Below are 45,666 nucleotides of genomic sequence, written 5' to 3'. Positions count from 1 at the left end.
TTTTAAAATTTTGTAAATTTATAGAAATAGTTATATATTTTTAATAAATTTAAAGTAAAATTATATAAAATTTTATATGCAAAGGAGCTTAAATGAAAGAAATTTATCCAACCGGTTTCGCGCCGAAAAAGGCACATTATGCGCCGGGCATCTTAGACGACGACGGTACGCTCTACGTCTCGGGGCAGCTAAGCGTGGATCCGCGCACGGGAGCCATTGCGGAGGGTCTTGCTGAGCAGACCGCGCAGGCTCTAAGCAACGTCGCGGCAGTGCTAGCCGCCGCGGGAGCGGATAAAAACGACGTGCGAATGTGCCGCGTCTATACGCCGGGCGTCGAGAACTGGGATGTGATCGACGAGCAGTACGCGCTGTTTTTTGGCGCACACAAGCCCGCTCGCGTCGTGGTGCCGACTACGGCTCTACATTTCGGCTGTCTCGTAGAGATCGAGGCCGTCGCAAAAATAAAAGAGAAAAAATAGGAGCGAAAATGAGCGATTTCATCTGCACGGGATGCGGCAAGTACGCGGCCATCGATACTTTGCGCTATAAATGCGACTGCGGCGGGCTGTATAAGCTAAACTCCGATGCGCCTAAATTTAACCCTGCGCTCGTAGATCAAAGCGAGTTTAGCATCTTTAGATACCGCAGGTTTATGGGTATCGACACGGCTAAATTCAGAGAAATTTCGATGGGCGAGGGGCTCACGGCGAGCGTAAAATTCGGCGAAGAACTTTACCTCAAGCTCGATTACGCGATGCCTACACTTTCATTCAAAGATCGCGGGGCGGCGGTTTTGGTGCTGCATGCTAGAAATATCGGCGTGAAAAAGGTGCTGCAAGACTCCAGCGGCAACGCGGGCAACGCCGTGGCGGCATATTGCGCTCGTGCGGGCATCGAGTGTGAAATTTACGTTCCGAAGGGCACGTCGCCCAAAAAGATCGATATGATCAAAAGCCACGGCGCGCACGTCACGGTATTTGACGGTAGCCGCGACGAGACGGCGGACGCGTGCCGCAAAAAGGCTGCGCAGGAGCAGATATATTACGCCAACCACGTTTATAATCCGATCTTTTACGAGGGCACGAAGAGCTACGTTTATGAGATCTACGAGCAGCTGGGCAGGGTGCCGCGCAATATCTTTATCCCCGTGGGCAACGGTACGCTACTGCTGGGCGCTCAAGCGGCGCTGGGCGAGCTATATGAGGGCGGCTTTATCGAGGCGCTACCGAAAATTTTCATCGTTCAGGGCGAGCGTTGCGCTCCGCTTTTTGACGCCAAAGGTGCGGCGCGCGAGATCGAGCCGCAGCCGACGCTAGCGGAGGGCATCGCGATCGCAAGACCGATGCGCGCGGTCGAAATTCTCGGCTCTAGCTACGCTGGCGAGCGCGAGATAATCTTGGCGAGCGAGAGCGACATACTGCCTGCCAGAGCGGCTCTTGCGCGCGGCGGATTTTACGTCGAGCACACGACCGTAGCTACCTACGCGGCATATCTGCGCTACAAAGAAAGCCATGATCTGCAAGGAGATAGTATCATCCCGCTTTGCGGCGCGGGGCTGAAGAGCGATCATTAAATTTAAGCGCTCGGCGTGGAATTTGCGCGACTAGCTAGCGGCGAGGAATTTAAAATTTTCGCCGTTTTAAATTTAGCGAGTTTATGAGTTTGTTTTTGGTGAAATTCTAAAAATTTAACGACGCGTAGGCTTTTAAATTTAAATTTGCACCTAAGCGCGGAAATGAGCCTTAGCCTTAGTTTGATGCGATGATACGGCGCGTTTTGTGGACGACTTTGCCGCTAGCTGGATTTGTAAAATTTATCTACGATAGCTGGGTGAGTGCCGTTTAAATTTGAAATTACGGTCAAAATTTTATAAAAATAAGCTCACAGGGTGCGGCGCTATCCGCCCGTATCATTTATAAAATTTAGCCATTTTTATCGCTCTTGGCGAGCGAGCTTCTACGCAGAGATCAAATTTGCGCGATTATTTTGAATTTTCTTTAGCGATGCGCGTAAGCTTAAGCACAAATTCGCTTTTTGCCGCAGTGTAGGCGTCGCGGTCGAACTCGAAGCGCTTGCAAAGCTCTAATTTAAGTGCCTCGTACCGCGCGGCGATATCCGCATTCGCCCGCAAAAAATCTCTAAAAAATATCTCATCCGTATCGCCGAAATTTCGCAGATGCACGTGAAAAACGCGCTCGGCAAATCCCGCTTCGGTGTAGCCTTTATTTAGGCTGCAGCGGCTCCCCTTTTCGCTCATTAGCAGATAGCCCGCCTCTATCAGGCGCTGTTTGGCGGCGGCAATATCCGAGCACTCGATCAAAATATCCACGATAGGCTTCGCCCAGATCCCTCTTACCGCGGTGCTGCCGATATGGTGGATCTTGATCTCGCCATGATCTTGCAGCAGGCCGCGCAGAATTTCGCGCTCCTGCCTAAAGTATTCGCCCCAGCGCGGATCGTGCGGCACGAGACGTATCGGAAAGAGCCGCCACAGCTCCTGCAGGCTCATCGAAAGGAGTTTATTGCTCATCTTAACTCCAAAATATTGGGTGAAATTTGAATGAATGGCGGGTAGATAGGGATTCGAACCCCAGAAGGCTGACGCCTTACGCGCTTTCGAGGCGCGCTCCTTCGACCGCTCGGACATCTACCCGAATGAAAATGTAATTTAAGCCAAAAATGGCTTAATAACAGATTTAAAAATGAAATTCCGCGCGAAATTTTGCCTGATTTTGCGGGCGGGGGTTGAAATTTAGCGGCGCAAATTTAGATTTCGTTTTAAATCTACGGCTTAAGGTACGACCCGGCGCGGCTTTTGGCATAAAATTTATTTCGTGCGCGTAGTTTTGGGCACGGAATTTTACCGCTTTATGGATGAAATTTTATAAAGCAGCGGCGTTTTACTCTCTGCGCGGCTTTTGCGAGCAAGTAATTTTGGCATCTCGCGGGCAAATTTTATCGCGGCGGCGAAAAATCACTCGCCGTTTATAATTTTCATGCGCCGCCCTACAAAATCGAGATAAAAATTTTGATCTCGTCTCCGCCGTAAAACTCAAAATCCGTTCCAAACGCTCTTTTTAGTTCGCCGGCCTCAAAAAAGCTCCAAATTTTGCTCCAAAACTTTGCTACGTTTTGCGGCTCATTTGGGAAACTAAAAACGGCGTATTTGCCGCTTTTGATCTCCAAGGCTTCGTCGCTGCGGGGCGCTTTGGTGCCGATAAAGATATCGTAAAGCCCGTCGGCGCCGTCTTCGTAATCGTAATAGACGCCGTAAATCTCGCTCCGCCCGTCATAGCACTCTTTCATAAATTTCGCCCACAGCGCGGGAATTTTGCCGCTCCCGCCTAGCTCGTCCGCGTTTTTCGTGCGGGCTTTTAACCCGTAAATTTTAAATCCGTCTAAATATGAAATTTTGATTTTTTCGCTCAAATTTCGCCTTTGCCGTTACTGTTCTAAAAGCTCCCTTGCTTCTTTTGCGATCGCGACGTCGGTGAAGCCGAAAAGCTTAAATAGCTCGTTTGCGTTGCCGCTCTCGCCAAAGCTTTGCATGCCGTGTACCGCGTCTGCAAATTTATACCACTCAAGCGCGCTTGCGGCTTCGACGGCTAAAATTTTAGTTTGCGGCTCTAGAATTTGCGCCAGATAATCCGCGTCCTGCTCGCACAGAAGCTCGAAGCACGGCGCGCTGACAACGTTTGCGCCGATGCCTTGCTCTTGCAGGATCGCCGCCGCTTTTAGGCAGAGCGAGACCTCGCTGCCGCTTGCGATGAGCGTGATTTGCGCCTCTTTGCTTTGCCTTAGCAGATACGCGCCGTTTTGCACGTCGCCCAAAACCGCCTTAGGTAGCGGCTCAAGCCCTTGGCGCGAGCAGACGAACGCCGCGGGCGCATTCAGAGCAAGCGCCGTGCGCCAGCATTTTACGTTTTCGTTGCCGTCTGCGGGGCGGAAGGTGTAGAAGTCTGGCATCGCGCGGAAGGTGCTAAGCTGCTCGATAGGCTCGTGCGTCGGCCCGTCTTCGCCCACGCCGATGCTGTCGTGCGTGAAGACGAAATAGTGGCGCAAGCCCATCAGCGCCGCGAGGCGAGCGCCCGTTTTGAGATAGTCGCTGAAGATAAAAAACGTCGCGCTAAACGGGATGAAAAGCCCGTATCTCGCAAAGGCGTTGCCGATCGCCGCCATCGCGTGCTCGCGGATGCCGAAGTGTAAATTTTTGCCACACGGAAAGTCGCCGCCGCCTTTTAGCTCGGTCTTATTCGACGCCGCTAAATCGGCGCTTCCGCCCAAAAAGCCGGGCACCGCGTTTGCGATGGCATTTAAAATTTTACCGTTGCTATCGCGCGTGGCGACCTTAAGCCCGCTAAAATCGGGAAATTCTATCTTGCTAAAATCGGGATTTAAAAGCTCGTTTAAAAGCGCTCTTTTTTCATCGCTTAGCTTCGCAAGCTTCTCCTTCCAAAGCCGCTCCTCCAAATCGCCCCTCTCAACCGCAGCGCGCGTCGCAAAAAGCACGTCCTCGCTTACGACGAAGCTTTGGGCTGGATCAAAGCCCAGGCTTTGCTTAGCGCGCGCAAGCAGCTCCTCTCCAAGCGGCGCGCCGTGCGTTTTGGCCGTGCCCTCAAGCTCGAGCGCGCCCTTGCCGATCGTGGTGTTTGCGATGATGAGGTAGGGTTTTGTTTTGTTTTTGACCTCGTCAAGGACGAATTCTATCTGATCGAAATTATGCCCGTCGATGCGCGCGACCTCAAAGCCCTGCGCTTCAAATCGCACCTTTACGTCCTCAAACCACGCGATATCGGTGCTACCGTCAATCGTGATGCCATTAGAATCATAGATTATCGTGAGATTATCGAGGTTGTGTCTGCCCGCAAGCGCGCACGCTTCGTAGCTGATGCCCTCCTGCAAATCGCCGTCGCCGCAGAAGCAATAGACGCGGTGATCGATGATCTCGTTTCCTTCCTCGTTGAGCAGATGCGCGGCGTATTTCGCGGCCATCGCAAATCCGACTGCGTTTGCGACGCCCTGTCCGAGCGGTCCGGTAGCGATCTCGACGCCCGGGGTAGTGATCTCCGGGTGGCCCGGGGTTTTGGAGTGTAGGCGCCTGAAGCTTTTCAGATCGTCCATGCTCAAATCGTATCCGCTAAGGTAGAGGTAACTATACACGAGCGCGCTTGCGTGTCCGCCCGAGAATACGACGCGGTCGCGGTTCAGCCACGCGGGATTTTTAGGGTTGTGGCGTACCTTGCTCATAAAGACGCTCATTACGTCGCTTAGCCCCATCGGCGTGCCTGGATGGCCCGAGTTGGCGCTCTGGATCATATCCGCGCTTAGAAATTTGATCGTGTTTGAAATTTTACTTAGCTGCTCGCTCGACATTTTTCATCCTTTCAGGTATTTTTCTATCAAATTTAAAACCAAATCGCGTAGGCTCGCATCATAGCCGCTCATCGCGCCGCTTACCTCGTCTATTAGGCGCTGCTTGTAGCTTCTAGCACCCGCAAGACCTAGTAAATTTACGAAGGAATTTTTCGCGCCGTCCGCCCCTACGGGTTTGCCTGCGCTTGCCTCGTCGCCCGTGGCGTCGATGATATCATCCTCGATCTGAAATATGAGACCTAGCTTCAGCCCGATCTTATAAAGCTCATGCGCGAGCTCATCCTTTAACCCGCCGATTATGGCGCCTATCTCAAACGCTGCGGCGATGAGCGCGCCCGTTTTGTGCAGATGCAAAAACTCAAGCTCGCTTTGCTTTAACGGGCTGTTTTCAAAACGGCAATCGATCGCCTGACCCAGCACCATGCCGCTGCTGCCTGCGTTTCGCGCTAGAGTTTTAATGCATTTTATCTTGATTTCGTCGCTTAGGTTTGCGTTCGCGGCGATCAAAAATGCGTCGGTATTTAGCGCGTCGCCCACCAAAATCGCTGTGACCTCGTCGTATTTTTTATGCAGGCTCGGCCGCCCGCGACGCAGATCCGCATCGTCCATCGCGGGCAGATCGTCGTGTATGAGCGAGTAGGTGTGGATCATCTCAAGCGCCATCGCGATCGCCAGCGCGCCCTCAAAGCGCCGCTCATCCACCGTCGAGACGACGCCTAGCAGCAGCTGCGCGCGAAAGTGCTTGCCGCCCGCTTGCAGCATGTAATTGAGTGCCTCCTCGAAGTACGGATGAAAGCTCGGCGCCTTCAGCTCGTTGTGCTTCAAGTAATCTTTAAATTTTTCTAAAATATCCATCAAATTCCTATCGCATGGTTGGGCTTTGGAGCCGCTTTTTGCGCGCTCGTTCGGCTGCTTTTACTTCTCGCGTTTATCTACTTTTCGCTCATTTTGCTTGTCGCGCTCGCACTTTTTGCCGCCCGTTTTATGACATTTGGTTGCGTTTTGCGTGCCGTTAAATTTTATTTCTTTTGCGCTTGTTAGAGGCAAAACGACCGAAACGCGTCGCAACCGCCTCTTATAAATTTTAAACTCTCCGATCGGTTGCTTCGCAAATTCTAAAACTATAAAATTTTGAAATTTTATCCGACCGGTATGTTTAAATTTACCGCTCCAGCCCGCGAATTTCTAAATTTAAACGATCCGCTCCACCAGATTTACTACCGGGCCCGTTTGTAAAACCGCCTCAGCCCTTATCGCCGAGCAGATCGCCTAGGCCGCCGAGCCCTCCTAGCATGGACGCTGCGGCGCCTTTCTTTTCATTTTCGACGAGTTTTATCGCGTCGCCTATCGCCGAGATCAGCAGGATCTGCAAGCTCTCTTTGTCGTTAAAAAGACTATCGTCGATGCTCAGATCTAGCACCTCGCCCGCGCCGTTTAGCCTGATGGCGACCATGCCCGCGCCCGATTTTACGGTAAATTCCTTGCGCGCATTCTCCTCCTCGATCTGCTTAGCCTTGGCCTGCATCTGATCGAGCATCTGCCCCATTTTTGAAAAATCCATTCCCTCAAACATCTTTACTCCGTTATTTGGTTTTTTTCGTTTACCTTTACGATTTTAGGCTTGAAGCTTCTTACTTTTTTGGCGCTCATCTGTGCGTAAGCCACGATGATGACGATGTCGCCGACGCAGACTTTGCGCGCAGCCGCGCCGTTTAGGCAGATCTCGCCCTTTTTCTCGCCGCGGATCACGTATGTAGCAAAACGCTCGCCGTTATTGACGTTTAGGATTTCGACTTTTTGGTACTCGCAAAGCCCTGCAGCCTCGATGAGCTCGGGCCCGATCGTAATGGAGCCCACGTAGTTTAGGTTGGCGTCCGTCACGCGCGCGCGGTGAATTTTGCTTGATAAAATTTCGATTTTCATCGGTCGTCCTTTAAATTTAGTCTAAATTTGATCCGCCTCGCGCTGCGACGAGCTCGCTCACGACCTGCTTGTCGCTGAAGGGGTGCTTCACGCCCTTGATCTCCTGGTAGGTTTCGTCGCCCTTGCCCAAAATAGCGATCATCTCGCCGTTTTTGGCAAGATCTAGCGCGCGCGCGATCGCCTCTTTGCGATCCGCTATCTTTAAAATTTTATCCTTTCGGCGCATTCCGGCGCAAATTTGCTCGATGATCCCGTCCGGATCCTCGCTACGCGGATTATCGCTCGTGACGATGCAAAATTTAGCAAAGTGCTCGGCGATGGCGCCCATTTTCGGACGCTTGCCGTGGTCACGATCGCCTCCCGCGCCAAAAACCGCGATGATCTCGCCGCTTGCACGCAGCGCGTTTAGAACCTTTTCGATGCCGTCTGGGGTATGGGCGAAATCGACGATCACAAGCGGGTTTTTATTTACGATCTGCACGCGACCCTCGACGCCGCCGAAGTTTGCCAGGGCTTTTGCGATCTTTTCGTTCGGCAGCTTGGTCAGAATTTTAACTGCCGCAAACGCCGCGGTAAGGTTGTAGAGATTAAACTCGCCGATCAGATCACTTTGCAGCTGTGCATTGTCGCCGTTTGGAGTGCGTACGAGCGCGTCGATGCCGCCCTTTAGTCCGTATCCGCTTACGCCGAAGCTCGCGGCGTTTTTGATGCCGTAGGTAAGGGCGTTTGCAGGGTTAAATTTAATATGCCCATCGTCGGCGTTTATGAGCTTTGGCGCGTCGTCTGCGAAAAACGAGCTCTTGACCGCGGCGTATTCTTGCATGCTGCCGTGATAATCGAGATGATCTTGGCTCAAATTCGTAAAAATTTTAAGCGCAAATTTTAACCCCTCGATACGATTTTGCGCTATCGCATGCGAGCTTACCTCCATAACGAAATACTCGCAGCCCTGCTTGCCGGCTTCATAAAGATAGCTCATCGTCTTAAAAACGGAACTTGTCGTAAGCCCCTTCTCGTCGATTCTGCGCTCGTTTATGAAGGCGCCGCGCGTGCCGCTTAAACCGCAGCTAAAGCCCAGATCCAGCAGCGTCGAGTAGATCGCTGCTGCGGTCGTGGTCTTGCCGTTCGTGCCGGTGATGCCTACGATTTTGATGCGCGGATTGATATTTAAAAGCTCCTTTGCTTGCGCGATGGAGATGATCTGCGCGCCTTTTTGCGCCGCTTCGGGTTCAAATTTAGCGTTCGCGTCCGTGCGCATAAAAAAGCAGCCCGCCTCGCACTCGGCGGAGTTGTCGGTGATAAAGCTATTTTCGAGTCGTATTTTCATGATTTTTGATTTTTTGCATCAGCGCTTCGAAGCGCTCGTCGCCTGCGTACGCAGCAGCCGAGCTTTCGACGTAATTAAGCCCCATCTCGTAGTAGCCGTTTTCTATCAAATTTTCTAAAAATTCTATCATCTCGCTTTTGTCCGAAATAGCGATTTTAGAGGAAAAAATGATCGATTCGAAGGCGTCTTTAAAGCCTCTTTGACCTACCGCTCGCATAAAATCGGCATAAGCTATAACGGCGATCTCGTCCTCGGCGCCGGGTTCGGAGGCCGCTTCGTTCGCGATCTTTTCGTTGATGGAGTTTAAAATTTTAAAAAGCTCCGAGGTTTGAGTTTTAGGGCTGAGGTTGTAAAAATCAAAGAGCATAAGCGCTTCTTCGCGGTCTGCCAGCGCGGTCTGGCAAAGCTCAAGTAAAAATAGAATTTCCTCCTCGCCGCTTTTTTCGTAGGCGAGCGAAAAATACAGCTTCGCAAGCTCGAATTCTCCGCGCGAAAAGGCCTTTAGCCCCAGTTTTTTATAGTTCAAACTCTTCGCCTTCGGGGATGTTTACGACGCTAAGCTCGGGGTGAATATCCATGCGAAGCTGGCGCTCGACGCCGTATTTTAGGGTCTGCGCACTTGCGGCGCAGCCGTGGCAATGCCCGGTAAGGCGGACATAGACGATGCCGTCTTTTATGCCTAAAAGTTTCATATCGCCGCCGTCGTTTTGCAGCATCGGTCGGATTAGCTCCAAGCTATCCTGTACCGGGGCTAGAAGCTCTTCGTCTGTAAATGGTATCATTAAAATTCCTTATTTTAGTTTTGGCGCATTATATCCAAAAGCGATAAAAAAAGGCTTATCGGGGATGAAATTTAATCTGAAATTTTGCGCGAGGGCGCGGATTTTGCGTAATGGCTCGCAAAGAATTTTATACGGCGCGAACGGCTAGCCGCGATTTTAAAATTTTATCGATTCGCAATGGCAAAGTATGCAAATTATCGGACTTGCGTATATTTAAATTTAGACTATTTGCGCTATAAATTTGGGATGAAATTTTGCTTGAGCGGTAGGTAAAATTTAAAGCGGAACTCTCTAAATTTAATTTATACAAGCGCCGATACGATTAAATTTTTATAAAAAAATAGATTTCGATCTTAATCGTAAATTTTGCGGGATATGAAAGATTGGGCGGCAAACATTATTTTAAAGCTCGTAGATAAAATTTACGCTACGTTTTATATCGATCGCGGCTGTGAAATTTTAGCGCAGGCGCGTGCAATCACGGCAAAATTTCTATCGGCGTGCCGATTTTTACGTGCTCAAAAAGCTCGTCCATATCGTCATTGACGAGCGCTATGCAGCCCTCCGTCCAGTCGCCGAACGCCGCGATACTCTGCCCTAGGTAGCTAAATTTGTTCGGTAGCCCGTGGATTTTGATATCGCCGCCTGCGCTCTTGCCGAGGGATTTTGCGTGCGCTACGTCAGCTTTGTTCGGATAAGAGATGCCTAAATTTAGATGATACGCCGAGTTTGGATTTTTGCCGTTTATGGTGTAGTTGCCCTCCGGAGTTTTGCCGTCGCCTTGAACTTCTTTATGCCCTTTAGGCTCGCGTCCGAGGGCGATTTTGTAGCTTTTCGCGATGCCTCTTGAGGTTAAAATTTCAAGAATTCGTTTGGATTTATAGACGCGGATTTTAGAGATTTGCTCGCCGCCCAATGCTTGCTTTAGCGGAATTTCGGAGTTGATCGTTTCGATATTTTTGTAGCTAAGATAATTGTCCAATGCCCACGCTAGGCCCGCAGCGACGATAACAAGCGGAAGTAAAATTTTAAATTTCATAGAAGAAATTTCGGGAGTGATCCCGAAATTTTATTTGCTGATTAGCTCGATATAAGCCATCTCTGCGGCGTCGCCCTTGCGGAGGCGGGTTTTGATGATGCGAGTGTAGCCGCCGTTTACGCCTGCGTATTTTGGAGCGATCTCGGTGACTAGCTTATTTGTCGCAGCCTTATCCTGAAGCGCCGCGAAAACAAATCTATGCGCCTCGCTGTCGCCCTTACGCGCGCGAGTGATCAGCTTCTCGGCGTAGCTTCTTAGCTCTTTTGCCTTAGGAAGTGTGGTTTCAATCTTGCCGCTAGTAACTAAAGCGATGGTTAAATTTTTAAGCAGGGCGGCACGGTGAGACGAAGTACGCCCTAGCTTCCTATATCCGTGATTATGTCTCATTTATTATCCTTCATTCTTTTGTCTTTGAGCCTTCAGCTCGTCAAGCTTGCGTTTTAGCTGCTCTTTTTTCTCGCCGAGCTCTTGGTTGCCGATAGGATAGCCGATCTCTTCCATAACGGCCTTGATCTCCTCGAGCGATTTTTTGCCTAAATTTTTAAGGTCTTTAAGCTCGCTTTCCTCCATGATCGCTAGCTCGCCGATAAATCTAATATCGGCGCGATCTAGGCAGTTGAAGCTTCGTGCGCTTAAGCTTAGATTGCTAACGCTCTCAAAAAGCTTTGCAAACTCGGAATTTGCGGGGATCGCTCTACCGAAAGTATCCGCAGCGCTGATATTTACGATACCTTTGAAAACCGCCAGCTGCTGATACATCGCCTCAAGTGCGTTTTTAAACGCATCTATCGCGCTGATCTGGCCGTCAGTAGTGATCGTAAAGACCACCTTTTCGTAGTCGGGATTATCCTCTACAAAGACATTTTCGATGTCGTAAACCGCCTTAGTTACCGGGGTAAAAAACGCATCCAACGCGATGAAATCAGCGTCTAAATTTTCTCTGATCTCTTCGCTTGGGACGTAGCCGATACCCTTTTCGATGATGAGCGTAAATTTAAGATCGGCATCCTCGTTTATCGTAGCCAGATAAGCGCTTGGATTTACGATCTCTACGGCGTCGTTATTTAGGTCGCTGCCGTAAATTTCTTTAGGCCCTTTAAAGCTGTATTCTACGACCTCGCGTAGGGAATCGCCTTTGATTTTAAACCTTAAGCCTTTTAAATTTATGATAAAAGCCGCCATATCCTCGAGCATACCGCGCATGCTGTCGAATTCGTGGCTTACGCCTTCGATTTTAACCGCAGTCGGCGCAAAACCGACCGTGCTCGTATAAAGTAACCTTCGTAAAGGATGAGCTAGAGTGACGGCATATCCCGTTTCAAAGGGATATGCTATGATTTTAGCAACATTTTCGCTGACATTCTCAACCTTTATTTCAGTTGGCATATGAGCTGATGTTGTGATTTTTCTCATATTAGCACCTACTATTTCGAGTAAAGCTCTACGATAAATCTTTCCTCTACAGGAATAACAACTTCTTCTCTCTCCGGAACTCTAGAAAAAATTCCGTATCTTTTCTCTTTTTCTACGTCTACCCACGCTACGATGCCGGTCTGTGCAGTAAGATCCAGCGCTCTTGAAATTTGCGGGTTATTTTTGCTCTTTTCGATCACTTCGATCTTTTGTCCTGCGCGGACGCTGTATGAAGGGATATCGACGCGCTTGCCGTCTACTAAAATGTGTCCGTGCGTAACGAGCTGGCGCGCGAAGCGTCTAGTCGTGGCAAATCCCATGCGGTAAACGACGTTATCTAGCCTCTGCTCTAAAAGCTGAACCAAGATCGCTCCGGTGTTACCCTCTCTGCGAGCCGCTTCTGCAAATAGTCTGCGGAACTGCTTCTCGCTTACGCCGTACATAAATTTAGCCTTTTGTTTCTCGCGAAGCTGTGAGCCGTATTCGCTTAGTTTGGCGCGTCTTTGTCCGTGCTGACCCGGAGCGTAAGGGCGTTTTAAAAGCGCGCTCTTGCCCGCAAGCCTTCTTTCGCCTTTCATAAATAGATCGACGCCGAGCCTTCTTTCTAATTTTTCAACCGGTCCTGTATATCTAGCCATAAATTTCTCCTTTTATAATTACACGCGACGTCGTTTAGGCGGTCTGCAACCGTTGTGCGCAAGAGGAGTGATATCTTTGAAATATGTAACTTTGATCCCTTCTACGCTACCTACGCTTTTAACGGCGGTCTCGCGTCCGCTTCCCGGACCTTGAACCTTGACGCCTACCTCTTTGATGCCGTGCTCTTTGGCTTTGTTTAGCGCGTCCTCGACGGCTTGCTGCGCCGCATAAGGGGTGGATTTTTTGCTGCCTTTAAAATTTAAAGCGCCCGCACTGCTCCACGCGATTGCGTTGCCCATCTCGTCCGTTACGGTAATCATAGTGTTGTTAAACGTAGCGGAGATGTAAACTATGCCTTTGGCGATATTTTTTCTGACGGTTTTTTTCTTAACTACTTTTTTTTGTGCCATATCTCAATCCTTATTTAGCTGCCGCGCCGACGGTTTTGCGTTTGCCTTTTCTGGTTCTGGCGTTCGTTTTTGTTTTTTGACCGCGAACAGGAAGGCCCTTTCTGTGTCTTAAGCCGCGATAGCCGCCCAAGTCCATAAGCGCTTTTATATCCATAGCCACTTGTTTGCGAAGATCGCCTTCGACCATATAGTGCTCTTGGATCTCTTTTCTGATAGCGGCGGCTTCATCTTCGCTCAGATCAGCGACTCTTTTATCGTAAGAAATTCCTGCCGCATCGAGAATTTTTCTCGACGTAAATAAACCTATACCGTAGATATAAGTTAGTCCGTATTCAATCCTTTTTTTCTTTGGTAGATCTACACCTGCGATACGAGCCATAACTTATCCTTGTCTTTGTTTATGTTTTGGATTTTCACAAATAACGTGAACAACACCTTTGCGCTTGACAATTTTACATTTGTCGCACATTTTCTTAACGGATGGACGAACTTTCATTCCACTCTCCTAAAATTTTCTCCACTTTAAATGCAAACTGCACCTAGGTTTAATGAAATTTCAAAAGCGAAAGTATCAAACCAACTGTTTTCAAAATAGTGGGGATTTTGAAAACACTTCTTCCTACAGTTTAGTCGCAAAATCGCGAGTATATCTAAATTTAACTTTATCCTTACTTATAGCGGTAGGTGATCCTGCCTTTATCGAGGCTGTAAGGGGTCAGCTCAACTTTTACGCGATCGCCCGGCATTATCTTGATGTAGTGCATTCGCATCTTGCCAGCGATATGACATAAAATCACGTGTTTGTTGTCTAGCTCGACCTTAAAAGTCGCGTTCGGCAGCGCTTCTATGACGTTGCCGTCGATCTCTATGACGTCGTCTTTTGCCACAAATTCTCCTTTCTTTTAAATTTAAAAAGGGCGATTATATAGAATTTAAAATTTTAAACAGCTTAAAAGAAATTTAAAATAAGCAAAATTTCAGATTTATTTCGCCACACGCGCACTATTTTGCAAAAGCAAGGCGGTGCTCTTTTTAAAATTTTAGTATAATGGCTCAAAAATTTTAAAGGAAAAACATGAAATGGCAAGACGGCAGACGAAGCTCAAACGTGGAGGATGACCGCGCAAGCAGCATGCGCACGAGCTCGGGCTCGCTTGGGATGCTCATTCCGATCATCAGATTTTTGCTCGGCTCAAAGATCGGGCGCATAGTGCTCGTAATCGGCGTCGTAGCGTATTTTATGGGCTACAACCCTTTGGCGCTTTTAGACGGAGGCGCCAGTACGCAAAGAGAGCCGACCGATAGCCCGCAGGAGCAAGAAAAGCTCGCCTTCGTCTCGGCGGTGCTGGCCCAAACCGAGGACGTCTGGGGCGAGATATTTAAAAGTGCGGGCGCGCGCTACGAGGAGCCCGGCTTGCGGCTCTTTCGCGATCAAATTGCAAGCGGCTGCGGCTTTGCAAGCGCGCAGACGGGACCTTTTTATTGCCCGAGGGACCGTAAAATTTATCTCGATCTTAGCTTTTTCGACGAGCTTGCGAATAAATACAAAGCGGGTGGCGACTTCGCGCAGGCCTACGTCATCGCGCACGAAGTGGGGCATCACGTTCAAAATTTAATCGGCACGCTAGAACAGATCAATGCTCTTAAAAAGCGCGCTCGCAGCGAAGCCGAGCAAAACGCGCTTCAGGTCAAAGTCGAGCTACAGGCGGACTGCTACGCTGGGGTCTGGGCGCATTATCTCGCAAAAACAGGGCGCGTGTTGGAGGCGGGCGACATCGACGAGGCGCTAAATGCCGCCAGCGCGATTGGCGACGATACGTTGCAGCGCAAATTTAGCGGTCGCGTCGTGCCCGATTCTTTCACGCATGGCACCTCGGCGCAGCGCAAAGAGTGGTTTAAAAAGGGCTTAGCGGGCGGAAACCTAAAAGCCTGCTCGTTTGAGCCGTGAGGAACGGACTTTGAGCTAGCTTGCGGGCTAGATAAAGGCGGCTTAAATTTTGAAATTTAACGCCGAGCTTGGAGGCGAAATTTTAAAATTTTAATGATCGGCGATTAAAAAGCTCGGACGGCGCGCTTGGCTATCGCGGCGACGGCTTGTTTGAGCGCAGGCCTGAATACGGCACAAGAAACGAAAATAGATACGTTAAAATTTATGGAGGCAAAAATGAATAAAATAACCTGCATCTGCCTAGGTGTGCGAAGCATGCAAAGGGCGCTAAAATTTTACAGAGACGGACTGGGATTTAAGACGGATTGCAAAGACGACGACCCGCCGGTATGCTTTTTTAATACGCCGGGAACCAAATTTGAGCTCTATCCCTTGGGTGCGCTGGCGCGAGATATCAGCGAAAACGATCCGCCCAGAGGCAGCGGATTTGGCGGCATCACGCTAGCGTATAACGTAAAAAACAAAGAGGACGTAGCTAGCGTCATAGAGCTAGTAAAAAAGGCGGGCGGAACTATCGTCAAGGAGCCCCAAGATACGTTTTGGGGCGGATACCACGCGTATTTTGCCGATCCGGACGGATACTACTGGGAGGTGGCTTGGGGGCCCGGTTTCAAATTTGACGAGGATGGGCTGCTCAAATTTTAGATCAAAATTTCTGCGGCTGAGGCTTGCTCGGCGACGCCAAAGCCTTTGGCCTAAGCGCGTAAAATTTAAACTCAAAATTTTATTGCAAATCATCGGGCGGAGCTTTTGTAGCTCGTATAATTTGCGGCGCCGTTTTTTTTCGCGCTTTGCTCTAAACATCGGGCGAAATTTTACTCTCCGATATGATCCGCGGCGCATATTTTGCGCGAGACTAAAATTTACCCGCACCCGGCAGCTTTGTCGACATCGCGAGCCGCTACACAAAGCAAGAAAACGGATATTTTGCGGCGTTTTTGTCCGTGAGTGCGGCAAGGAATAAGGCGATAAACTCCTCGAAGCTTTGCGCGATGACCAGGGTATCCTCATAGATCGGTTCCGCGCCAGACGATGCATAATCTCTGGCAGACACGAACCAAACGGCGTCCGCAGCGTCATGCAAAGTCTCAAAAGAGCAAACGAAGCGGTAAAAATCTTCGCTTAAATTTTTAAATCTACCGCCCAAAAATTCGCCCTGCGGCGGGCAAATTTCATCCCTGCGCCGTATCTGCTAACCGTTTTGCGCCAGCGCATCCATAAGTTCGTCAAAAATCATCTCGCTTCCCGTAATTTGGCGCCGATTATAGCATTTTGCTCGGCGCAGCGACTAAATGCGGCTAAATTTATAAAATTTTGCCTACCCGCTGCGCATAAAAAGAGAAATTTTACGTGAAATTTTATCAATTCTGTTAAAAATAAAATGACGTTTCCAAATCGCCGCTAAATTTAGGCTCGGCAGAGGGCGTAAGCCGCAGATGAAAAACGGGCGTATCGCTTAAAATAGGCGTATCGTCGCAGGAGGCGGGCGAGCCGCTAAAATTTGTGCCTCGGTATCCGCCTAAAATTTCCAAGCGGTACCGACCGCGCTTTACGCGAAAACTCAGGCTGTTTTGCTCGCTAATGCAGCTCATATCTTTAAAATAGCCGATGCCTGCGATCTTTAGCGTGCCTGATGAGTGAAAGACCCAGCCGCGAGAGATGATTTTCGCTTCGTTTTGTGCGAATATCTCCCCATCCGCCTCGCCCACGGTAACCGCAAAATCGTAATAATCGCTGCGAACGCCAAATATCGGCACGGCGATACCCTCTTCTGTGACCGCACTCCCGTGCTCGGTCTGCGTAAAATAGGCAAGAACATCCCCGTTCGCAAGCCCGTGCTCATCCAGATAGCGCGCGAGCAGCGCGAGGACCCTTTATCACGAAGCCGCCCAGCTCGGAGAAAATTCGCCTTTTCATTCGCACCTTTCTTTAATCGCCGTGCGCGTCGTACGCAGAAATTTTATCGCTCATTTGCCCTCTTTGTTTTTGTTTCGCAGCGCCGATGAAATTTTATCACAGTGCCCGCGGCAGGCTAAATTTTATCTCTGTGATCGCGCCGAGAATGAAATTTGAGCTCCATTTCGCGCTCAAATTTTACAGCCCGCGGTTTTTGCCGTCCATACCTTGGCACTTATCTACGAGCCAGCGCCCGTCCTTGCGCACGAGCAGGAAGCGGCGCGCAAAGCCGTGTTCGTCCTTGGCGTAGATGTAAATTTTATTTTTACTCTCGCATTCGGCGTCCGTTAGCTCGTACCCGCCGTAGGTGCCGCCTTCCATCATCGAAAATGAGATGCCCTTGGGGCGGAAGCCGCTGCGCCTAACGGGCGTGCAGTAGCGAGCAAAGAGCTCCTCACACCTGCGCTGCACCTCGCCGTCGTCCAGATCATCGATTCGCGATGTGGCAAATTTCTCCCACTCGCTCATCGCCGCGAAAAATTCTAAAAGCACACTCCGCGCCGCCGCCAGGTCATCTGGATCAAGCTTCTTTTTGCTCTTTGCGGCGTCTCTTTGCGCCTGCTCGAATTCCGCGATCTGCTCTTTGCTAAAGCGCCCGCCGTCTAGATAAAACTGGATTTTGGTATCCGCCGCAGCTAATAGCCCTGCAAAGCTCACGCGTGAATTGACCAGGCGCAGCGATTTTAGCTTTGGGATTTGCACGATCGCTTTTAGCCCCTCATCCGTGATGCTGACATTTTCTATACCGATGTGCTCAATCTTAGCGTGCCCCGCAAAATATCTAAACCCCTTGCCGCTTATCTTATCGCTATCTTGCAAAAATAGATACGCAAGCTTCGGCAGCGTGGCTATATGCTGTAGTGCCGCATCCGTAATTGCTGTAGCTATAAAGCCCATATTTACGAGGCTTTTTACCTCGCAGATGCGGCGCACCATCTCATCGGTGAGTGCTACGCTTTCGTAGTGATGGCCTTTGCAGTAGCGCTCGCCAACCGCGTCCAAAGCCTCCTGCATCGTGATCGGTTTCATCGCTTCTCCCTTAAATTTGATTTTAAAATTTTAGTGAAATTTTACGATCTGCGCAAGGCGCTGAAATTTACGCGCAGATTTGCTCGTGCAGCGCGATTAAATTTTGCGGCAATAGCGAGGTTGAAATATACTTTCGTCGTTGAAATTCGGCGTAGAATTTCGGCAACGTTTTTTAAATTTAGCTCGCCGCGCAAGGCGGGCGAGCGGGCATGGCGCCTTCGCAATTAAATTTTACGCATCATTTTTCGCGACGCCGCTTTTCTTCGATGCCGCTTTGCCCTTGCCTGCGTGCTAGCTCGTCAAGTAGGGCGTCCGGGTGGATATTGTGCGCCGCAAGTGCCAGCAGAAGGTGAAATAAAAGATCGGCTCCCTCGTAAATCACGTCGTATCGCGGCTCTCCCGCTTTATGCTCGCCGAAGCCCTCGCGCGCGACGTCTGCGTAAAGCTCGCTGCGCGACAGATCCTTGCACGCCAGCGCAAACTCGCACGCCTCCTCGGCGATCTTTTTGAGATAGGCGTTTTCGCCCTTCGCGTAGAGCGAGGCGACGTAGGAGAGCGCGGACTCGCCGTTTAGCTTGCGATCCAAGCAGACGTGATAAATTTCGTCCAAAATGCCGTACGGGTTTTTTTCTGCGGAGTTTTCGAGCGTGGAATTTTGCAAGGAGGCGTATAAATTTTGCTCGCTGCGCTCTGCGGCGGAATTTGTGAACGCGGAATTCGTTGCAGTGGGGCTTTGCATTACAGAATTTTGCTTACCGCAGGAATCGGTAGAATTTTTGGGCGCTAAATTTTGCGAGCCGTCGCAGGAAGCGAAATTTTGCCCTGCGCGGGAATTCGCGGAATTTTTCTGCGCGAGAGAGGCTGCAGAGCCGTGCTCTGCGAAATTTATCGCGCCGCAAGCGTTCAAACTCTCGAAATTTTCATCGTCTTTTTGCAGCGAAATCTCTTTGAAAAAACAGCTTCGTGCGCCCGTGTGGCAGGCGGATCCGCCGCATTGCTCGACTTTAAGCAGCAGCGCGTCGTTGTCGCAGTCCAAAAAGGCGGATTTTACGAGCTGAACGTGACCGCTCTCTTCCCCCTTTTTCCAGATGCGCCCCTTGCTGCGCGAAAAGTAGTGCGCGTAGCCCGTTTGCAGCGTCAGGCTTAGCGCCTCTTCGTTCATATACGCGAGCATTAAAACCGCGCCGTCGCCCGCGTCCTGCGCGATCACGGGGAGTAGTCCGCCCAGTTTTTGCCAATCTACCTTCATCTTTGATCCTTAATTTGCGAAGTCGAGCGCCTTAAATTTAGCCGCCGCACGCGGAATTTGAGTTATAAAATTTACGAAGCGGTGAGCCTTGTAAATTTAAAGAGTAAACCTGGCGGCTAAATTTTAAGCGACCGCTAGGCTTAAGCCGCGACGAGCGCGAGTTCTACTCGTCACGAGCTTTCGAGTTCGCCGCTAAGATTAACTTGCGAAATCGCGAGTTAAGCTTATGCGCCCGGAGCAATTCGCTATTAAATTTATCTCGCGAAATCCGGGCGTATAACCGCCTGAAATTTTAATTTTCCCGCTCGATGGCGCTTTGCTTCGCCTTATCTTTCGTATCGACCCAGATATTAGGCACCGCGCCGCCCGGCGTTAGGAAAATTTTCGCGTCGCCGTTTTCGCGCAACGCCTCGTTAAATTTAGCCTGCGTCTCGATCTGCTTAAGGCTTAAAAGATTTGCATCCAAGCTCTTTGCGATCTCTTTGTTGGCGTAGGCTTGCGCGTCGGCTTCGATCTTGGCGGCATCGGCGCGACCTTGAGCCTCGATTTTGACGGCGTCTGCGTTACCTTTGGCAAGAGCAGCCTTTTTAAGTGCCTCTTGATTTGCGCGCTCGACCTCGTATTTGGTGCGCTCAGCCTCCTGTTTGGCGATCTGTACGCGCTCGATCTGCTCCTTTACCTTCGCCGGCAGGATGATCTCGCGAAGCTGCACGGCTAGCAGATCCACTGGCGAATTCGGCAGTGCTTCGATATTTTTGCGGATGCCGTCGTCGATAGCTCTAGCGATCTCGTCGCGTTTGGTAGGCAGCTCTTCGGCGGCATAGTTGCCGATGACGCTACGCACGACGTCCTTTACGCGCGGATCGATGATCTTATCCTCCCATAAAAAGCCCCACTCGGCGATCGTGTTGGGCGCCGTGGCTTCATTGAGCCTGTATTGCACGGTGATGTCGATGCTGACGGGCAAATTTCGCGAGTCTAGCACCGAAAGCGAGTTTTTACTAATGATGCCGCCCGCGGTGCCGCTTTTAGTAGCGATACCCGCGCTCATATCTTCGCTGCTGGTATAGTTTATGATACGTGTGCGAGTATCTACGACGAATACGTCTTGTATGAACGGCACGAAAAAGTGAAGTCCCGCGCCAAGAGGCGTCGGATCGTATTTGCCTAAATTTGACTTGATCCCCACTTCGCCGGATTGGATCGTGACGAAGGGTTTTGAGATCACGAGCAGCGCGATTAGCGCGATTATCACGTAAAGCACGCCGCTAAACTTGCCCATCCCTCCGAAATTAGGAATTTTAAAATTTAAATTCCCGCCTTTTTTGTCGCTATTTTTCTTATTAAAATAATCATTCAAATCCGCAGGCATGCGCGTCCTTATTTAACGTAAGTGAGCCAGTGCTCAAATTTTGGGTCTTTGCCCGTGACGACGGCGAAATACGCCTTTTGCAAGCGGCTCGTGATTTCGCCCATCTCGCCCTTGCCGATGATCCTACCGTCGATGTTACTAATCGACGTGACCTCCGCGGCAGTACCGGTAAAAAATGCCTCGTCCGCGGCATAGAGCTGATCGCGAGCGATGCGCTCTCTGCGGACTTCGTAGCCCAGGCTGCGCGCGATTTTTATGACTGAATTTTGAGTAATGCTCTCTAGGCTGGTGTCGTTCGGCGGAGTGATGATGACGCCCTCTTTTACGATAAATAGACACTCGCCGGGGCCCTCCGCGACGAAGCCCTGCGGATCAAGCAGTATCGCCTCATCGTATCCCGCATCGACCGCCTCAAAATTTGCCATCTGCGAGTTGAAATAATTCGCACTCGCTTTGGCTTTTGCCATCATCGAAAATTGTGCCGGCTTCATCCACGATGAAATTTTAGCTTTGATCCCTTTGCGTAGCGCCTCTTCGCCCATATATGCGCCCCATTGCCACGCTGCGACGATGACGTTTACCGGACAGTTCGTAGACGAAACGCCCATCGAACCGTAGCCGAAATATGCTAGCGGGCGGATATATACGGTCTGATCGAAGCGGTTTTTTGCGACGACGTCGATCTGGGCCTGACGAAGCTGCTCGAAGCTAAACGGAAGCTTGATCAGGCAGAGTTTTGCCGAAATTTCAAGTCTGCGAGTGTGCTCGTCCAGGCGAAAAATCGCGTAGCCTTTGTCGGTCTTATAAGCGCGTACGCCCTCAAATACGGCGTTTCCGTAGTGCAAAGAGTGCGTCAAAACGTGAGTAGTAGCCTCCGCCCATGGGATTAGTTTGCCGTCTTTCCAGATGAGTTCGGCCTCTTGAATTTGTGCCATTTCTTGATCCTTTGATGAAATTTAATCCATAATTCTAGCTAAAAGAATATTAATTTCTAAGAAATTCTACCTGCAGGGATTCGGTACGGTAGGCGAAACTTCGTCCACAAAATTTAAGGCGATTTGCATCGCTAAATTTTGCTTTTTAAAATTTAGCGGCGTAGAGTAAAAAGCTGCGAATTTTATATTTTGTGCGGATAAAATTCCGCGTCGTTTGATCGGTGTGCGAAATTTATGCGGACACGGCGAGAAAAGGATTAACCTCATAAGGACAGAGAAAATAATAAAAACTTGGAAAGGAGGTAATTCTCATGTCAAATACGAAAAGAACAGGACAAATAGCCCTTTACGAGCATTTAAGTCGTGATGATGAAATGCAAGGAGAAAGTAACTCCATTACAAATCAAAAGTAGCTACTTGAAAGCTATACAAAAAGCAACGGCTTTGTAAATATCTATCACTATACCGATGATGGAGTAAGCGGAACAACCTTTGATAGAGAGAGATTTCAAAAGATGATAAAAGCAGTAGGAGAAAACAAGGTTTCTACCGTGATAGTAAAAGATATGAGCAGGCTTGTAATAGAGGGATATGGAGTGACACAGATAGCAGATATATTAACCAAAGATAGAGTCCTTGTCTCATCAGCCTATGCAGAGATACATTACTCGGAAAATAACCATAGCTCAAAGAAAAGTAAACAAGAAGATTTTTATAACGAACATATGGCAGAGATTATTTTATTTGAAAGAGCAAGGAAATATCTGAAAGAGAATTCAGGAGAAAGCAAGACCCTAAATATATCCAAATGGAAATCAGAAATAGGCGCTTTGAAGAAAGCAAAAGACAACCTATATTCTCAAATTATAGATATACGAGAAGAAGTGGAACAGGCTGAAAGCGTTAGAAGCTGTATAGAGAAATTATTAAAAGAAAACAGAGGACTAACATAGGTAAAGAAGCAAGAGTTAGGGCTGTAAAACTAAGTAAAAATATGCTATATTATAAATGTCGAGTGAAACAAATTAGAATTTGCAGGAGGAAAAGGCTATGAAGCACAAAGTCAGATTAACAGTTATCGATAAGAAGCTCTACCCGGAATTGCAGCAGCAGTACTGTGCCGATCCGAATTCCGGCGCATGTCCCTGCTATAACGTGGGTGATGTGTTCGAGTTCGACAGGGATGATGGGCGAGATGATTTCTGGCACTGTGGCCTGAACACACTCATTCACACGGATGCCGATCCCGACACCGTGGCAGGCGGCCCCCAGATGCCACATTGCTCAGAGCTTTGGGATGCCATCAGTCGGTACGTCTATACCGGGTTGCAGGGCGGCTCCATCATGAAGGGGTGGATGGAACGGGAGAACGAGATGATCGCCTGCTGTTCAGATGGAACAAGGCCGGTAATCTTCAAAATCGAGCGGATTGACTACGAGTAATGCAAATTCCAGTTTGTCTAATCGAATAGAACAATTTTAGAAACAGTAAATCACAAAGGTTTGCTGTTTTTTGTTGCTTAATTTTCAAAAAATCGTCCATAAACATAAAAAGGTACTTGACAAAACGTTCTCTGGAGAAACTCAAAAGAATAGAGTCTTATGTAGATGAAAAGTTTGAAAACAACATACTTTTAACCGATACAGAAAGACCTGCCATGAATGGTAGACCTAAAAACCCTAAAAATATGCAAGGAACAAAAATATACTTATAGTGGGAGGCTCAGGAAGCGGAAAGACCGGATTTTTTTAAAACCCAATCTTATGCAAATGCACTCATCCTATGTTGTAACAGATCCTAAAGGAACGGCGAGGGTAGAATTCCATCCGCCATATCTATGTAGCGGATAAATTTGCTCGAGTAATAGCCCTAAGTAAATTCCGCGCTCTTGCCGTAGAATAGAATTTAATAGATAAAATTTCAAAAGCAAATTTTATCGTGATACTTCGTAGGATTAGCAAATTTACCCGCCGCAAACTAAATTTAGCCGCAGAATTTCAAGTTTTTAATCTAAGCTCGCCTTTTAAAATTCTACGAAAGAAAGCCCGATGCCGATCTTATTGACGCTGCGTTTATAATCCGCGAGGCTTTCACCGTAGCCGTTGAAGTAACGCAGATAGCCGTAAAATCCGCTGTTAAAGATCGGAAAGCTATAGTTTAGCTCGATCGCGCCGCGGTTACTGCCGTCAAAATGCAGGTTATTTCGCCACAGAGCGCTAAGTCGCTGCTTGCCGAAGGTGTATGACGCGCGCAGATCGCCGTAGCCCATATAATCCGCGATGTCCTCGTTCGTGCGGTCCAGCCAAAACGCATACCACACTCTGGGGGTGATCGAAAATCCGTCCGCACTCCACGTGCTTTGCGCGTAGAGCCTATTCCACGAGCGCGATTCCTCGCCGCCCTTGCCGTTTGATTCGTGCATGGCGCCTATCTTTAGCTCGTCCGCAAACGGCACCGGCGCGCTAACGTATAGCTCGGGACGATAGTTGCTCTCGCGGAAAGGCGCGCTATCCTGCGTGATCTGCCACCAGGAATTTTGCGCGTAAGCGAATGAAATTTTCTCTCCAAACCCCAGCGCGTCGTAGGTGATCGGGCGCTCGAAGCTAAACTCAAAATGCAGCTCATCCGCCTTACGATCGGGTTTTTTGCTGAAATCGTGGGTAAAGAGCATATAGATCGGCTCGTAGTATTTAAGCCCCAAAAATCCAAAATTTTGGCCATTTTGCTCGCTTTGAGGCGCGGAATTTAGTGCAGCGGAATTTTGCGAGATCGAGTTGGAATTAGATGATACTAAATTTGGCGCAGAGCCTGACTCAGCCGAGCCTGCGTCTGCGAAATTTGATGCAGCGGAATTTAGCGCGCTGGATCTTGCCATGGCAGAATTTTGTGCGAGGGAATTTTGCGCCGCAGCGGGGCGTAAAACGGTAGTGTCATCGTGCGAAGCGCGGTTTTCTGCGGACGAGGTAGAATTTTCTGCGACTTTTCGGCGCGGTTTATCGCCTTTATCCGCTAGACTTGCCGCGGCGATCTTTTTGTAATAGATCATCGCGTTTTTGTAATCGCCTTTGGCTTCGTATTCGCCGGCCTTTGCGTACAGCTCGGTCAGATCTTGTGCGGCTAGGCTTAGGGCGCAAAGCGCGAGCGCTAAAGCTTTAAATTTCATCTACGCCCTTTAAATCGTTTTGATAATTTATATTTAAAAACTGCTCTTTGTTTTTGAAATTTAGCACTTTGGAATTTGCAGATCCGATGAGCGCGCCGATCTTATGCTCTCCTGCGCGGTAGAGCTCAAGCGCGCGCGGCGCGAGAGCTGCGTCAAAAAAGCCGCACAAGCTATGTCTGTGCGCCTCGTCGCCCGCTACGCAAATTTGCCCCTCTTGCTCGCTAAGAGCGCGAATGGTGGAAATTTCTACAAAGGGCATGTCGGCTGGGATGATAAAAATGCGCTCGCCGCTAAATGGCTTTAGCGCCGAATACAGCGCGCCCATCGGCGAAAATTCCTCAAATTCATCATAAATCATAGGAAGCGGCGGACTAAATTTAGAGCTTTTGGCGCAGGCAAAAACCCGCTCAAACTCGCGGTTTAAGCGCGAAAAAAGAAAGTGCGTCATGCTGGGATGCCCGCGGAATGGAAACAGCGTTTTATCGCTGCCGAAACGCGAGCTTTTACCGCCGCAGAGAATGACGCAGGTTTTCATAGAAATTTCACCGGCTTTCATCGATTTTATCGTGGCGAAATTTTAAATTTGAAAGTAAAATTTACAAAAAGCACGGGCATATCAGTCTTTTTGCATATATTTGGCTTTGCCAAGGGCGTTGTTTGCGATGAATTGATAAAGGCTCGGCGCCTGAAGCTTGGCTAACTCGGGGTATTTGGCTTTAAGCGTCTTCCAGATATCATAGACTCGCATACCGCTTGCGTAAAGCTTCATAATCTCGCTAAAATGCGGATCGTAAAGGCTCGGCTTTTTATACAGCGAGAGTTTGCGGTCGGTATCCAGCACTGCGTTTGCCTCGATAAAAGTTGCCAGATCGCGCTCGCTTACTTTGGCAAAATCCTTTTCGTAATGAGCTTTCATATATTTTAAAATTTCTTTATTGCTAACGCCTTGGAAATGCATTTTCTTGATCTCGAAGCGATATGCGTATAAGAAATCCTCGCTTTTTTTGGCGGTTGCGCGAAGTCTTGTTTTTTCATCTTTGAACGTCACGGAGATGAAGTGCGTAAGCCCTGCGGCTGTGACGGCGCTTTTAAATACTTCGTCCTCCTCGCCGATCTTTTTTAGGATCGCCTTGACGGTGTAGCCCTCGGCAATAAGATTTGAAATTTTATCTTTATACGGTTTGTAGTCGAATCGCACGCGCCTAAAGCCCGTCTCGACGCTGATTTTTTTGTAGATCCTCGCATGCTCTCTAGATGTAAAATATCTCGATTTCAGCCCTTTGCGGAGTTGTTCGGCAACCGCGGTAAAATCGTCATAATCGGCGATAGACGCGATTAATTCCTTTTCGTTTACGACCCTGCCGTTAACGACCGCGATGGTAATGACCTTCATATTTTCTCCTTTGATTGGGCACAATTCTAACTTAAAACTATAAACTCAAATTTAATTATTTATTATCAAGGATTGCGGAGGATTTGTGTTTGCGAGGCAGAATTTTACGCACTAAAATTTAGCATTTTGATTGATTTTTATATCTTTTTGTGCTTGTTCTCACGCTGCTTTTTTATACTTTTTTGCATAAAGATGAAGCGAGCTTGCAGAGATAAATTTTACCCGCAAACTTTAACTAAATTGCCCGCACAAATTAGCTTTTTTTTAACGAAAAAAGCTTTTTGATCTTTGTAAGTCCTAGCTTCATGCCACTATATTTCATCATCTTAGCCATATTTACCCACATTTCACGCTCGTAGCACGGATGTGGGCAGTGGTGACAACGCGGCTTTTCGGTATGCGGGCAGACGCGCAGGCGCGCATAGGCGTAACGCAGCATCCGCTCGCAGTCGCTACAGAGATGAAAGTGCGTCTGCACTAGCCCCTTATCGTCTTTGTAGTCATGAAGCACGGCACCATCTCTTTTAGGCGCATCCACATGCTTGCCATCGCAGTAAATTTGGATAAATTTCGTCACCGTGTTTACTTCGTAAATAAATTTTTCGCTAGTCATATTTGATCCTTTGAGCGGATTTTATCTAAAAGAGACAAAAATACTCTTGAGCGCGCTCAAGCTAGAATTTATTGAATTTTAAAATTTCGCGGAATTTCGCTTTATCTTTCGACCTTGTTGCTTAATAGAGTCGCGATGAAGCGTGTTTTGTCATTTGAGGCAAGCGCGATTTGCAAGCTCATCGTAAGCGGCACAGCCAAAAATAGCCCGCCGATACCAAGCACAAAGCCCCACAGCAGCAGCCCCGCAAGCACGCTAATCGTTGAGAGCCCGAGCCCTTGCCCTAAAAATCGCGGCTCGATGATATTCCCGATCGCTACGTTTACGACCAAATAGATTGCGATAGTCCAGATGCTGGAGCTTATATCCATCGTAGCTAGCGTCACGAAAAGCGTCGGAAAGACCGCTACGATCGAGCCAATGGTGGGGATGAAATTTAGCACGAAAGCCAAAATCCCCCACAGCGCGGCATATGGAACACCAAGAGCCCACAGCCCGAGCCCGATGAGCGCACCGGTGCAAGCTGAAGCGATAGTTTTGATTAGTAGATATTTTTTGAGGCTGGAGGCAAATTTCTTCACGAAAGTGTGCGTAGCGCGGCTACTTTGCGAAAAATAGCGGATTTTTTCGTCGATCACGGAGCTTTCAAAGACCATAAATGAAACCATTATAAAAATGAAAAATCCCGTCGAAACTATTGAGCCTGTTTTGCGCAGTAGTGCAGATAGCTGCGCGGCGGCTTCGCTCGGATCGATGCCTAGGCTTGCGGCGTTAAGCTCTATGCCGAATCGAGAGAGCTTCGCACTCACGCCTCCTAGCACCTCTTCAAATTTTGCTTGAAGCTCGGGCAGGCGCGCTGAAAATTCCTTGATCGCATCAAAGATGACCGCACCGAAAAACACTATAATCGCCACGAAAGCGAAAGTGATGATGAGGAAGCTAAAAACGCGCCCGACGCGGATCTTTTGGACATAAAGCACCAGCGGCGAGACGAGCACCGTGATGAAAATAGCTAGCAAAAATGGCACGACGATAGCCTGCGCGGCTTTAAGACCAGCCAGGATGATTACGACGCAGGCAACCGACATCAAGGACATTTGAAGCTTCAAGAATTCTCCTAAATTTGACATTTTCGCAGAGCTTTTACGCGAAATTTTGATGAAAGGATTTTAACTAAAATTCCATAAATTTATGACTAAAATTTTATATATCATTTCTTATCCCATAAATTCAGTTCACTTTGAATTTCTATCTTTATATAATAAGAATTTTCTGTAATACCTGCAAATTTTGCCAATATTTTTGTCTCATCGGAAGAGCTTAAATGTACTGGAAATGATTTCACTCCATTAGAAAGCAGCCAAATAGCACGTGTTATTCCGTCAGAAAATGAACAAGCGTATTTTGTTTCTTTCACATATTCCTTTTAAAAAACGGAATACATCTTGCTTTTATTGGTACATAATACTCATCAGAATAACAACAAACTCTAGCCAATGGCACAGGATTACCAAGACCCTGTTTAAAGCCCTCTTCTGCCCAACTATATTTGTAATCGTTTCGCCAACCATCTTCCGTTTTATTGCTTATTTCTTTATCTACATCAATTTTACTATTACGCCATAATTCTAAGAATTTTATGCTATCAACAAACGCAATATCTCCAGTGTTATTTGTAAATGGGTGGCACATATATACAGATTTTTGGTTTTTAATTTTTAATTCAAAAACAACACGTTTTTCTTCAATTATAATATTTATACCGGGAAAACGTTCAAGCTTCATATTGCACTCCAATCCCTATATTTATTGACATGGCTTATCATACAAAATACTCGCGGGCGACATCCTTGCTCTCAAATGGGCTTGCGCTCAGCTCGCTGCCCTCTAAGAGCAGGGCGTAGCTGCGCGCGGCGTCTGTTTTGGCGTATGTTAGCGCCAGCCTTGCCGCAAGCTCTCTATCCGCCTCGCTCGCGCCCCTACTTAGCAGGCTTAGCGCGCCCACGACGTCATCTTTAAATTTTATCTCGCTAAATTTCGGATTTTGCACGGCGGCAAGCTTTTTGTTGTCGCTCTCATCCCGCCCGATTATGAGCTTGGCGCCCTCAGGCAAGCGCAGATGGCGTCCGAATTTTAAAATTTCAGCATCCGCGGGCGTTTCGATCTTTTCAAATTTTACCGCATCCTTGATCCGCTCGCTGAAGCTCTGCACGGTTAGCAAACAGCCTCCCGCCGGCGTTTCATAGTCCTCAAAGCCAAACTCCGCCGCGAGCTGCATCTGTCTAGCCCGCCCGCGCCCGCTGATGTCAAGCAGCGCGCCCCTATCGACCCAGCCCTTGATCTCGGGCGTCGTGGGCGGCAGCAGCTTCGCGCACATCGGACGCAGGATCAGCCCCTCCTCATCGCCGCTAAGCCCGCCGACCTGAGCTAGAGCCTGCGCGCGCTGGCTCATCGGGCGCTGTCCGAGCACCTCGCCAGTGATGATGAAGCTCGCCTCTTCGCTTTGCAGCATCGCAAGCGCGGTCTTAAACATATATCCGTGGCAGTCGATGCAGGGGTTGAAGTGCTTGCCGTAGCCGTATTTGGGCTCGAAAAGCACCTGCCGCAGATATTCGCTTCTGATATCGACGATTTTAAAATCCGCCCCCGCAGCTGCGGCTCTGCGGCGCATGATCTCGCTCTTATCGTCCTTGCCGCCAAATCCGATATCCATATTCAGCGCGAGCACCTCGATGCCTTGCGAGACGATAAGTTTGACCGCGAGCATAGAGTCAAGCCCGCCGCTAAAGAGCGCCAATGCCTTCATTTCGTTCCTTTACTTGAGTTGATTGATCTTTTTTTGATACTCTAAGATCCGCTCGATCTTGTCGGGCGCGTCGGAGTTTTTGAGCTTTTGCATCAGATCTTGCAGGGCGTTGCGGCGTAAAATTTTGCACGCGTCGTTAAAAAGCGCTGCGCCGCCGATCGGCAAAATTTCATCGTCCAGCGCAAGCGCGCGCAGATTTTCGCGGGCTTCAGTTTCGGCGTTTTGAGCATTTTGGAAGCTTTGAGCGCTTTGAATATTTTGAGCTGCGGCCTCCCTCTCGCCCTGCTTCGCGACGTTGTTTACTTCTTGCTTCTCGCCGCCGTTTGCGCCCTGCTGCGCGGAGGAGCCTTTTAAATTTACGGCGCCTGCGGAAGCTTGCCCGTCAAAATTTTGCTCGCTAGAATTCTCGCCGCTTTTTAAATTTGCGCTCTCTCTACGGATAAAATTTTCTCCCGCGCCGCCCGCGGTAAAATTTTCGGAGGCGCTGTCTACATTGCCGTCCTCGCCCGCGATGAAATTTTTAAAATTTCCGCCGCTGCGAGCGAAAGCCAAAAACGCCTCAAAAATATCGCCGTGCATGCGAAAATCGCGCCGCTCCAAGCAGCCGAGCCCGAGCTGTGCCATCTCGCCATCAAGCAGCATCGATTTTATGATCTGAAGCTCCGCGATCTCCTTGCGGCGCAGTAGCGTCCGCCCGAGCCTCGCCGAAGCCGCAGGCGGCGCAGAGCTTTCATAGCGCGCCGTGTTTTGCGCGCGATCAAAATTTCCGCCGCTTAAGCTCCCGCTCGCACCGCCCCTGCCGTCTGCGCCGCGCCCTTCGTGAGAGCCGAAATCGCGAGAGCTGAAGCTCCCGCCCTCGTTAAAATTTCGCCCCTCAAAGCCCACGCCGAAATTTTTACCGCCGTCAGCGAGATTGAACGAGCCCGGCGAGACGTTTAAAATTTGCGCCACTAAACTCTGATAGGACTCGGCGAGCACGGGGCCGAGCGCTGCGGTAAATTCTTTGATCTCATTTAGCGCCGCTTCTTTTTGCACGGGGCGGGCGAGGTCGTATTTTTTAGCGATTCTTCGGATCAGAAACTCCCCACTTTCCATGCCGCTAGCATAAATTTGCTCTAGCTCGCGTACCTTGCCCGCCGCGATCATATCCGCAGGATCGGCGCCGCCGCCGATTATAGCGACGCTTGAGTCGATCTTATTCAGGCACAAAAGCCGCGCCGATTTTATCGCCGCATTGATGCCCGCAGCGTCGCCGTCGAAGCTAAGCACGACGTTAAGCTCCGCGCGCTTTATAAGCGGCAGATGAGCAGGCGTCAGCGCCGTGCCGAGCACCGCTACGGCGTTATCGATGCCCGCTTGATGAAGCATGATAACGTCCATGTAGCCCTCGGTGATGATGAGGGTTTTTTTAGCGATCGCGCTTTTTTTCGCAAGGTCAAACGCGTAGAAAATTTTAGATTTATCAAACAGCGCGCACTGCGGCGAATTGACGTATTTGGCGGGGTTATCGCTTATCGTACGACCGCCGAAGCCCACAAGCTTGCTCGCGTGATTGTAGATCGGAAAGGTAATCCGCTCGATGAAGCTAGCATAAAGCCCGCGCTCGTTTTGCTTCACCGCGCCCGCATTTAGCGCGTCTTGCGGCGGAATTTCTTCGTTTTGCAAAACCCTGATCGTCTGCGCACTAGCCCCCGCGTAGCCAAGGCCGAATTTGCGAATGCTTTGATCGCTCAGTCCGCGATCGTGCAGGTACTTCACGGCGACAGGATTTTGATAAAGGTAGCTTTGGTAATAGGCGTTTAAAATCCCGAGCACCTTCTTCTCTTCGCTGCGCTCCTGGACTTTGGCGCCGGTGTATTGCAGCGCGAAATTATACATCCCCGCAAGCTTTTCGACCGCTTCCGGGAAGCTTATCTTTTCGTAATCTTGGATAAATTTAATTGCGTTGCCGCCCGCTTTGCATGAAAAGCAGTGAAAAATTCCAAGTTTGGAACTCACGCTCATGCTCGGGTGCGAATCGTCGTGGAAGGGGCAGACGCCTACGAAATTTGCGCCGCTGCGCTTAAGCGGGACATATTTTTCTACGACATCTACGATATCTACGGTGGCCAGCAGATTTTCTATGCTTTCGTTTTTAATCATAAGCGAAATTATACCCGCACTTTGCTATAATTGCCCTTTATTTTTGCGACGAGGTTTGATTTGGATAATTTTTTCTTAGACGATCGCGACCCGATTTTCGGGCTTATCATGCTGATAAGCATAATCTTGCTAGTGTCGATTCTAAGCTACATTTGGGGAGTTTTTTCTAAAAAAAACGAGAGGCAGAGCCTAGAGAATTTCATCAAAAAATTCGACACCTTAGACGCGCTTAGCACCGAGCACAGACAGCTTTTGGCAAGCCCGCAAATAGATATCCCTACGCTTGGAATTTTAGCTAGCTCTTTCGTAAAAAGCGGCGACTTCGAGCGCGCAATAGAAATTTATCTAATCGCGCTAGGCAAGGCTAGCGGCGGCGTGCAGAGGGAGTTTATCCTTACCAATCTCGGTATCGTATATTTCAAAGCGGGCTTTTTGGGACGCGCCGAGGAGGTGTTTTTACAGGCACTGAAGCTGCGCCCGAGAAACAAAGAGGCCCTTACGCATCTTACGGTGATTTATGAGCGGCTGAAGCGCTTTAATAAGGCGCTTGAGGTGCTTGACGCGCTACGCGAACAGGACGCCGAAGTATATGCTCAAAGCCAGTTCGAGCGCGCCCAGATTATCGCAAACGACGCCAATACGCCGTTTAATAAAAAGATCGCTAAAATTTCAAAGCTAAATTTCAAAGGCGCAGGGCGGTTCTGCATGGAGCTTTTTATCAAAAACAAAGAGCCTATGGAGGGTTTCGATCGCTTCCCGCCGATCGAGCAGGCGATCGATCTGATCTATGATTTCCCTGCAGCGGTAAATACGCAGGATGCGGAGTACAACGCGCTTTTTTACGCGCTTGGAAAAAGCGATCAAAAGCCGCAGAGCGCGAGTAAAATTTTTGAGATCAACGCGCTTATGGCTATGAAAGACGCGGGCTTTGAGGACGCTGGGCTTAGCTTTAGCTACACCTGCGCGAAGTGCAAAAGCTCGGTGGGGCTTTTTTCGCACCGCTGCCCGGTCTGCTACGAGCTAGGTAGCATGGAGATTAGAGCGCAAATTTCGGAGAAAACCGGTGAAATCGGTCAAACTTTTTAGCGACGGCAGCTGCCTCGGAAACCCTGGAGCGGGCGGCTGGGCTTACATACTGCAATACGGCGACGCGGTAAAAAAGGCAAGCGGCGCAGAGGCGATGACGACAAATAATCAAATGGAGCTAACAGCCGCTATAATGGGGCTGAGCGCGCTTAAGCAGCCCTGCCGCGTCGAGCTTTTTACCGATAGCGAATATGTCGTTAAAGCGATAAATTCCTGGCTCGCAAAGTGGGTCATTACCGATTTTAAGGGCAAAAAAAACGCGGATCTGTGGCGCAGATACCTTGCGGCGGCGGCGCCTCACGAGATCAAGGCCTCTTGGGTCAAGGGGCATGCGGGTCATCCGCAAAACGAGGAGTGCGACGCTATGGCTCGCGCGGCGGCGGAAGCGATAAAGGGCTAAAATTCTGCGGCGAAGCTTGCGGTTGCGCGGATTAAGCATAGATTTACCCGCGTTTGCTTTGCACGCAGAGCCGCTTCGGCGTAAATTTTATCGCCCGAAGCCGGTTTTAGCGCATTCGTTCACTCAATCGAGCTTCGGTGCGCTCTATTCATTTGCGTCGTTCGCGCAAGCTCGCACTTATTTGTGCGTGGATTGGGTCTATGAGCGGACGAGCTTCGGCGGAGATTTCGTTAGCAGCGAGCAGGCTTTAGTGCGACTTATATTCTCGGCGGGTCTGTTTTTAGTGTAGATTTCGTTTGCGGCAGGCGAGCTTTGGCGCGGTTTGCGTTAGAATTGGCGGGCTACGTTTAATTTTATTCGTCGCAGATCGGCGATAGCGCGTTTCATTCGGCGTTAATACGAATTTAGCGCGGGCTGTGCTTGTGCTCGTTCGTTTCGCTTGCGTAGGTTTTGTTCGCACTGGATGCCGTTTGCATGCGAGCCGCCGCGGATTTCGTAAAATTTTATAATAAAGGGCAAAGATGCAAAATTTAGAAAAACTACAAGAAAAACTGGGCTATAAATTTAAAAATTTAACCCACCTCAAAATCGCTCTTACGCACAAAAGCGCCAAAAACGGGCATAACAACGAGAGGCTGGAATTTTTAGGCGATGCGGTGATGGATCTGATCGTGGGCGAGTATCTTTTCAAAAAATTTAGCAGCGACGAGGGCGATCTGAGCAAGCTGCGCGCCGCACTCGTGAACGAAAGCAGCTTTTCTAAATTTGCAAAATTTTTGGGCATCGGCGAGAACCTGAATATGTCGCTGTCCGAGGAGCGCAACGGCGGGCGCGAGAAACCATCGCTGCTTTCGGACGCCTTTGAGGCGATAATGGGCGCCGTCTATCTTGAGAGCGGGCTGCAAAATACCGCCCGCATCGCGACTGCAATCTTAGAAATCCTCTATCCGCGCATCAGCTTTAACGAGCTCGTTAAAGACTACAAAACCGCGCTGCAAGAGCTCACTCAGGCAAAATTCGGCGTCACGCCCGAATACGTCCTTTTAGGCTCGAGCGGCCCCGATCACAAAAAAAGCTTCGAAATGGCGGCGCTCGTAAGCGGCAAGCGGCTCTCATCCGCCGTGGGAGCTAGCAAAAAAGAAGCCGAGCAAAAATGCGCGCAAATCGCGATAGAGCTTTTACAAAATGGTGCCTCGCACGGCACTAGCGCAACAAGTGGCGAGCAAGCAGCATGCGCTAGCGACGCACAAAACGGCGCAAGCCGCGCACAGGACGGCAAAAAAGGCTCACAAGGCGGCAGCGGACGGGCGCGAAGCAGCACAAAGAGCGAGCATAATAATCGAGGCGGCACGCCAAGCGCTAAAAGAAGCAATGAGCGAAACAAAAACGCCGAGCGAAGCGGGCGTGATACGGATAAACAAAGCAGCGGCGATCAAGGAGACGCGCTATGAACACCTTCGGCGAGAGATTGCGCCTTAGCACCTTCGGCGAGAGCCACGGCGCGGCGATCGGCGGCGTTTTGGACGGCTTTCCGGCAGGCGTGGAGATCGAGATTTCAAATATCCAAAGCGAGCTTGACCGCCGCAAGCCGGGCGGCAAATACGCTACGCCGCGCAAAGAAGCCGACGAGGTCGAAATTTTAAGCGGGATTTTTGACGGACGCAGCACCGGCACGCCGATCGGATTTATCATCCGCAACGCAAACCAGCACTCAAAGGACTACGAAGATCTCAAAGATATTTTCCGCCCCGCACACGCCGATTTTTCGTATTTTGCCAAATACGGACTGCGCGATTACCGAGGCGGCGGGCGAGCAAGCGCGCGCGAAACCGCCGTGCGCGTGGCTGCGGGGGCGTTTGCGCAAATCCTGCTAAATCACTTTAAAATTTCCGTAGAAAGCGGAATTTACGGCGTGGGCGAAATTTACGCCGCGAATTTAGACTTCGACTTTGCGCAAAACAGCGAAATTTTCGCGCTCGATCCCGCTGCGGAGAGCGCGCAGAAGGAGCTAATTCTAAGCGTAAAAAATGCTGGCGATAGTATCGGCGGCTGTGTGCTAACGCGCGTCACGGGCGTGCCTGCGGGACTCGGCGAGCCGCTGTATGGCAAGCTAGATGCGGCGCTTGCGGGCGCGCTGATGGGCATAAACGGCGTAAAGGCCGTGCAGATCGGCGCCGGAGTGAAGGCAAGCGCGCTAAAAGGCAGCGAAAATAACGATTTTATGCGCGCTAACAAGAATGCGATCCGCACCAACGGCGGCAAGATCGGCGCAAATTTTGCGAGCAACAACGCAGGCGGGATCCTAGGCGGCATAAGTAGCGGCGCGCCGATCGAGATTGCGACGCATTTTAAGCCCACTCCGAGCATTTTCATGGCGCAGCACAGCGTGGACGTGCACGGTGCGGACGCGGTCTGCGAGCTGCGCGGGCGGCATGATCCGTGTATCGCCGTGCGCGGCAGCGTCGTAGCCACCGCGATGGCGCGACTGGCGATCACCGATGCGCTACTGCTAAACGCGAGCGCGACGCTGGGGAATTTAAAGCGAATTTACGGCGAGGATTAAATTTAGACGAGCGGTGCGGCGAAATTTTGCGAAATTTAATGAAATTTCAAGGGCCGAGCGATGAAATTCCCGCGAGCGAGGCGGGCAAATTTTAAATTTACGTGGTAGGTCTATCGCGATAAGGAGGGCAAAATGAGACTTGAGCGTATCGGCGAGGATTCGGCGCTGATCGCGCGCATAGAGGCGATCAACGTCGCGGCGTTCCCCGAAATCGAGCGTATCAGCATAAAAAATTTCTTAAAAATGTCGCGCAAAGGACAGCTTGAAATCGCGGCGATTTTCGAGGATTTTGGCGCCCTGGGCGGCGCAGCCGATAAACATCGCGCGGCGAGCGAAAATTTAAACGCGCCAAAACAAGATTTTTGCGCGGCAAAGCAGGACTGCTGCGAAGCTAGCCAAGATCGCGATGCTGCGGGTAAAAATTCCGATGCGAGCGACTGCGGCGCGGCAGAATTAACCTCTTTGAGTTCCGAAAACCCCGGCGCGGCAGATAAAAGATCTAATGCGACGTGTGAAAAATCCAGCTTGGAAAGTAAAAATCCCAGCGCGGAGGCAAGCAAAAATTCAAACGCGGCGGCGCAAAATTTAAGCGGCGAGGAGCTGGTGGGATTTTTCGTCTATAGAACCGAGCAAACTTACAAGCGCGCGATTTCGCACCACAAACAGCCGCTGCTTCGCCTAAATGCGGATAAAATTTTAAGATCCAAAGCTCATAGCGGCGTGGAATTCGCTTGCGATGCGGGATCTTTCAGTACTGCGAGCGACGAAATTTCAAACTACGTTACGAGCAATGAAATTTCAGATTTAAGCGCTAGTGACGGGATTTTGGGCGCGGGCGCGGATCAATGGCTAGCGAGCGAAAATATAAAACGTGCGGACGACGATTTAAAGCAGGCGAGTGCGGGAGAAATACTATGCCGCGGTGTCGCGACAGATAAAATTTCAAATGTGAGCGTGCACGGCGAAATTTCACCGAGCGCTACGGAGAGAGAAATTTCATCCTATGCCGCAAAGGGAAAGATTTTGTGCTACGATGAGAGCGGGATTTCGCGTCGTGATGAGAGTGAAATTCCAAGCGGCGAAGATGGCGGGATTTTTTACGTAGCCTACCTCGGCATCGATGCGAAATTTCGCGGGCTGGGGATCGGCTCAAGGCTACTCGCGCTCATCGTCACGCAAAATCCGAGCGCGCAGATCGTCCTTGACGTCGAGCCGCCGCACGAGGACGCGCCCAACCTCGCGCAACGCCTGCGCCGCATAGAATTCTACGGCAGGCACGGCTTTCGGCGCTGCGGCAAGTTTTTCAACTACGCAGGCCTAAGCTTCGAGATCCTTGCTAAGCCGCCGCTAAGCGCGCCGCAGCAGGGATTTGACGTAGCGAGCTTCATGAAATTTATCGGCGCGGGCAATAAATTTAGATTTAAAATCACCGACGCGCCGCTATACAAAAACTAATGCAAAAGCCCGAATTCAGCCTCATCTGCGACGATACATTTTATAGAATTTTCTCCGCCTCGATCCTTGCGTTTTTTTGCATTTTTATCTCTTTAGACATCGGCGGATCGGGGGAGCTGTTTTACACGGACAGCCCGCTACGCTCGCAGCGAGCCAAGCCCAGCCTGACGATCGTTTTTTTGTTTTTGGCGTTACTTTATCTGCGAAGCGGCAGCAAAGAGGCGGCGCGCGTGGAATTTGACGAGCTTAAAATATCCTTTCGCAGAGGGCTAGACAAATACGATCTTATGCTTGGATGCGTCGATCTGATAGAGCCGTCGCTCGGCTTCGTGCGGACGTTTCGCGTGCCGTTTCTAAGCTACGAACGGTTTTTGAAATTGCAAGAAATTTTAAAATTCTTGCTTCTTTTCGTATACGTCGCGGGCGTGTTTTTGACGATCAAATTCGGCTTTGTCGAAGCTGCGATCTATGCAGCGGCGGGCATTTTTGCGATTTTGATCGCTTCAAAGCTCGTCGTCGCGCGAAGGCTAGACGGACGAGCGGGGCTACGACTGCGCGACTGCCTGCTACTGCGCGGGAGGGACGATACAGGCGCGGCGGTATTTTTTTGCATCCGCCCTAGCCGCGCCGAGCGCGAAGCTTTACGGATATATTTTTTGAAAAATTTCAGCTACGACATTAAGGCGTGAAATTTTTCGGTTTTCAGCGTAAAATTTAGACCCGCGGGGTAATCTGGCTACGGCTAAACGTAAATGAAGCGCAAAGGCGGATATTGCGCGAGTATTTCACGGCGAGATTTGGGTTAGGTTTCGAGCAAAATTTCGTCCGCGGCAATCGCAGATGAGATCGCTCGGTACTCGAAGTAGTCGCAGATGAGATCGCTCGGCACCCGAAGCAATCCTCTAAGCAGCTTCAGATGAGTTGCTAGTGTCTGCTTGACTGAGATAACCACGGCTTGTCGCAACTCGCCTCGCCGCAAGTGCCTCTGCAAATATCCCCTACCTTTAAACGCGTCGAAAGCGAGACGACGATAAAATACGGTTCGTCAAAGATCATACCGAGAAGGAATTTTATGCGAGATTACGACAAAGAGCCGATCAAAATCATAGACAGAGCAGTTTACTTCCAAGCAAATAGCCTATTTATCGCCTTAATATCTTTTTGCACTCTGTATATATCCGACACTGCGGCCATCGATCTCTTAAAATTTAACAACAAAGATTCGTTCCTACTCCTTATAGCCGTAGTTTTATTTATCGCACAAATACAATGGTATGTAAAGTGTAGGCGTAAAATTTCATATTTTGAGTTTTTTAATGATAAAATCTATTATGAATTTGCGCACGATTCAGAGCGCAATAAATGTATCGATGCTTCAAATGCTGATAAGATAAACTTCTGCATCGTATCTGAGCTCATAGATAGCTTCGGTAGATTTCACTACTTTACCTCCTACGAGCTTTATAAAAAATCATCTATTGGAGTGCATATCGGCAAACTGGCGCTATTTTTATACTATACGATAAATTTTATCTTGCTTGTTTTGCCGTTTAAAATTTTTATGTTGATCAAAAACAAAGAGCCGCTAAGTCTGCTAAATAAAAATATAGTAATTAGATTTAAAAATCGCAACTATTTTTTGATAAACATCTACTCAAAGCGCGAACTGGATGAAATTTTGCAGTATTGCAAGGACAAAAATATAGCCATAGAGCAGAAAACAAATTTCATACCGCACTGGCAAAATTTTACCTATTTCACTGATAAAAATGAAATTTGGAGCGATGATTTTAGCGATACGCAAATTCCAAAAGACACGTTTAAGCGAAAGCTTAGGCGGTTTTTTAGCTTGGATTGAAGAGCGATTCCGCCCGTTTCAGCGTAAAATTTAGAGCCGCGGGGTAGAATTACAAAAATTTTTACATGGAGCAAACAATGAAAAATTTCTTTCTAGCCGCAATAGTTTGCGCGCTTTTTAGCGGTTGCGCATATGAAGCGCAGTTTAATCAAAACGCCGATGTGGCACCGTTTGACGACACTATAAGCGCGACCAACGCCATGCAAAGTGCGCTCATTTACGTCCCTGGCGAGCTAATGGGGACAAAAAGCTACGTCGCAAGCTCGAAGCTAGGCAGAGACGATGAGCTTAAAATCGACGTCGGCGAGTTCGTCGCAGGCGAGGCAAAGCGCTTCTTCGGCACCTACCTAAGGCGCGTGAGCGTCACCGACGACGAAAAAGCGCTGCAAGGCAAAGGGCTCGTCCTCGCGCCTGAGCTTAGTTCGTTCGGCTTTGGCTTTTACAGCTCCGACGGCATCGACGTTTCGGCAAAGCCCTTCGTACGCTACAATCTACGCCTAAAAATGTTTAAAAACGGAAAGCCGATCTACAACCAAAATATCGCCGTAAACGAGCGCAACTACGGCGAGGAGGAGTTTTTCGGTGGCGGTCAGGGCTCATACGCGCAGATCGGCGGGATCTTTCAAAAATCGATGGCGAATGATTACGCCGTGCACGCTAGAGAGATTTTGGACGTAATCAACGACAACTAATCGCGCTTGCGCCTTTGTGCATGGTAAGCGGCATCTGGTCGATTATTTTTGCCTGCCGTCTTGTGGTAAAATTTGTCGCGGCGATCTTACGGCACGCGCTTGCGGATCGTCGCGCCTAAGCTCTATCTAGCGATATAATTAACATGGCTTTAAGGCGCCCATAGACGCGCTTTCTTGCGGGATTTACTCATCTGCGACATTAAATCCTTTTGATACCGAGTTTACCAGCGCTCTAGGCATAGAATTTATTTCGCAAGCTGGGTTAAATTCCGTAAAATGCGTTATGAAATTTAACTCAGCAGTTCGTATTTAAGTGCGGCAAGCCGATAAATTCCGCATCTTGGCATACTGCCTAATTTCACTTTTCGGAGCCAAATTTTGTAAATAAACTTTTCGCGTTCGCTGCTACGCTTGCATAAAATTCCATATTCGCAGCACCAAAAAATTCACCCTAAATTTAAAGCACCGATTAATATTAATTTTTATATCATTACTAAATTTTTTAAGGAGAGAATTATGAAAAAGTTTTTATTGCTTCCGTTTGCTTTCGCGGCGCTTTTTGCGGCACCAAGCTGCGATAATGTCCAACTCAAAGCGGCTGTGGAAGGTATCAATAAGAGTGCGCCGCTGAGAGTCGATGAGATTACCACGTTAACGGGCGCTGAGTGCAAGGATGGCAGCTTTATCTATAACTACGAGCTAAATGACGGCATGGGGATGAAATTTGACAGTGTCGGAAATGATCAAAAAACCGTGATACAAAATGTCATAGATAGCCAAAATAAGCAAATTTTTTGCAACCAGATGAAGGTAATGCATCCGTTAATAAACAGCGCGATATGGAGCTATAAGATAAAAAGTGGCGAAGAATTTATAAGGGTAGAATTTAAGCCTAGCGACTGTAAGTAACGCTTGCGCGAGATTTAAAATTTAGCGCGGCGTGAGCCTTTGCCTGCTTGCCCGCGCCGAATTCGCTTAAAATTTATCCGCTTCGCTTTTGATTTCGCCTGCGCAAAAGCAACATGCTAAAAATCTCTGCTTAGCTTTTACAGCGCCGCCGCGTATAGTATGACGCAGATCAGCGTGTATTTCGCCGTCACAAAGCGCTAAACGCGCCGAGTCCTTTTTAAGCCGCGATCTAATGCGTCAGGTTCTGCTAGTGGCGTTTTTCATTAAAATTTGACTATTTCACGCGGAATTATATCTATGTAGCAGCGCAAACACCGCGTAAAGCTTTCGCGCGAAATTCTATAAGTTACGGAATTTTATTTGAAACAGCATCGTAGATTTTGAGTCAGAATTTTAGGATTTATTGTGACGCTGCACCTGCTGCGATGAAATCTTACTAAATTTTATCCGCGACCTGCTCACATAAATTTTGCGTCAAAGCATGAGCTTGCTCACAAGCTTGCAGAGGTGCCAGCTGCCAACGCGCCGCCACACAAAACGCGGCCAATCAAATGCCTCGCTTGGGTTTTAAAATTCACCGCGCGCAGCTATTTTTATCAAGCTTTAGCTGTATTGGCGGTAAGCCCTCTATTTCATAGTTTAGCACCATCGTTTTGCCGAGCTCCCGCAGGCGCTGCGAAAATTCCGTGCTACAAAAGCTAGCCTTCGCCTTGGCAAACAGCATCTCTTTTAAAATTTCCGCATCGCCCGCGTCCAGCGCGCTGAGGTCTAATTTTGACGAGCTATTTAGCGCGTAATCGTATATGAAGCTACCCTCTTCGCATGCGGCGCCTTTTAAAATCGTAGTATCGTCGATCCTGCGCGGCGCGCCCTCGTTTATCCGCGCTAGCGCATCTCGCACCTGCTTGCTTTCGCAGAAATTTCGCTCCAGTTCGCTGCGTTTTTTCTCCGCATAAAATTCCATCGCTACGTTTGCCAAAATTCCGATTCCAAGTAGCGCTAGTAAAATTTTAATCGGCTTATTTAGCCGCGCGCTTAAGCTTTGCGCGTCCATCAGCGCACCCTTTCGCAACAAAGCAGCGTGTGTCCGACGCCTAGTCCGTCGTGAATACGTGAAATTTTAAGCCCCGCGCGCTGCGCAAATTTAATCATATCGTACGAGTGATAAATTTTGCTATTGCCGTTTGCCATAGCGGCGAAATACACGCTGATCTGCGTCATGCTATACGCGGCGGTTTCGTAGCGCTGCCTGTCCCAAAACGGCTCCAAAATATAAAGCCGCGCCTGCTCGCTCATCGACTCCGCCGCACGCGAGAGGATGCTTACGATCTGCTCCTCTGCGAAGCAGTCCAGAAACTGACTGAGCCAGATCGCATCAAAGCCACGCGGAAAGCGCGTAGCGGGATCTAGCAGATCGGCCGCAAGCCCGTCTATGCGCTCTGCACCCTTCGCGCCTGCGACGGCGTCTTTCATCATCGAAATTTGCCCTGCAAGATCCATTATCGTGACGCGCACATTTTCGTCGTAGCCTATGCACCGCTTAGCAAAGCGCCCCGTGTTGCCGCCTACGTCTAAAATTTTATCCGTCTTGCGCGAGAAAATGATCTTTAGCGCGGGCTCAAACGCCAAATCCGAATAAAAATGATCAAACGCGAGCCAGCTTTTGCGCACATGCGGCGGCAGATGCGAAAGCGCCTCGTAGATCGTAGCCCACTGCCCAAAAACCTTTAGCCCCTCTGGTTTACCCGATTTTAGCGTCTCCTCGAGCCTAAATAGCCCCTCATAGCACACGTCGTGGATGAAGTCCATATCAACGTCCACCATCTCGTCGGTGAGTAGAAAATACCCCGCCTTGCTAAGCCGAAATTTCTCGCCGCACAGAAGCACCGTGCCAATGCTAAGCGAACTTTCCAAAAGCAGCTTTACGGCGTATTCGCTAAGCGAGGTCTTCTTCGCGATCTCACTTATGCTTAGCCCGTCCCGCGCCTCATTAAGCGCACTTAAAATTCCAAATTTTTTCATCAGCCGCGAGACTTGAAAAACCACCGGCGCAAAGGCGATCTCATTCGCCGTCCGTTGCGCCTCGCCCGCGCTTTGACGCTCGGCGCCGTAGCGGTCTAAAAGCTGTTTGGGAAGTTTCATTTTTGATCCTGCTTATGTAAATTTCGCAAAATTTTAGCAAAAAATTCTAACTTTTCTTGCGCCCGCTAAGAATTTGCGCGTATCTTAGAATTTTGCGATGAAATTTTAAAATCCCGTCTTAAAATTTAAGTCGTTTTGCAGCTGTATGTTTATTGAGATAGATTTTATTTTGAGATACTAAAAAATTTTAAATCTCGCCGCACAAGATTTGCGGGCGAGAAAAAGGCTAAAGCGCGGTAAATTCCTAAAAATGCGCGTACCGCGCTTTCGCACTCGGTTTGGAATTTACTGCGCCTCAAGCTTAGCGCTTCAAAAGCGCTTGCCAGCTTATTCGATCCACTTTACTACGTCATCCATGCTGCGGCGGATCTTTTGCGGCTGCGGATTTACGCGGTAGCCGAAAGGCACGAGTAGCGTCACGCGGCGATCGTTCCAATCAATGCCTAAAATTTCATTTAGCGCCGCGCGATCAAAGCCCTCCATCGGGCAGCTGTCGATGCCGCGGCTTGCGGCCTCGTTCATCATCGCAAGTGCTGCGAACATGCACTGCGCGTGCGACCAATTAAATAGCTCCTCATCGTCGTTGTGAAAATAAGCGCTTAAAAAATCTTGATAAAATTTATGCCTGTCGCCGATATATTTGGGCGCTTCATCTTTTTTACGCGTAATCATTCGCTCGATATAATCACTTCCTAGCTTTATGTCCTTGATCTTTGCTAAAATCACGACCAGATGTGAGCAAGAGGTGATCTGCGGCTGATTCCACGATTTTTCGCGGATCTGCTCGCGCAGCGCCTTGTTTTGTACAACCAAAAAGTCCCATTGCTCTAGCCCCGTAGAACTAGGTGCTAAGATTCCTGCCTGCAAAATGGCGTCAAAATCGGCTTTGCCGATTTTTTTGTTCTCGTCAAAAATTTTGCACGCATGGCGAAATTTCATAATCTCTAAATGTGTCATAGTCTCTCCTTAATTAGAATTTTTGTAGATTAAATACCCGCCATCTTTGCGTCTGATGCTGAGGTTACCCTCGCGCGAGCGTACGCCGATGCGGTAGTAGCCGTCCTCTTTAGTGACATTAATATCGCTAAAGCCACCGATATTCACCGCAAAGCTTGCGCCGCTAAGCGGGATCTCTTGGCGCCAAAACTCCACTTCAAGCGTGCCCGAAGCGTTTGCGTCGGAGCTTTTGAAATCATCTGCGGTGATGAGCTGCACGCTGTCTTTGCGGATGACAAATTTTAATCCGTCGTCAAATTTAAGCGTCTCTAGCGGTAGCTCCAGGCGCGGCGCGAAGCTAGGCGTGATGCCACTTTGCGAGGCCTGCTTTTGTAAATTTGGATCAGTCGAAGTAACCGAGACGTCCAGTGCCCTATGTAGTGCAGGTTTGGCGCTCGCGCTTAGCACGAAATCATCGTGCCAATCAATAGAGCGATTGATATCAACGATCTTTTCGTGTAAGACCCCGTCGTCGTCCCTATATCGCACGATCAGGCTTTCGATCGTAAGGGCGTCGGAGGGAAGCGCAAAGGTTTGCTGCGTGAAATTTTTAGGCGCGGGCGTATTTTGCGGCGTGGCGGCAGAGCTTTGCGCCGGATTGGAATTTTGCGAAGCAGATTGCGCGTTTTGTTGCATAGTGGAGTTTTGCGCCGTAGAATTTTGAGCTGTAGAATTTTGTGCCGTCTTGAAATTTTGCACTATCGTAGAATTTGGCTCGCTTACTTCCGGCACGATTGGTAACTCATCAGGAGGCGGAAGCGTCGTAGCCAAATGCTGCGCAGAAGAGTTCAGTTCCGTTTTCATGGTCTGCGAAGGAGCACCGATGCCAGCTTTGGGCACAGAAGCCTTTTTTTCGGTCTGCGAGAGCTGCGCGCTCACGGCTTTTTTGGTGACGCTTGCTTTGATGCTAGAATTTGCTTCTGCGGCGCTTTTTTGCATTGCTGCGGTAGGGCTTTTAGATGTTTCAGGTTTCATTACAGCTTGCTTTTTAGCGTTTGGGCTTTGTGCACCTGTTTTTGGCTCTTTAATCGCCAAATTGGTAGAATTTTGCTCTTTTGCCGCGGTGATGTTTGGTTTCGTAGCGTTTGAATTTGCGCTATTTAAATTCTCTGCGTTTAAAAAAGCGCAAAGACCTAAAATTAGCAAAGAAATTTTTTTCATTTTTTAAGGTCCGGATCGAGCGAGCGACGCTCTAAATAAAGCTTTTGCAGCTCGGCGTTTTCCTCTTTTAGCCGCTCGACGTCGGTGAATAAAAACGCCTTTTCTTTTTGCAACTGGCGCAGCACTTCAAACGATCGTTTGCCAAACAGCACGTCGCCTACGAAGATGCCCGCAAAAACGACACAGACGATCAGCGCAAGAGCTGCAAAAATCTTTTTAAGCGGTGAAAACGGATTGATAAAATTCAGCCGTTCTTTTAAATTTTTACGCTTCTTTGAAGCTTTTTTAGCGGCAGGTTCTGCGTTTTGCGGTGTAAAAGAAAATCCTTGCGTGGCAGAATTTATGTCTTGTGCCGCAAAGCCCGTGCCTTGAGAGCTGTAGTCTGCACTTTGAGCCGCAAAACCCGCGTCGTTTGGAAAGTAGTTTTCTTTTGCGTATAATTCTGCATTCTTTAAATCGCCGCCCCCAATAAATTCCGCGCCGTAAAAGCCTGCGTCTGCTTGCGCACTGCCTTCGTAGTTTCCGCTTGCAGCGGAGCTTTTACCGCTTAAATTAGAGTTGCTGTCTGTGGCATCAGATGCAGAGCCTGTTTCGTCTACGCCGTGTGAGGTTCCGTTGCGATTTTTCCGGAAGCCAGTCCCTACCGCGCTAAAGCCTCCGCCAAAATTTTCATCGCTATAAAATTCATCATCGTCAAAAAAATCGTCCTCGTCAAAGTCTGCGTCTGAATATCTGCCTTGCGTGTCCGTATAATCCGCTCCGTCCGCATAGGTGCGCTGCGCGCCGCCCTTTAAGCCCTGCTTGGACTTTTTTTTAAAAAACATTTTAAATTCGGCTTCCCAAAAACTCGTCCGTCTCGCGCTCGATCTCAAGCAGGCGGTTGTATTTTGC

Annotated in this window: 52 protein-coding genes, 1 tRNA gene and 4 pseudogenes; 16 read left to right on the top strand and 41 right to left on the bottom strand. The window is 49.1% G+C overall.

Annotated elements, in window-relative coordinates:
- The first annotated feature begins 92 nt into the window (after positions 1 to 92).
- On the top strand, positions 93 to 479 hold the full coding sequence (locus Q0101_RS04950) for a RidA family protein (RefSeq protein WP_297942892.1): 387 nt from the start codon (positions 93 to 95) through the stop codon (positions 477 to 479).
- A gap of 8 nt (positions 480 to 487) precedes the next feature.
- Positions 488 to 1,573 (top strand): threonine synthase, encoded by a 1,086-nt coding sequence (locus Q0101_RS04945; RefSeq protein ID WP_297942890.1) that lies wholly within the window; start codon positions 488 to 490, stop codon positions 1,571 to 1,573.
- 408 nt (positions 1,574 to 1,981) lie between these two features.
- Here Q0101_RS04945 and Q0101_RS04940 read toward each other — a convergent pair whose 3' ends face one another.
- The 19 genes from Q0101_RS04940 to infA form a co-directional block, all read right to left on the bottom strand.
- Positions 1,982 to 2,530, bottom strand: a complete 549-nt coding sequence (locus tag Q0101_RS04940; RefSeq protein WP_297942888.1) for a GrpB family protein — start codon at positions 2,528 to 2,530, stop codon at positions 1,982 to 1,984.
- Positions 2,531 to 2,565: 35 nt separating this feature from the next.
- A tRNA-Ser gene (locus Q0101_RS04935) sits at positions 2,566 to 2,653 on the bottom strand.
- A gap of 353 nt (positions 2,654 to 3,006) precedes the next feature.
- Positions 3,007 to 3,417 carry a GyrI-like domain-containing protein gene (locus Q0101_RS04930; RefSeq protein ID WP_297942895.1) on the bottom strand — a complete coding sequence of 137 codons (411 nt, stop codon included), beginning with the start codon at positions 3,415 to 3,417 and terminating at the stop codon, positions 3,007 to 3,009.
- A 27-nt stretch (positions 3,418 to 3,444) separates the two neighbouring features.
- On the bottom strand, positions 3,445 to 5,373 hold the full coding sequence (gene tkt, locus Q0101_RS04925; protein ID WP_297942886.1) for a transketolase: 1,929 nt from the start codon (positions 5,371 to 5,373) through the stop codon (positions 3,445 to 3,447).
- A 3-nt stretch (positions 5,374 to 5,376) separates the two neighbouring features.
- The gene (locus Q0101_RS04920) at positions 5,377 to 6,228 is read right to left on the bottom strand and encodes a polyprenyl synthetase family protein (protein ID WP_297942884.1); all 852 of its coding nucleotides are present in this window, start codon (positions 6,226 to 6,228) and stop codon (positions 5,377 to 5,379) included.
- Between the two features lie 60 nt (positions 6,229 to 6,288).
- Entirely contained in the window at positions 6,289 to 6,441 is a 153-nt protein-coding gene (locus tag Q0101_RS04915; protein ID WP_297942882.1) for a hypothetical protein, read from the bottom strand.
- A 175-nt stretch (positions 6,442 to 6,616) separates the two neighbouring features.
- A complete protein-coding gene (locus Q0101_RS04910; protein ID WP_295150617.1) occupies positions 6,617 to 6,946 on the bottom strand; it encodes a YbaB/EbfC family nucleoid-associated protein in 330 nt (109 codons plus the stop codon).
- A 2-nt stretch (positions 6,947 to 6,948) separates the two neighbouring features.
- Positions 6,949 to 7,296, bottom strand: a complete 348-nt coding sequence (panD, locus tag Q0101_RS04905) for an aspartate 1-decarboxylase (protein ID WP_297942879.1) — start codon at positions 7,294 to 7,296, stop codon at positions 6,949 to 6,951.
- A 16-nt stretch (positions 7,297 to 7,312) separates the two neighbouring features.
- Positions 7,313 to 8,623, bottom strand: a complete 1,311-nt coding sequence (locus Q0101_RS04900; protein ID WP_297942878.1) for a UDP-N-acetylmuramoyl-L-alanyl-D-glutamate--2,6-diaminopimelate ligase — start codon at positions 8,621 to 8,623, stop codon at positions 7,313 to 7,315.
- Positions 8,601 to 9,149 carry a histidine kinase gene (locus Q0101_RS04895; RefSeq protein ID WP_297942876.1) on the bottom strand — a complete coding sequence of 183 codons (549 nt, stop codon included), beginning with the start codon at positions 9,147 to 9,149 and terminating at the stop codon, positions 8,601 to 8,603. The genes Q0101_RS04900 and Q0101_RS04895 overlap by 23 nt, the downstream gene beginning before the upstream one ends.
- Positions 9,139 to 9,405 (bottom strand): NifU family protein, encoded by a 267-nt coding sequence (locus tag Q0101_RS04890; RefSeq protein ID WP_297904275.1) that lies wholly within the window; start codon positions 9,403 to 9,405, stop codon positions 9,139 to 9,141. The genes Q0101_RS04895 and Q0101_RS04890 overlap by 11 nt, the downstream gene beginning before the upstream one ends.
- A 478-nt stretch (positions 9,406 to 9,883) precedes the next feature.
- Positions 9,884 to 10,444, bottom strand: coding sequence for a L,D-transpeptidase family protein (locus tag Q0101_RS04885; RefSeq protein WP_297942873.1), 561 nt, complete (start codon positions 10,442 to 10,444; stop codon positions 9,884 to 9,886).
- Between the two features lie 30 nt (positions 10,445 to 10,474).
- Positions 10,475 to 10,831 (bottom strand): 50S ribosomal protein L17, encoded by a 357-nt coding sequence (gene rplQ / locus Q0101_RS04880; protein WP_005869862.1) that lies wholly within the window; start codon positions 10,829 to 10,831, stop codon positions 10,475 to 10,477.
- Positions 10,832 to 10,834: 3 nt separating this feature from the next.
- Positions 10,835 to 11,857, bottom strand: a complete 1,023-nt coding sequence (locus tag Q0101_RS04875) for a DNA-directed RNA polymerase subunit alpha (protein ID WP_297942871.1) — start codon at positions 11,855 to 11,857, stop codon at positions 10,835 to 10,837.
- Between the two features lie 11 nt (positions 11,858 to 11,868).
- Positions 11,869 to 12,495: a 30S ribosomal protein S4 gene (gene rpsD / locus Q0101_RS04870; RefSeq protein WP_005869858.1), complete on the bottom strand. Its 627-nt coding sequence runs from the start codon at positions 12,493 to 12,495 to the stop codon at positions 11,869 to 11,871.
- 18 nt (positions 12,496 to 12,513) lie between these two features.
- Positions 12,514 to 12,906 (bottom strand): 30S ribosomal protein S11, encoded by a 393-nt coding sequence (gene rpsK, locus Q0101_RS04865; protein WP_177387174.1) that lies wholly within the window; start codon positions 12,904 to 12,906, stop codon positions 12,514 to 12,516.
- A 10-nt stretch (positions 12,907 to 12,916) separates the two neighbouring features.
- On the bottom strand, positions 12,917 to 13,285 hold the full coding sequence (gene rpsM, locus Q0101_RS04860) for a 30S ribosomal protein S13 (RefSeq protein ID WP_005869856.1): 369 nt from the start codon (positions 13,283 to 13,285) through the stop codon (positions 12,917 to 12,919).
- A 3-nt stretch (positions 13,286 to 13,288) separates the two neighbouring features.
- Positions 13,289 to 13,402 (bottom strand): 50S ribosomal protein L36, encoded by a 114-nt coding sequence (gene rpmJ, locus Q0101_RS04855; RefSeq protein WP_005869855.1) that lies wholly within the window; start codon positions 13,400 to 13,402, stop codon positions 13,289 to 13,291.
- A gap of 172 nt (positions 13,403 to 13,574) precedes the next feature.
- Complete coding sequence (gene infA, locus Q0101_RS04850) at positions 13,575 to 13,793, bottom strand: translation initiation factor IF-1 (protein ID WP_005869854.1); 219 nt, start codon at positions 13,791 to 13,793, stop codon at positions 13,575 to 13,577.
- Between the two features lie 188 nt (positions 13,794 to 13,981).
- On the opposite strand from infA, the gene Q0101_RS04845 reads away from it, so the two are divergent.
- On the top strand, positions 13,982 to 14,854 hold the full coding sequence (locus Q0101_RS04845) for a neutral zinc metallopeptidase (protein WP_297942869.1): 873 nt from the start codon (positions 13,982 to 13,984) through the stop codon (positions 14,852 to 14,854).
- A gap of 216 nt (positions 14,855 to 15,070) precedes the next feature.
- Complete coding sequence (locus Q0101_RS04840) at positions 15,071 to 15,499, top strand: VOC family protein (protein WP_297942867.1); 429 nt, start codon at positions 15,071 to 15,073, stop codon at positions 15,497 to 15,499.
- A 256-nt stretch (positions 15,500 to 15,755) separates the two neighbouring features.
- On the opposite strand, the gene Q0101_RS04835 is transcribed toward Q0101_RS04840, so the two are convergent.
- From Q0101_RS04835 to Q0101_RS04805, 7 genes and pseudogenes are all read right to left on the bottom strand, one after another.
- Complete coding sequence (locus tag Q0101_RS04835) at positions 15,756 to 16,001, bottom strand: hypothetical protein (RefSeq protein ID WP_297942866.1); 246 nt, start codon at positions 15,999 to 16,001, stop codon at positions 15,756 to 15,758.
- Positions 16,002 to 16,224: 223 nt separating this feature from the next.
- Entirely contained in the window at positions 16,225 to 16,611 is a 387-nt protein-coding gene (locus Q0101_RS04830) for a hypothetical protein (RefSeq protein WP_297942864.1), read from the bottom strand.
- 337 nt (positions 16,612 to 16,948) lie between these two features.
- The gene (locus Q0101_RS04825; protein ID WP_297942862.1) at positions 16,949 to 17,839 is read right to left on the bottom strand and encodes an NTF2 fold immunity protein; all 891 of its coding nucleotides are present in this window, start codon (positions 17,837 to 17,839) and stop codon (positions 16,949 to 16,951) included.
- Positions 17,840 to 18,077: 238 nt separating this feature from the next.
- Positions 18,078 to 18,776: a phosphoribosyl-ATP diphosphatase gene (locus tag Q0101_RS04820; RefSeq protein WP_366939402.1), complete on the bottom strand. Its 699-nt coding sequence runs from the start codon at positions 18,774 to 18,776 to the stop codon at positions 18,078 to 18,080.
- Positions 18,768 to 19,088: pseudogene (gene hisI, locus Q0101_RS04815) on the bottom strand (phosphoribosyl-AMP cyclohydrolase); the annotation flags it as partial. The gene Q0101_RS04820 and the pseudogene hisI, both read right to left, overlap by 9 nt.
- A 292-nt stretch (positions 19,089 to 19,380) precedes the next feature.
- Positions 19,381 to 20,460: an SPFH domain-containing protein gene (locus Q0101_RS04810; protein WP_297942860.1), complete on the bottom strand. Its 1,080-nt coding sequence runs from the start codon at positions 20,458 to 20,460 to the stop codon at positions 19,381 to 19,383.
- Between the two features lie 8 nt (positions 20,461 to 20,468).
- On the bottom strand, positions 20,469 to 21,395 hold the full coding sequence (locus tag Q0101_RS04805) for a branched-chain amino acid transaminase (RefSeq protein WP_297942858.1): 927 nt from the start codon (positions 21,393 to 21,395) through the stop codon (positions 20,469 to 20,471).
- A gap of 428 nt (positions 21,396 to 21,823) precedes the next feature.
- Between Q0101_RS04805 and Q0101_RS04800 the strand changes: the two are divergent.
- From Q0101_RS04800 to Q0101_RS10705, 3 genes and pseudogenes are all read left to right on the top strand, one after another.
- Positions 21,824 to 22,348 (top strand): annotated as a pseudogene (locus Q0101_RS04800) (recombinase family protein); the annotation flags it as partial.
- 97 nt (positions 22,349 to 22,445) lie between these two features.
- Positions 22,446 to 22,838 carry a TIGR04076 family protein gene (locus tag Q0101_RS04795; RefSeq protein WP_297942856.1) on the top strand — a complete coding sequence of 131 codons (393 nt, stop codon included), beginning with the start codon at positions 22,446 to 22,448 and terminating at the stop codon, positions 22,836 to 22,838.
- Positions 22,839 to 22,981: 143 nt separating this feature from the next.
- Positions 22,982 to 23,204 (top strand): annotated as a pseudogene (locus Q0101_RS10705) (type IV secretory system conjugative DNA transfer family protein); the annotation flags it as partial.
- A 215-nt stretch (positions 23,205 to 23,419) separates the two neighbouring features.
- On the opposite strand, the gene Q0101_RS04790 reads toward Q0101_RS10705, so the two are convergent.
- The 9 genes from Q0101_RS04790 to dnaG all read right to left on the bottom strand — a co-directional run bounded on the left by Q0101_RS04790 (position 23,420) and on the right by dnaG (position 31,513).
- Positions 23,420 to 24,559, bottom strand: a complete 1,140-nt coding sequence (locus Q0101_RS04790; protein ID WP_297942854.1) for a phospholipase A — start codon at positions 24,557 to 24,559, stop codon at positions 23,420 to 23,422.
- Entirely contained in the window at positions 24,549 to 25,115 is a 567-nt protein-coding gene (locus Q0101_RS04785; RefSeq protein ID WP_297942852.1) for a molybdenum cofactor guanylyltransferase, read from the bottom strand. The genes Q0101_RS04790 and Q0101_RS04785 overlap by 11 nt, the downstream gene beginning before the upstream one ends.
- A gap of 60 nt (positions 25,116 to 25,175) precedes the next feature.
- Positions 25,176 to 25,952 (bottom strand): hypothetical protein, encoded by a 777-nt coding sequence (locus Q0101_RS04780; RefSeq protein WP_297942850.1) that lies wholly within the window; start codon positions 25,950 to 25,952, stop codon positions 25,176 to 25,178.
- 253 nt (positions 25,953 to 26,205) lie between these two features.
- Complete coding sequence (locus Q0101_RS04775; protein ID WP_297942848.1) at positions 26,206 to 26,565, bottom strand: nitrous oxide-stimulated promoter family protein; 360 nt, start codon at positions 26,563 to 26,565, stop codon at positions 26,206 to 26,208.
- A gap of 101 nt (positions 26,566 to 26,666) precedes the next feature.
- The gene (locus Q0101_RS04770; protein ID WP_297942846.1) at positions 26,667 to 27,674 is read right to left on the bottom strand and encodes an AI-2E family transporter; all 1,008 of its coding nucleotides are present in this window, start codon (positions 27,672 to 27,674) and stop codon (positions 26,667 to 26,669) included.
- A 101-nt stretch (positions 27,675 to 27,775) separates the two neighbouring features.
- Positions 27,776 to 27,982 carry a hypothetical protein gene (locus Q0101_RS04765; protein ID WP_297942844.1) on the bottom strand — a complete coding sequence of 69 codons (207 nt, stop codon included), beginning with the start codon at positions 27,980 to 27,982 and terminating at the stop codon, positions 27,776 to 27,778.
- Positions 27,979 to 28,350 carry a hypothetical protein gene (locus Q0101_RS04760; protein ID WP_297903151.1) on the bottom strand — a complete coding sequence of 124 codons (372 nt, stop codon included), beginning with the start codon at positions 28,348 to 28,350 and terminating at the stop codon, positions 27,979 to 27,981. The genes Q0101_RS04765 and Q0101_RS04760 overlap by 4 nt, the downstream gene beginning before the upstream one ends.
- Positions 28,351 to 28,387: 37 nt before the next feature.
- A complete protein-coding gene (locus tag Q0101_RS04755) occupies positions 28,388 to 29,371 on the bottom strand; it encodes an argininosuccinate synthase domain-containing protein (RefSeq protein WP_297942842.1) in 984 nt (327 codons plus the stop codon).
- A 9-nt stretch (positions 29,372 to 29,380) separates the two neighbouring features.
- On the bottom strand, positions 29,381 to 31,513 hold the full coding sequence (gene dnaG, locus Q0101_RS04750) for a DNA primase (RefSeq protein ID WP_297942840.1): 2,133 nt from the start codon (positions 31,511 to 31,513) through the stop codon (positions 29,381 to 29,383).
- 60 nt (positions 31,514 to 31,573) lie between these two features.
- Between dnaG and Q0101_RS04745 the strand changes: the two genes are divergently transcribed.
- The 6 genes and pseudogenes from Q0101_RS04745 (at position 31,574) to Q0101_RS04720 (ending at position 37,706) form a co-directional block, all read left to right on the top strand.
- Complete coding sequence (locus tag Q0101_RS04745) at positions 31,574 to 32,599, top strand: tetratricopeptide repeat protein (protein ID WP_297942838.1); 1,026 nt, start codon at positions 31,574 to 31,576, stop codon at positions 32,597 to 32,599.
- Positions 32,577 to 32,999, top strand: a complete 423-nt coding sequence (rnhA, locus tag Q0101_RS04740; protein WP_297942835.1) for a ribonuclease HI — start codon at positions 32,577 to 32,579, stop codon at positions 32,997 to 32,999. The genes Q0101_RS04745 and rnhA overlap by 23 nt, the downstream gene beginning before the upstream one ends.
- A gap of 521 nt (positions 33,000 to 33,520) precedes the next feature.
- Positions 33,521 to 34,183: pseudogene (gene rnc, locus Q0101_RS04735) on the top strand (ribonuclease III); the annotation flags it as partial.
- Positions 34,184 to 34,446: 263 nt separating this feature from the next.
- On the top strand, positions 34,447 to 35,562 hold the full coding sequence (gene aroC / locus Q0101_RS04730; RefSeq protein WP_297942833.1) for a chorismate synthase: 1,116 nt from the start codon (positions 34,447 to 34,449) through the stop codon (positions 35,560 to 35,562).
- 132 nt (positions 35,563 to 35,694) lie between these two features.
- Positions 35,695 to 37,017: a hypothetical protein gene (locus Q0101_RS04725; RefSeq protein WP_297942831.1), complete on the top strand. Its 1,323-nt coding sequence runs from the start codon at positions 35,695 to 35,697 to the stop codon at positions 37,015 to 37,017.
- Positions 37,017 to 37,706 carry a hypothetical protein gene (locus Q0101_RS04720; RefSeq protein WP_297942829.1) on the top strand — a complete coding sequence of 230 codons (690 nt, stop codon included), beginning with the start codon at positions 37,017 to 37,019 and terminating at the stop codon, positions 37,704 to 37,706. Before Q0101_RS04725 ends, Q0101_RS04720 begins: the two co-directional genes overlap by 1 nt.
- Before the next feature lie 113 nt (positions 37,707 to 37,819).
- Here the strand turns inward: Q0101_RS04720 and Q0101_RS04715 are convergent, their stop codons facing one another.
- The gene (locus Q0101_RS04715; protein WP_297942827.1) at positions 37,820 to 37,981 is read right to left on the bottom strand and encodes a hypothetical protein; all 162 of its coding nucleotides are present in this window, start codon (positions 37,979 to 37,981) and stop codon (positions 37,820 to 37,822) included.
- Positions 37,982 to 38,089: 108 nt separating this feature from the next.
- Here Q0101_RS04715 and Q0101_RS04710 point away from each other — a divergent pair, with 108 nt between their 5' ends.
- From Q0101_RS04710 to Q0101_RS04700, 3 genes are all read left to right on the top strand, one after another.
- Positions 38,090 to 38,875 (top strand): hypothetical protein, encoded by a 786-nt coding sequence (locus tag Q0101_RS04710; RefSeq protein ID WP_297942825.1) that lies wholly within the window; start codon positions 38,090 to 38,092, stop codon positions 38,873 to 38,875.
- A 77-nt stretch (positions 38,876 to 38,952) separates the two neighbouring features.
- Complete coding sequence (locus Q0101_RS04705) at positions 38,953 to 39,567, top strand: hypothetical protein (RefSeq protein ID WP_297942823.1); 615 nt, start codon at positions 38,953 to 38,955, stop codon at positions 39,565 to 39,567.
- A gap of 516 nt (positions 39,568 to 40,083) precedes the next feature.
- The gene (locus tag Q0101_RS04700) at positions 40,084 to 40,476 is read left to right on the top strand and encodes a hypothetical protein (RefSeq protein ID WP_177387146.1); all 393 of its coding nucleotides are present in this window, start codon (positions 40,084 to 40,086) and stop codon (positions 40,474 to 40,476) included.
- A 574-nt stretch (positions 40,477 to 41,050) separates the two neighbouring features.
- Here Q0101_RS04700 and Q0101_RS04695 read toward each other — a convergent pair.
- From Q0101_RS04695 to Q0101_RS04675, 5 genes are all read right to left on the bottom strand, one after another.
- Positions 41,051 to 41,530, bottom strand: a complete 480-nt coding sequence (locus Q0101_RS04695; RefSeq protein ID WP_297942821.1) for a hypothetical protein — start codon at positions 41,528 to 41,530, stop codon at positions 41,051 to 41,053.
- A complete protein-coding gene (locus Q0101_RS04690) occupies positions 41,530 to 42,618 on the bottom strand; it encodes a class I SAM-dependent methyltransferase (protein ID WP_297942819.1) in 1,089 nt (362 codons plus the stop codon). Before Q0101_RS04690 ends, Q0101_RS04695 begins: the two co-directional genes overlap by 1 nt.
- Before the next feature lie 327 nt (positions 42,619 to 42,945).
- Positions 42,946 to 43,575, bottom strand: a complete 630-nt coding sequence (locus Q0101_RS04685) for an NAD(P)H-dependent oxidoreductase (protein WP_297942817.1) — start codon at positions 43,573 to 43,575, stop codon at positions 42,946 to 42,948.
- A gap of 9 nt (positions 43,576 to 43,584) precedes the next feature.
- A complete protein-coding gene (locus Q0101_RS04680) occupies positions 43,585 to 44,775 on the bottom strand; it encodes a hypothetical protein (protein ID WP_297942815.1) in 1,191 nt (396 codons plus the stop codon).
- Positions 44,772 to 45,666 (bottom strand): hypothetical protein (locus Q0101_RS04675; protein ID WP_297942813.1); only part of this gene is annotated, 895 nt, incomplete at its 5' end. The genes Q0101_RS04680 and Q0101_RS04675, both read right to left, overlap by 4 nt.

It is taken from the genome of uncultured Campylobacter sp., assembly GCF_937921625.1.
In the GTDB taxonomy this organism is placed as follows: domain Bacteria; phylum Campylobacterota; class Campylobacteria; order Campylobacterales; family Campylobacteraceae; genus Campylobacter_B.
Note: the sequence above shows the minus strand (reverse complement) of the source record. Positions and strands in the feature narration are given on the sequence as shown.

What these genes read in the sequence shown, in the direction of transcription:
- Q0101_RS04680 (WP_297942815.1), bottom strand. Translation starts at nt 44,775, where the DNA reads ATGAAAAAAATTTCTTTGCTAATTTTAGGTCTTTGCGCTTTTTTAAAC.
- Q0101_RS04825 (WP_297942862.1), bottom strand. Translation starts at nt 17,839, where the DNA reads ATGAAACCGATCACGATGCAGGAGGCTTTGGACGCGGTTGGCGAGCGC.
- Q0101_RS04755 (WP_297942842.1), bottom strand. Translation starts at nt 29,371, where the DNA reads ATGAAGGCATTGGCGCTCTTTAGCGGCGGGCTTGACTCTATGCTCGCG.
- Q0101_RS04695 (WP_297942821.1), bottom strand. Translation starts at nt 41,530, where the DNA reads ATGGACGCGCAAAGCTTAAGCGCGCGGCTAAATAAGCCGATTAAAATT.
- Q0101_RS04890 (WP_297904275.1), bottom strand. Translation starts at nt 9,405, where the DNA reads ATGATACCATTTACAGACGAAGAGCTTCTAGCCCCGGTACAGGATAGC.
- Q0101_RS04760 (WP_297903151.1), bottom strand. Translation starts at nt 28,350, where the DNA reads ATGAAGCTTGAACGTTTTCCCGGTATAAATATTATAATTGAAGAAAAA.
- Q0101_RS04720 (WP_297942829.1), top strand. Translation starts at nt 37,017, where the DNA reads ATGCAAAAGCCCGAATTCAGCCTCATCTGCGACGATACATTTTATAGA.
- Q0101_RS04795 (WP_297942856.1), top strand. Translation starts at nt 22,446, where the DNA reads ATGAAGCACAAAGTCAGATTAACAGTTATCGATAAGAAGCTCTACCCG.
- rpsK (WP_177387174.1), bottom strand. Translation starts at nt 12,906, where the DNA reads ATGGCACAAAAAAAAGTAGTTAAGAAAAAAACCGTCAGAAAAAATATC.
- Q0101_RS04945 (WP_297942890.1), top strand. Translation starts at nt 488, where the DNA reads ATGAGCGATTTCATCTGCACGGGATGCGGCAAGTACGCGGCCATCGAT.
- rpmJ (WP_005869855.1), bottom strand. Translation starts at nt 13,402, where the DNA reads ATGAAAGTTCGTCCATCCGTTAAGAAAATGTGCGACAAATGTAAAATT.
- Q0101_RS04805 (WP_297942858.1), bottom strand. Translation starts at nt 21,395, where the DNA reads ATGGCACAAATTCAAGAGGCCGAACTCATCTGGAAAGACGGCAAACTA.
- rpsM (WP_005869856.1), bottom strand. Translation starts at nt 13,285, where the DNA reads ATGGCTCGTATCGCAGGTGTAGATCTACCAAAGAAAAAAAGGATTGAA.
- rplQ (WP_005869862.1), bottom strand. Translation starts at nt 10,831, where the DNA reads ATGAGACATAATCACGGATATAGGAAGCTAGGGCGTACTTCGTCTCAC.
- Q0101_RS04920 (WP_297942884.1), bottom strand. Translation starts at nt 6,228, where the DNA reads ATGGATATTTTAGAAAAATTTAAAGATTACTTGAAGCACAACGAGCTG.
- rpsD (WP_005869858.1), bottom strand. Translation starts at nt 12,495, where the DNA reads ATGGCTAGATATACAGGACCGGTTGAAAAATTAGAAAGAAGGCTCGGC.
- panD (WP_297942879.1), bottom strand. Translation starts at nt 7,296, where the DNA reads ATGAAAATCGAAATTTTATCAAGCAAAATTCACCGCGCGCGCGTGACG.
- Q0101_RS04710 (WP_297942825.1), top strand. Translation starts at nt 38,090, where the DNA reads ATGCGAGATTACGACAAAGAGCCGATCAAAATCATAGACAGAGCAGTT.
- Q0101_RS04950 (WP_297942892.1), top strand. Translation starts at nt 93, where the DNA reads ATGAAAGAAATTTATCCAACCGGTTTCGCGCCGAAAAAGGCACATTAT.
- dnaG (WP_297942840.1), bottom strand. Translation starts at nt 31,513, where the DNA reads ATGATTAAAAACGAAAGCATAGAAAATCTGCTGGCCACCGTAGATATC.
- Q0101_RS04900 (WP_297942878.1), bottom strand. Translation starts at nt 8,623, where the DNA reads ATGAAAATACGACTCGAAAATAGCTTTATCACCGACAACTCCGCCGAG.
- Q0101_RS04785 (WP_297942852.1), bottom strand. Translation starts at nt 25,115, where the DNA reads ATGAAAGCCGGTGAAATTTCTATGAAAACCTGCGTCATTCTCTGCGGC.
- Q0101_RS04885 (WP_297942873.1), bottom strand. Translation starts at nt 10,444, where the DNA reads ATGAAATTTAAAATTTTACTTCCGCTTGTTATCGTCGCTGCGGGCCTA.
- Q0101_RS04725 (WP_297942831.1), top strand. Translation starts at nt 35,695, where the DNA reads ATGAGACTTGAGCGTATCGGCGAGGATTCGGCGCTGATCGCGCGCATA.
- Q0101_RS04910 (WP_295150617.1), bottom strand. Translation starts at nt 6,946, where the DNA reads ATGTTTGAGGGAATGGATTTTTCAAAAATGGGGCAGATGCTCGATCAG.
- Q0101_RS04705 (WP_297942823.1), top strand. Translation starts at nt 38,953, where the DNA reads ATGAAAAATTTCTTTCTAGCCGCAATAGTTTGCGCGCTTTTTAGCGGT.
- Q0101_RS04690 (WP_297942819.1), bottom strand. Translation starts at nt 42,618, where the DNA reads ATGAAACTTCCCAAACAGCTTTTAGACCGCTACGGCGCCGAGCGTCAA.
- Q0101_RS04780 (WP_297942850.1), bottom strand. Translation starts at nt 25,952, where the DNA reads ATGAAGGTCATTACCATCGCGGTCGTTAACGGCAGGGTCGTAAACGAA.
- Q0101_RS04685 (WP_297942817.1), bottom strand. Translation starts at nt 43,575, where the DNA reads ATGACACATTTAGAGATTATGAAATTTCGCCATGCGTGCAAAATTTTT.
- Q0101_RS04875 (WP_297942871.1), bottom strand. Translation starts at nt 11,857, where the DNA reads ATGAGAAAAATCACAACATCAGCTCATATGCCAACTGAAATAAAGGTT.
- Q0101_RS04775 (WP_297942848.1), bottom strand. Translation starts at nt 26,565, where the DNA reads ATGACTAGCGAAAAATTTATTTACGAAGTAAACACGGTGACGAAATTT.
- Q0101_RS04840 (WP_297942867.1), top strand. Translation starts at nt 15,071, where the DNA reads ATGAATAAAATAACCTGCATCTGCCTAGGTGTGCGAAGCATGCAAAGG.
- Q0101_RS04845 (WP_297942869.1), top strand. Translation starts at nt 13,982, where the DNA reads ATGAAATGGCAAGACGGCAGACGAAGCTCAAACGTGGAGGATGACCGC.
- tkt (WP_297942886.1), bottom strand. Translation starts at nt 5,373, where the DNA reads ATGTCGAGCGAGCAGCTAAGTAAAATTTCAAACACGATCAAATTTCTA.
- Q0101_RS04940 (WP_297942888.1), bottom strand. Translation starts at nt 2,530, where the DNA reads ATGAGCAATAAACTCCTTTCGATGAGCCTGCAGGAGCTGTGGCGGCTC.
- Q0101_RS04700 (WP_177387146.1), top strand. Translation starts at nt 40,084, where the DNA reads ATGAAAAAGTTTTTATTGCTTCCGTTTGCTTTCGCGGCGCTTTTTGCG.
- aroC (WP_297942833.1), top strand. Translation starts at nt 34,447, where the DNA reads ATGAACACCTTCGGCGAGAGATTGCGCCTTAGCACCTTCGGCGAGAGC.
- Q0101_RS04790 (WP_297942854.1), bottom strand. Translation starts at nt 24,559, where the DNA reads ATGAAATTTAAAGCTTTAGCGCTCGCGCTTTGCGCCCTAAGCCTAGCC.
- Q0101_RS04810 (WP_297942860.1), bottom strand. Translation starts at nt 20,460, where the DNA reads ATGCCTGCGGATTTGAATGATTATTTTAATAAGAAAAATAGCGACAAA.